Below are 57,671 nucleotides of genomic sequence, written 5' to 3'. Positions count from 1 at the left end.
AGATATCGCAGCGGCAAAAGAGCTTGCTGAAATTGCCGGCGTAGATGCGGAAGAGTACGGCTTAAACATGCTGAAAGCGGGCGCCGACTTAAGCAAAAAAACGGTGGAAGAACTGATTTCTCTTGATGCGAAAGAGTTCACGCTCGGCAGCAAAAAAGTCGAAATCGCCCAAGTCAACACAGTTGATATTGAAGAAGTGAAAAAGCGGCAGCCGGAATTAGAAGCGGCTCTTTCAAAAGTAATTGCTGAGAAGAACCTTGACCTGTTCCTTCTCGTGATTACGGATATTCTGGAAAACGATTCCCTTGCGCTTGCCATCGGTGATCAAGCGTCAAAAGTGGAAAAAGCATTCAACGTGACTTTAGAAAACAACACGGCTCTTTTAAAAGGCGTCGTATCCAGAAAGAAACAAGTCGTTCCTGTTTTAACAGACGCGATTGCAGAATAACCAAAACACCCCGGAAACCCGCCGGGGTGTTTTTTTATTGCTCATTCATCAGACGGCCGTTTCGTAAGCGCTTTCCCCGAAAATCATTTTGACGGAATTTGATATACAATATATAATATATCACATGAAAGGCGTTCGTTTACCTAATTATTGTAAGTCAATATCACAACATCAGAATCGGGGGGTGTCTATCCTGGAAAAACACGCTGCTCTTTCTTATTCACGAACAACAGGCATTTGGCTTGTGCTGACAGGAGCTATCTTATGGGGGGTCTCGGGAACGGTTGCCCAGTATCTGTTCCAGCACCGCCATTTTAATACAGAATGGCTGACTTCGGTGCGCCTTCTGGTGTCAGGGGCGCTTCTGCTCGGCATCGCGTACCGCAAAGAAAAAGGACGGATATGGGCTGTTTGGAAAGACAGACGGGACAGAATTCCCCTTCTTTTATTCGGGGTTTTCGGAATGTTAGGCGTTCAATACACCTACTTCGCGGCAATTGAGTACGGAAACGCGGCCGCTGCTACCGTTCTTCAGTATTTAGGGCCAGCGATCATTACATGCTTTTTAGCGATTCGCGCAAAGAGAATGCCTTCAGCAAAAGAGCTTCTCGCCGTCTTATTGGCGGTTGCCGGCACATTCATTTTGGTCACGCACGGGAATGTCGGAAGCCTGTCCATATCCGGTCTGGCTGTCTTTTGGGGCATCAGTTCGGCGTTTGCACTGGCGTTTTACACCCTTCAGCCGCATCGTCTGCTGAAGAAATGGGGATCGGCCATTATTGTCGGATGGGGCATGCTGATCGGCGGAGCCGCCCTCAGCTTGATCCGCCCGCCCTGGAAATTTGAAGGCGAGTGGTCCTTGCCGGCATATGCTGCGATTGTGTTTATCATCATTTTCGGGACGCTCATCGCTTTTTATTGCTACTTGGAAAGCCTGAAATATCTGAGTGCCTCTGAAACCAGCCTGCTCGCCTGTGCGGAGCCGCTGTCGGCCGCTTTTTTAGCTGTTATCTGGCTGCATGTTCCCTTCGGAATATCAGAATGGCTGGGTACTTTGCTGATTTTAGCCACCATCGCTTTATTATCTATCAAGAAAAAATAACCTCTCTTTTTTTAGAGAGGTTATTTCCCAGGCTCAGAGCACCCCTTAGTCTCAATTACCCATAAATTAAAAGGTCTTTTTTCATTTTACTATCATCCAAAAGAGGAAAATAGACCAGTTGTCAATAGAATCAGACTCTAATAGAATGATGTCGACAAGTAAATCATGCAGGATTGTTACTGATAAAGCAGGCAAGACCTAAAATGTGTTAAGGGCAAAGTGTATTCTTTGGCGTCACCCCTTACATATTTTAGGTCTTTTTTCTGTAACAAACCTGCCATCCATGGATGCAGGAGGATCGATCGGCAGATCGCAAAAAAAGGTACATACAAAAGGAGACATGAACATGAACATGAACATCAAAAAATTTGCAAAACAAGCCACAGTTCTAACTTTTACGACTGCACTTCTGGCAGGGGGAGCGACTCAAGCCTTCGCGAAAGAAAATACCCAAAAACCTTACAAAGAAACGTACGGCGTCTCTCATATCACACGCCATGATATGCTGCAGATCCCTAAACAGCAGCAAAGTGAAAAATACCAAGTGCCTCAATTCGACCAATCAACAATTAAAAATATCGAGTCCGCGAAAGGACTGGATGTGTGGGACAGCTGGCCGCTCCAAAACGCTGACGGAACAGTAGCTGAATACAACGGCTATCACGTCGTGTTTGCTTTAGCGGGAAGCCCGAAAGACGCTGATGACACATCCATCTACATGTTTTATCAAAAAGTCGGCGACAACTCGATCGACAGCTGGAAAAACGCGGGCCGTGTCTTTAAAGACAGCGATAAGTTCGACGCCAACGATGAAATCCTGAAAGAACAGACACAAGAATGGTCCGGTTCTGCAACCTTTACATCTGACGGAAAAATCCGTTTATTCTACACTGACTTTTCCGGTACACATTACGGTAAACAAAGCCTGACAACGGCACAGGTAAATGTGTCAAAATCTGATGACACGCTCAAGATCAACGGAGTGGAAGATCATAAAACGATTTTTGACGGCGACGGAAAAACATACCAGAACGTTCAGCAGTTTATCGATGAAGGGAACTATACATCCGGCGACAACCACACGCTGAGAGACCCTCACTACGTTGAAGACAAAGGCCATAAATACCTTGTATTCGAAGCCAACACGGGAACAGATAACGGATACCAAGGCGAAGAATCTTTATTTAACAAAGCGTACTACGGCGGCAGCACAAACTTCTTCCGTAAAGAAAGTCAGAAGCTTCAGCAAAGTGCTAAAAAACGCGATGCTGAATTAGCGAACGGCGCCCTAGGTATCGTAGAGTTAAACGATGACTACACATTGAAAAAAGTCATGAAGCCGCTGATCACTTCAAACACGGTAACTGACGAAATCGAGCGCGCGAATGTTTTCAAAATGAACGGCAAATGGTACCTGTTCACTGATTCACGCGGTTCAAAAATGACGATCGACGGTATTAACTCAAACGATATTTACATGCTTGGTTATGTATCAAACTCTTTAACAGGTCCTTACAAGCCGCTGAACAAAACTGGTCTTGTACTGCAAATGGGTCTTGATCCTAACGATGTGACGTTCACTTACTCTCACTTCGCAGTGCCGCAAGCCAAAGGCAACAATGTCGTGATCACAAGCTACATGACAAACAGAGGCTTCTTTGAGGATAAAAAGGCAACATTTGCGCCAAGCTTCTTATTGAACATCAAAAACAAGAAAACATCCGTTGTCAAAAACAGCATCCTTGAACAAGGACAGCTTACGGTTAACAACTAATAACAACAAAAAGAAAATGCCGATACTTCATTGGCATTTTCTTTTATTTCTCAACAAGATGGTGAATTCAATCATGGCACGAAAATGGCCCATTGTAATATTGATCTTTTTGGGTGCGTTCCTGTTTGTCGGCTTACTGCCGAACAAAACCCACAATTCCTCTGACACAAACACGGAGCATAAGAAGAATTACCGGGCGGCGTATCATTTTACGACCCCGGACAAATGGAAAAACGACCCTCAAAAGCCCATTTTTTTCGAGGGGAAATATCATTACTACTATCTTTATAATCGGGATTACCCGAACGGCAACGGCACAGAATGGCGGCACGCCGTATCAGAGGACTTGGTGCACTGGACGGACGAAGGCACGGCTATTCCGAAATACACCAACGAAAACGGCGATATCTGGTCCGGTTCTGTCGTCATTGATAAACACAACACGGCGGGCTTCGGCAAAAACGCGCTGGTCGCCGTCACAACGCAGCCGACAGCCAAAACAAAAGCCCAGGAACAATATTTATGGTACAGCACGGATAAAGGAAAAACGTTTACTTCCTATAGTGATCAGCCCGTGATGAAAAATCCGGGAACTAAGGATTTCCGGGACCCGAAAGTGATCTGGGATGAACAGGATGACAAATGGGTGATGGCCATGGCCGAAGGCGAAAAAATCGGTTTTTATGAATCACCCGATTTGAAAAATTGGACTTACACGGGCGGTTTTATCACTCAGCAGATCGGCCTCGTCGAATGCCCCGACCTTTATATGATGCGTGCAGATGACGGAACAGCCAAGTGGGTTCTAGGCGTAAGCGCAAACGGCAAACCCGCAGGCAAACCGAATACGTACGCGTATTGGACCGGAAACTTTGACGGAAGGGAATTTACCGCCGATCAAGAAGAACCGCAATGGCTCGATTACGGCTTTGACTGGTACGGCGGCGTCACATTTGAGGACGGTAAAAGCGAAGATCCGCTGACAAAACGCTATGCGCTGGCATGGATGAACAATTGGGATTATCCGAATGAAACACCGACACTAAAAAACGGCTTTAACGGCACGGATTCTATCGTCCGTGAAATCCGCCTTCAGCAGCAGGACGGCGGCACATACAGCCTTGTGTCAGAGCCGGTTGAAGCATTGAACCAATTAACCTCTTCAACTGACAGCATAGAACACAAACAGGTGAACGGTTCAGAGACACTGCCGATCAAAGGTGATACATATCAGCTTGATATGGATATCGCTTGGTCAGATATCAAAAATGCAGGCGTCAGACTCAGAGAATCGGCAGACCAAAGTCGGCATATTGATGTCGGTATTTCAGCAGAAGGCGGCTACGCCTATGTGAACAGATCGTTTACAGGCCAGCCTGATAAAACCGGCGCATACGCCGAAAGCAAAGCCCCATTTGACGGAAACAAAGGGCGCGTCCATCTGAAAATTCTCGTAGACAAAACAAGTATTGAAGTATTTGCAGACGACGGAAAAACCGTTTTGACAAATGAAGTGTTCCCAAAACACGAAGATCAGGGAATCACGCTCTTTTCTGAAGGCGGCTCCGCTGACTTTCAGCATATTGAGATGAAGCATCTCGGTTCGATTCATTCTTAGACGTCCCTCTTCATTTCTAACCAGCGCCCGGACTGTGGTAAAATGCAAATATGTATACTACGATTCATGAGGTGTTCCATTGGATAATCAAAACAAAGAACCTGTGCTGAAAAGAACCATCATGCGGGACGAAGTGTATCGCACACTCAGAAACTGGATCATAACGGGCAAGCTCAAACCGGAAACAAAGTTAAAGGACAAGGATTTGTCGGAAACATTGGGAATCAGCCGCACCCCGATACGGGAAGCCTTATTGCGGCTGGAAGATGACGGCTTGGTGATAACAAAAGCGAACAGATGGACGCTTGTCGCTCCGATTGAGTTAAAAGATGCGGAAAACTTGTATTCCATCGTCTGGACGCTTGAAAAACTCGCATTGCAGCAAGCTCTCCCGCATGTGGACGATGCCGTGATTCAGGAATTGAAACAGCTGAATGAAAATCTTCTTCAAATGATGAAAGACGGCGATAAACCGGCCATCCTGGAAGCGGACAATGCATTTCACCATCGCATCATTCTGCTTGCGGACAACGCCGAACTTCACAAATTGCTAGTAAGCCTGAAAGTCAAAATTCAGAGAATGGAAATCCGCTATTTCAGTGAAAACGGCGCTTTAAACAGATCATATAATGAACATTCTGATATCATTCACGCATTAGAACAGCAAGATGCCGCCGCTGCTTTTACAGCGCTTGAAGCGAATTGGAAAAACAGTTTAGAACGGCTGCAGAACATGGCATAGCAAACGAAAAAGCCAAATCACTCATATGATTTGGCTTTTTTACTGATATCACAAGACAGCCGCGTTGGCTGTCTTGTTTACTTTTTGTTTATATATAAATAAATACCGTAATCCGTCGGCACAGAAGCATACCCCATCTGTCTGAGCATGGCTGTTATATTCCCGCGATGATACGTTCCGTGGTTCACAACATGGAGGATCATATCGGCCGCTGCGGTTTTCATGATGTCACCTGACGGATGCTCTATTTCAAGGGGGAGACTGATATTTTCTTCCTTTTGCAAAAATAATTGATACCGGTCTGATAATTCCGAGAACATATCTTCCAGCTCTTCTATCTCTTTAGACAAGATGTCCTCTTTTTGCTGTTCAGCTGATTTCAGCGTATCCTCCAGACGCTCTCCGGAGAACACATCAAACCACCCCTTATCCGACAGATACACATGAGTCAATACACCGGCTATCGACGGAAAGACACTTTGAATCTCCTTACGGTACACATCCTCCGGAAGCTCTTTAAGCCGGGTGAATATTTGCTGATTTGCCCAAAGATGATAATCATACAATTGCAGTGCCAGATGTCCCACATTACCCTCTCCTCTCTCGATATAGAACGTACGTTCCTAATTATACTACACTACATGCGGCTTTGTACCAACTTCTTCATTCGCAGCTGAGAAAATCCGATAAAAGCCGAAATTAATAAGAGGAGGCCTGCGCCAATATAAATAAACCGCACGCCGAATACATCCGAGATAACCCCCGTTCCGATAATGGAAAACATAAAAATGAACTGAACTAAAGCTGATCTCGCCGCTAATATATTGACCCGTGTCTTTTCGGTCGTGATGTTTTGAAGTAATGTTTCCTGCGTGAGATCTCGTAATACACAAGCCGGCCCCATACACAGCACCAGAAAAAGGGCCGCAACGGCGCTTGTGATCAACCCATAAATAAACGTGAACATTCCATATGCCAAAGCTCCCGTCAGCATAAGCGGAATGAGATGATGCTGAAACTTACCGGATAACTTATAGATGATCAGTCCGCCGATCATCGTCCCTGCATAATAGACTCCGTTGACATACCCCCACCAAGCCTCTCCTTTATGAAGGACGTCATGCACATAAGTTAAGGACACAGACCCGATCCATATCATGCCTGCCCACGATTAGATCACATCCATCACAATGAGAACCCTGAGCTGTTTTTGCTGAAATAAATACACCCAGCCGCTTGCCGCATCTGCAAAAAGGGAACGTTCCCTGACTGCTGCCGGCGCACACATGCGTACTTGAAGAAACAGAATGATGCCCAAAACCGAAGAAACCAATAACATGACAGTGACGATCATTGTATCGCTCTCTCCCAAGAACGCTATGATGACGCCGCCGAGAGACCACCCCGCAAACTGAACGGTTTGATCCGCCGCAGATAATAAACCGTTCGCTTTCGCCCTTCGATCAGGAGGAATGATTTCCCCAATCAACGCGCTTTTTATCGGAGCAAACCATCCGTTGCAAAAAGAAATGCCTCCGATCAGACAAAACAGCAGAAAAAAGAATGCGGATGAACCGGCTTGGATGACAAAAAACAAACAGACTAACAGTGTGATCTGTATCAATTGAGAACCGATTAACAAAGAACGAAGCGTGAACCGGCCGGTGACCAGCGGCAAAACGGCGCTGCCCAATACGCGGCATACAATGCTGACGAACGTCATAAGAGAGGCCATCGCCGTCGAACCGGTTTTTGTAAACAAAAACAAGATGACAGCCATCGTATAAAGTGAGAACCCCAAGTTGATAGCGGTCTGGCTGTATAAAATAGCATAATACGCTCTCTTCATATTCATCCTCAGCAACCTCACTCCCCAAAGCCGAAGCGTGCAGGCATCGGCTTATTTTTTCGTTTACTTTCTCTCCTTAGTGGGAGGCTTTCGTATGTCAGGCTCTCACCTTTAATTTGATCTTCCTGCCTTCCGAAAAAGTAATCATGCTTAGGACAATGAAACAGCCTATCCACTGTATCCATGTTAAGCGCTCGCCCAAGAAAAAAGCGCCAAAGATGATTGTGATGATCGGGCCCATCATTGAAATCAAAGACCCTCTTACTGCCCCAATCCGTTTGATACCTTCCAGCATAAATAAAAAAGGAACGACTGTTGTAAATACAGCAATGATAAAAAAAAGGAAATATACGGGTGGCTGAAACGACCATAGCTCTGTCTGATAGCCAAAACCCTTTCTTGCGATTAAAAAAAGCACCATAGCAATGCTTGCTAAGGACATCCCATATGCATTCATACGGATACTCCCTACTTTGCGAACAAGCTGACCGGATAAGACCAAATAAAGTCCGTAAACCGCGGACGACAGAAGAACGAGAAAAGCGCCAAATATATTAGCACTCAATTCGTGCAGATTCCAGCCGCCAATGGAAAAAAAGATTCCTATGCTGACCACAACGACTGAAATGATGTCTGAAGCGGTGATTTTCTCTATTTTTCCGAAAAACGAGATAATCATGACAAAAATCGGATAACTCATAACGAGCATCCTTTCTACAATAGCTGAAACATAATGCAGCCCGATAAAGTCCAACAGCGGAGATAGAAAAAAAACGAGCAGACCCGTGATTCCTGCTCTGACTATATCAGCCTTTGCCGGTTTTTCAGATAATTTTGCACGATACATAAGAAAAATGATGCAAAAAAGAGGGGTTGCAATCATTTGTCTGAAAAATAGCGTTGACTCCGGGGTGGCTCCGAATGTGTAAGCCCACTTAATAAAGATCGATTTTGAGGCAAAACACAGCGTACCAACAATCATAAACAACATTCCGGCGAGAAACGGATGGTTTAGTTTTGGCGGAGTATTCACTTCGACTTTGCTCATAGATTTACACCTTTCCTTAGTGCGAATATTATTTATTTCGATTCTGTGAGCAGTTTCCCTTTTTGTTTTATATACTAAAATGTATTTCTATCACCCGAAAAAAAGCCGATGCGCGCAGGCATCGGCTTTCAAATTAACCTATCATCTCAAGAACAAGCGGCCGGAATCAGCCATTTATCAGGAATGATTTTTAAAACAGAATAAAAAAAGAGGGCTCCCATTCCGGAAGCCCTCACTCCGTTCTGCCTACGCCAATAAAAGAAAAATAAGCGCTAAAACAGCCGGAAGTCCTTGTTTTACGATAATTGATTTGTTTGAAGTAAAGCCTCCGAAAATGGCCGCGATGACCACACAGATGACGAAAAACAATTGAATCATATGGCCCATCGGATCAGCTCCGAGGATCAGCCCCCAAATGAGACCGGCAGCCAGAAATCCATTATACAGACCTTGATTTGCAAACATGACCGCCACATTCCGGTCACCTTCTAAATGCTTCGGCAATTTGAAGGACCGCTTAGCTGCCTTCGAATTGATAAAAAACATTTCAAGTATCATGATAAATACATGTTCTAAAGCTACAATTCCGACGAAAACAGCCGCAATTATGTCCACTGTCCCTCTCCTCTCAGCTTCACCTCAAACTTATTTCCATTGTGCGATTGTTTCGATAGGAAGACGGTAGGAAGCATATCCTTCGTCTGCCGCTTTTCCGATTGATAACAGCATGACCGGTACATAACGCTCTTTATCCATTCCGAAAACCTCGGCGATCTTTTCTTTATCGTAGCCGCCGATCGGGTTTGTGTCATAGCCGTGCGCGCGTGCCGTAAGCATCAGCTGCATGGAAACGAGGCCTCCGTCGATCAGAATCGTTTCACGGTTCACTTGCTCCGGAAGTTTTTCAAAGTGCGCCGTCAACGCAGCGATTTGTCTGTCTTTTACTTCCTGCGGCATGTAGCCCAGTTCGACCGCTTTCGAATAAATTTCTTCTAAATAGTCATCATTGTTCATATCTGCGAAAACCGCAATCACCGCAGATGATGTGCTGACTTGTGTTTGGTTAAAGCTGGCAAGCGGCGCGAGTTTTTCTTTTCCTTCAGGGCTGTCAATGACGAGAAAACGCCACGGCTGCGCGTTGACTGAAGACGGTGCTGTCGTTGCTTCTTCCAGAATTTGAGTCATTTCTTCTTTGCTGATTTTAACAGCCGGATCGTAATTCCGAATGGAACGGCGGCCTTTCATAATGTCCATAAAGTCGTTTGTTTTCAGTTCTGTTTTCATGTGTAATACACTCCTATGCTTTCATATTTTCTATATTATTCTGCATCTGCGACAATACGTTTTTTAACATACTGCGTTCTTCCTCGCTGACACCGGCAAGCATTTCCTTTATGAAACGCTCCTTCTCCTTTTTGGAAGCCTCAATTCTCTCCCGCCCCTGATCAGTAAGCCGGACAAGTATAATTCGGTTGTCCTCGGGCTTCCGCCTTCTTGTGACCATTTCTTTGGCTTCAAGCTGTTTCAAGTGTCTTGTCACGGCTGCGCCATCAATATTCACCTTTTTCTGAAGATCGCTTTGGCTGATCTCGTCGACGTAAAAAAGCACGGCGAGAAGCTCAAGGCGGGATTGGCTGATTCCGGTGCACGCTTCAAACTTCGTGCCGATCACTTTGTGCAGTGATTGGAGCTGATATAAAATCTCGCCTTCCTCTGAACAACATGCTGTCAAAACCCATCCCCACTTTCTTTTGCGCAATTAATTGACTAGTCAATGTTTGATATATCAACAATATACAGCCGCCATTCTTTTTTTGCAAGTTTTTTCTCCTTTTTTAAAAAAAGCTGCCGGTTAACGGCAGCTCTCTACTTAATGATTATGGACTTTTCTGAAATTACTGCCTTTTACTTCTGCGACATCATATACCGTCACAAAGGCTTGTTTATCAATGTCATTAATAATTTCTTTCAGTTTGGTTTCTTCCAAACGGTTGATGACACATGTGATTTCTTGGAATTTTTCATGAGAAAAACCGCCGTATGCTTCTTTATAAGTAGCGCTCCGGCCCAATTCTTCACGAATGGTCTCTACCATTAATGCAGGCTCATTGGTGATAATCTGAAATGTTTTAGAACCGCTTAAGCCTTCCTCAACCACATGAATCACCTTAGATGCAATGTAGTAAGCAATGACCGAAAGCAATGCGCCTTGCAGCCCAAATACAAAAGAAACAAAAATAAACACAAACATGTTTAAAAATAAAATGAGGTCGCTCGTGCCAAACGGCAATTTCCGTGACAGAAGCACAGCCAGCATATCAATTCCATCTAATGCGCCGCCGTTGCGCAATGCCAATCCCATTCCAAAGCCGAGAATAATCCCGCCGACAACGGTGATTAACAGGGTGTCTCCCTCGATGATAGCCGGTGTGTGGTGGAAAAAACTCGTGCCCGCGGCAAGTGAGACAATACCGATAATTGATAGAAACGCAAAACCTTTCCCGATTTGCTTATATCCTAACCAGACAAACGGTATATTGATCACCGCAATTAAGATCCCAAGAGGCAAATGAAACAGCTGTGAACCGACAATGCTGAGTCCGGTTACACCGCCGTCAGATACACTATTCGGAATCAATACGGTTTCCAGTCCATACGCGGCAATAATTCCGCCGATGATGACCATGATGGCCCGTACGATTGATTTCACTCTGAATTTCTTACGTCTTTGTTTTTCGATTGTACTCATATCATTCCCCGCTTCAATTATTTTTTCTTATTTAAATATACCATAATTGATACTTTTCGTTAAAAATAAGCCTATCGGCTATGTTGAAGCAGGAACCGAGGAAGGAGATTTCACAGATAACGTATCCATTTATGACTTTAATCATTCACCAAAAGGAATTAATAACCATCAATAATCTCTTTTATTCCCCTTCTTCACATATTCCCAATCATGTTCTATATTTTTTCTCACCCGCTGAAGAAGGCTGAAAATGGTTTCTTTTTCCTCAGATGTAAAGCCGGACAGGGCTACCTCCGCAGAATGCTCTCCTTCTCTTTGCAATAACGGATAAACCTTTCTCCCTTTTTCAGTCGGGAACAGTTTTTTTATTTTTTTATTTTGATCATCAGGACGCTTTTCAATAAACCCTTGTATTTCCAATTTTTTGATTGCTCTCGCCGCTGTTGTTCGGTCTACTTTAATCATTTCCGCCACTTTTTCCTGTATCACTCCCGGGTTTTCACATATACGCACAAGATAGAGATACTGCCCTTTTGTTAAGTCTAATTCCTTAAATTCAATATTGCTGATGGAATCCAGTGCCCGTGCGATCATACCGATTTCCCGCAAAATATCAGTCATATCTTTTCAAACCCTTCATGTTTTTGTTGCATTTGCAATATAATTGTTTTATCGTTACTTCTATAAGAACACAAGCAAGCCGTGCAGTCCAGACTAACATGTGAAAAGGATTGGTTGATCATGCAGATAAAAAGGATAACAACGGAAATTGATTTACAAGCAGCGCTTGAGATTAGAAAAGCAGTATTCATTGAGGAACAGCAAGTACCTGAATCCGATGAATTTGATCAGTTCGATACACTTGAGGAACAGTGCGGGCATGTCTTGGTTTATCATGAAAATCAGCCTGCCGGCACAGGACGCGTCCGCATCGTAAACCATACAGGCAAGCTCGAACGAATCTGCATCCTGAAGCCTTACCGCAAATATGGGTTGGGCAAAGTCATCATAAGCGAATTAGAAAACATGGTAAAAGAAAAAGGCATCACCCAATGTAAACTGCATGGACAAACACATGCGGAAGGCTTTTATCACAAACTGGGCTATCAGACAGATTCACCGGAATTTATGGAAGACGGCATCCCGCATGTCTTGATGACAAAAGAGCTGTGAGCTGTCACTGAATGAGCAGCCAAACGGCTGTATGAATTATTTACCGAAAGCCTTGTATAAAGGCTTTTTTTCTTAGCCTGAAACTCAAATTAAAAGGTATGTGTGCGCAGCCGGTGCTTGTCACAAATGGTATTATTATCGTTCTAACCAAGGATTGTTATATTCTTACAGAAACAATGAACATGTGAGGCTCTTTCTTAAGACATAGGCGTCATTTCTCCTTACTTACCTCATGCTCTTAATTCCAACTATTTTCCGGCTCAATAAAAAGATATTTACTCAAAGTATGTTCTATCGTTTGTAAAGCCTTGTGCTCGTCACACCCATTTGCGGTAATCTCGATATAAGATCCAGGTTTTATGCTTATTAAAATAAGATCCATTAAGGATTTGGATGAATTTTTCAAGTTAACAGTAACACCTTTGTACTCAAGAAATATTGCAGATTTAAACTTAGAAGCATCGCTTACGATCAGGCAGGCCGGACTGGCAAATCCCGTAATCGCATAGATTTTAAGCCGTTTTTTCATCACTTGTCCCTCGCTCCTTTCGAGTTCCTGACTGCTGGTGCTTACCGAAGCCTCCCCACCGGAATACTTTCAAAGGATAGATTGCGTTTACTTTGGTATCCCCGTTTGCTTTTGTAGATCAGGAATCGCTGCGAGAAGCAAACAGGCGGTTTCTTACTATAATTGTTCCAAAGCTTAGGAGCAATGCCAGTATTCCTGCCAAAACGACGTATTGTGCACCCATTTTGGATATAAATAGCCCGCCCATAGCTGAACCCGCAGTTGTTCCTATGTTACAAGCCGATATAAATACCCCGTTGGCAAACTCAGGCGCTTCAGGGGCTGAAGATGAAATCAAATATTGGTTCAGATTAGCCATGATTCCTCCGGCCAATATTCCCCAGATGAAAGTGATTATGACCATTGGCACGGCAAACTGTCCGGTGAAAAATAAAAGGATGTAAACTATACTCAATAACAAAGGAAAACATAGAATGGACTTACCGGGGTTGATCGTAAGCCCCTTTCCTGCAACGATGTTTCCGATCATATTGGCTCCGCCGAAAACGAATAACGTGAAACTGATGATATTCGGCGACGTTTGGGTAACAGTCTCCAGATACTCCGCAATATAACTATATACTCCGAATACGGAAGCATTTAATAAAATAACAGTTGCTATGGAAACCCATATAACAGATTTTTTTAATACGGCAAGCTGCTCACCGTAAGATTGTCTTTCTTCAACAGGCATAGATGGAACAAAAACCAATGCAGCGGCCAATACACATGCATTTACGATAGCAAAGAATGCCATCGCCATTTCATACGAAACAGCACTATCGATGAAACTTGCAATTGGGACGCCGGCTACCATACCGGCAGATATTCCAATGAATACTTTGGAAACGGCTTTCGGAGCTTCTTCAGGTTTTACTGAGGAAGCGGCTGCGGTAAATGCCATGGAGCAAAAAACCGGGTGAAAAAGAGCCAGTGCGATACGAATGAGTAATAGAAGGGTAAAGCTGGCTGTAAGTACGGATGCGATGTTTCCCGCAACGAAAACACCTAAGACAAATAACATGACCTTTTTTCGATTGATCCCCGAAAACAACAACGGCATCGTCGGTCCGGATACAGCGATAGCTAAAGCAAAAAGACTCACAGTCAATCCTGCTTTTTGTATGCTGACATGAAAGTGATCAGCAATGGAAGGCAATAACCCAATAACCCCCATCTCTGTATTTAAGATACCGAAAACACCCATGGTTAATATGAAAATCAACAATTTATTTTCTTTCATCAAAAACAACTCTTTCTTTAAATGGTCACAAAATACATTTTCTTACTCGTTTTTTATTGTAGCTAAGCCTTTTTTATATAACAAATACTTATATCTCATATCTAGATATGCTTGTTAGGCATTTCTGAGACATTTACAATGAAAACATGATTAAGGAGGAGTGTTATATGGAATTTAGAGTTTTGCGGTATTTTCTCACTGTAGCAAGAGAAGGAAGCATTACGGCTGCTGCTGATGTTTTGCATATTACACAGCCAACTTTGTCAAGACAATTAAAAGATCTTGAACGGGAGTTAGGAAAAAAACTTTTTATCCGCAGCAGTCACAGTATCATTCTCACCGATGAAGGCATGCTCCTGCGGAAGAGGGCTGAAGAAATCGTGGATATGGTCGGTAAATTAGAGGCGGAATTCAGCTCCATGGAAGAAACAATAAGTGGAGATGTGTACATAGGCGGCGGGGAAACAGACGCCATGAAACAGATTGCACGGGTAGTGAAAAATTTACAGTTCAGTTATCCAAATATACGGTATCATCTCTTCAGCGGAAACGAAGACGATGTGACTGAGCGGCTCGACAAGGGGTTGCTGGACTTTGGTATTTTAATACAACCAGCTGATTTATCAAAATACAATTATATGACGATCCCGGCTAAAGATGTGTGGGGCGTTGTGATGAGAAAAGACAGTCCGCTTGCTTCCAAAGACACCATTCGAGCAATTGATTTATTAAATATTCCGCTCATCTGTTCTCGACAGGCCATGCAGCAGACATTATCTAAAAATGAATTTATCGATTGGTTTGGTGAAGATTTTGATAAATTAAATGTGGTGACTACATACAATCTTGCCTATAATGCAGCCATTATGGTTGATGAAGGCATCGGTTACGCAATAACCCTTGATAAAATAGTGAATACATCCGGTGACAGCAACCTTTGTTTTAAACCGTTAGAGCCAAGGCTTGAATCTGGATTAAATATCGTGTGGAAAAAGCACCAGGTTTTTTCCGCAGCTGCAGAACAGTTTTTAAAAGAAATTCAGGCGGAATTTACATATTCTTCGTCAGATGTATAGGGAAAACGTGAAAACAAGCGGGTTCTGATCAGCATTGGCTACCCGACTTGTCATCCATCCGGCTTTCAAACCCAAAAAGAGATCTCACTATCCAAAGTCAGATTGAGTATTTTAGTTGTATAAAATAAAGGAGGAAATAGATTGACTTTACATCATTTTATTGGGGCTGACAAAGAACTTCCTATCGGTGAGTATGACAGGAATCCTACACTTAAGCCCATTTCTGAACTAGAAATAAAAGGAATTGATGTCAACAAACGCTCTCAAGTTAAAAAAAATCGAAAGAACAGCGAAAATTCACTTGTAAAGGTTTATGACACAGAAGAAGATGCATACGGAATTGATATTGTTCATTTAGACCCTGGATATGAAGCAGTCAGAAACAAATTCACACATCCTTATATATATGAATTACAAGGGTACTTACACGCCAACAATACACCTGGCCAACGTAAATCTATTAAATCACTTTTTCTTTTCATTGAAAAACACTTGTCAAAAGGTGAATCAGTTGAAATATATTCCTGCTTAGATGGATATGAAGATGAAGATAAAGATGAAAGTATGGATGTCGTTATCAATTTAAATACTTTACAATTTGGAAAACATATAAAGTTTAAAGATATAAATCACCTTAGTCATATATTCTATTTGGAAGATAAACAATATGTATTAGTCATGGAATAAACGAGGAAAGATTTTCAAGCAAATAAATCATTAGTTTAATAAGTAAGGAAACACAAAGTTTCCTGATTGCAGTTGCTTCCACCTTCTCATTTGCGGCATTTGCAATCTTAACTTTATATTCTTTAACCAGTACACAAACCGCATTCCCTTTATTGATGTCAGACTTAGGTCAACAGGATAAAACTACCAATTGATTCATAAAGTTTTCTAGTTCTCAAATAGCCCGAAGGCTGATTCTCTCTAATATGGACTGCTGACGCGTTACATTTTTTCTATCTTCACATATCTTTAATACTAAGTACGTTATAAATAGATTCCAGGAGGAGATATGAAGTGGAAGAAACGAGTATGGAGCCATCACGACTCTGCAAAGAATTTGCTAGAATTCTCAATTCAACGCCAAGTGTGGTAAATGGCGTATGTACGGCGACAAGATTTCGAAGCAACATTCATCCGGTGGTACTCGGAAGAAGAGCCGAGGCATTTCCTTTTATTCCTCAGGCCTTTTCATTTGAAAGCATGGATCGGGAAGGCAGAGCTTTATGTTTAGGTGAGACTGTTTTACTGCAAGAAGAAGTGAACCCGTTAATGAGTGAGCTGCGCAAATTCGGTATCATCGTAACTGCCGTTCATAACCATTGGCTGTTTGATAAACCGCGTCTGATGTTTATGCATTTTGAATCAATTGATAAACCTCTCAATTTTGCAAGAAAAGTGAGAGAGGCCCTGAGAGTTCTAACTACTAAAACTGTGCGTGCGGTACCAAAAACTGACGGGGAAATGATTGAACGGCATGGTCTTTGTGACGAATTCAACGATATTCTAGGCGGAACCATGCATACGTTTGAAAATGGAATTTGTACAGTAATGAGATCCCGAACGAATATAAAACCAGTAGTACTGGGACGGCCCGGAAGATCATTTTTGCTCATTCCGCAAATGTTTTCATTTGAATCAATGACAAAAGACGGCCGTGCTCTTTGCAGCGGAGAAACTGTAATTCTGCAAAAAGAAATCAATCCATTTATCAGCGTCCTTCGGAAACATGATCTGACTGTAACGTCACTTCACAATCACTGGCTGTTTGATAAACCGAGACTGATGTATATTCATTTCGAATCGATTGATAAACCTGTCAACTTCGCCTTAAAAGTGAGAGATGCTTTAAGAGTGCTTACTGATAAAGAGGTCAAAGCTTAGCATGTTTTGAAGTATCAAAAAGCGATTAAAATAATCGCTTTTACATATGATCAACCGAAAACAAAAAAGATTTACTCTTCAAAAACCAAGCCTATGTGCCTCTAGGAAAGACATAACCATACAGATTGAAGTTTGAATAAAACAAGGAGAGCAGAGGTTAGCCTTTTTTTTATATTTGGCATCTTAACTTAAGAAAAGCCGCTTTGTCGGCGGCTTTTTTATCCTGAATCCTTTAATGTGAGAATGTTAAAAAGCAGCGGAATAGTTGTTGTCTTGCAGAATGCGAAGAAGTTGTTGGGGTTCTTTTACAAAGTATGTCGGTGAAGCTGCAGATAAGTGTGTAAGTTTCCCCTCTCCCCATAATGCGCCCGCACTTTTCATATCAGCAGCATGAGCTGCCTCAATATCTGTCATTTGATCTCCAATATATAAACAATCGCTTACATCTGCATGTAAGTGATTTATCGCTGTTAGTAATGGCTTAGGACTCGGTTTGTACTCATCACAATCTTCAGCCGTGAGAACGACTTTAAAAAACCCATCTAATTTATTATTGATTAACTCGCCATAAGCAAATTTTTTCAATTGTGAGGTCACAATCCCCAAACCATATCCTCTTTCACTTAAACTTTCCAGCAAAGAGATAACACCCGGATACGGTCTGATTTGATGGATTTTATTTTCGAAATACTGCAATATCGAGGAACGTATTTGCTCTGCCTCGTTTGGAAATCTTCTCAAAAAAACCGCAATAGGCTTACCGACAAGAGACTCTCTCTCTTCATTCGTTAATTTTCTCTTTAATACTGTTTCAATTCCATGATTATAAGCCTCTTTTGCCAACCATTCACTATTTACCAAGGTTCCATCTAAATCGAATAAAATTGTATGCATTTTTATTTTCTCTGACTTTCAAATTTATTAAGATAACTCTCTAAAGCATTTTTAGTAGTTAACGTTAAGGGATCAGGCAAATTTTGAAGAGAAAACCAGCCAACATCAATTATTGCATTTAACTCGCGGTTTCTTACAGTCCCAGTTTGAATACTGCATTGATACGTCGGACATACCCAATGAGTCTCCTCATCATGTAAAATATGGTTTGTGACACAAAGTAAAGAATCAACCTGAATAGTGACCCCTACTTCCTCTTTTATTTCACGGATAACTGTATCTTCTGCCTTTTCCATCCACTCAACTTTACCGCCGGGTATACTCCAATGATTAGCTTCAGGGTCCTTCTTTCGTAAAACTAATAGTAATTCCTGTTCCTCATTCAGAATAAATGCTCCGACTCCCACTCTTGGGTGCTCTGTTTTTTCCACTGTTAGTCCTCCTTTTAGACAGTAGATGTCAGCTCCTTATTGCAAGGTTTTTTATCATTAAGAATATCTCTTGCAATAACGATTCCAGTAGTCGCTGCTTGAATAATTCCGCGTGCCCATCCAATGGCATCTCCGGCAACATAGAATCCAGGTACATTGGTACGAAGACCCTCTTCTGCTTGAACACGATCCCAGCATAGTTCCCATACCGGAGCGTGCAGTAAGGTATCACCATTAATTAGGTCTTCAGATAATAAAGACAAATGATTTAAAAATTCCTCCACTGCTTCTGTTACATATTGAGGAAGAACCCAATGCAGATTTGTTGGCGCTGCATCCGGCAGAGTAGATTTAATGCTATTCTGCTTCAATTTTTCTTCAATTGTGGGTATTCTGGCAACGAAATCTTCATAACGCTGGACAATCGTTCCCCCATGACCGGAGGCTTGATTAACTGCTTGTATGATACCCAGCTGCATAGCGATAGGATCAATATGATCAGGGAATTTTCTTCGAATCAATACACCAAAATTTGCGTTTGGAGATTTTTTGTCTCTATATGAAAAGCCGCTAATGGTCGCAATCTTCTCGTTTGGAAGATAAGTATCATAATAACAGTTTACCAAAAATCCTCCATTACACATACAAAAGGTTCTTGCTTCTACATCTTCACTTATTTTTTGTTTAATTTTAGCATCCAGGTGCGTTTCTGATAATACGATAATACCTTCCCTCTTTGTCTCCACTCTTATACCCAGCTCAATTTCATTAAATCCGTAATTAACACCAAGCTTATTCATCACATTCCTTAAAAAGGTCCCTGAGTCCTTCCCGGTAGCCATAATTACCTTGTCTGAAGAGATATGAAATGTCCCTTTTCTCTTATTTTCTAAAGTTAAAGTAAATATATTATGGAATTTCTCAATATTAACCATCTTGTGGTTTGTTAAAAGATGTAGACCCATGGTCAGCAGCTGCTCTTCCAGTTGAATACAATATTCGATAATACCTTCTGTTCCAATATGATAGACATCATAGCCTTTCCAATTTAAATTTTGAGTTGCAGCATTTTTTTGCATTCCAGAGCTTTGGATTTTATCGGCCTTTGTCTCTTTGATGTTTTGTGCACTCATCCCTGACAGAAAAGATTCTAATACATAATTGTTGATTTCAATTACTTTCTCTTCACTGCCTAATAGCTCAACCAGGCCGCTTCCAGCAGGATAAGAAGATAATTTACCGTCTGAATACATTCCCGCTCCCCCGACTCCCTCTACTACATGACACGTAGGACATTTCGTGCAGTTACCTTTTTGAATGAGAGGACAATGTCTTTTTTTGATAGAAGGTCCGCTGTCAATCAAAACAACTTTTTGATTTGAATTCTCCAGAATTTCTTTCGCCAAAAACAAACCAGCCGGTCCTGCACCTATAATAGCCACATCAAAATGTTCGTTGCACATGAAAATTCCTCCCGATTGTATGTTTAGAATTTACAAACCATATAATACCAAAAACAATTATTAAATTCTATATTTTTACATAAGAGGATTATATTCGACTTAAAATCGACATATTTTCTTCTTTTTGGAGAATAAAGATGCCTTATTTACAAGCACTTAAGTCAGGATTTAAACGAACTGAATTACTTTATATGTAAATTACTAAGTGATGCCGCTAAGTTTTATACCGTGTTCCGGCTGCTTTTAAATTTGAATCATTTTATTAAGAAAGTAATCATTATATATTTATCTGCTTGCCAATTCCTTAATCATCAAACCCAATTCATAAATTCCCTTTTGAAGGTCTTCAAGAGATGCATAAGCATATGATAAGCGAATATAGTTCCCTTTTTCTTGAGCATAGATACTGCCGAGATTGAGAAGTATCCCTTTTGTCAAAGCTTTTGTATAAAGTAATTTCATAGATAGTGAAGGCAATATTTTTACCCAGACAAAGAATCCTCCCTTCGGCATATTCCATGTAGCGACATTCTTCAAATTGGTTTCTAAGAGACTCATGACCAATTGTCTTCTCACCTTTAATTGACTTCTCACCTGTTCTAGATGCTGCTGGTATTCACCGGATGTAAACCACTCTGCCGCTACTCTCTGGGATAACGAACTGGAGCCGTAATCTGTTTGCATTTTTATGTCGGATAAACGTTCAATCACTGGTTCCGGCCCGACGATCCATCCAATTCTTAAGCCGGGGCTTAATGTCTTAGATAAACTTCCTATGTAAAGCACATGTCCATTTTTATCTATTGTTTTAATAGGATCTGGAGGAATTTCATCTATCCATAACTCACGATAAATATCATCTTCAATAATGGGAAGCTGTGCATTCTCACTTGCCGCAAGGATTTCTTCTCGCCTCTTTTTTGACATTAAAATACCTGTCGGATTATGAAAACAAGGATTTGTATATAAAATAGCCCTCCCCCGTTCCCCCCTTGCCATGTGGATATGTTCCGGCAAAAGTCCATCATTATCCATAGGAACTCCAGTCAGCTTCATACCGGCTGATTGAAATACGTGTAATGAATAAAGATAGGAAGGCTGGTCAAGATAAACGGTCGATCCCCTTTGCAAAAGCCCCATTGATATCAGCTGCAAGGCTTGCAGCGCTCCAGAAACAATAAGAATGGAAGAAGATGAAGCTTGAATACCGATTGTTCTTAAATAGCCGCTTAATGCCTCTCTCAAAGGCAAATATCCTTTTGGTTCCTCATACCCGAATGCCTCTATGTTTTGAGATACCTTTCCCATCATCTCTTTCATAGCAGCTAAAGGAAAAATCTCAGGTGAAAGTTCTCCTTTACTGAGCTGTATAAGATCGGAATTTGATTCTGATTTATTGATCTCTTGAACAATTTTTTGGCTTGGATGCTGGATTCCGGAGGTTACATACTGATCCCAATCGGGGGCGGAATTCTTAGCCAAAAGTGTCCATGTATTGTTCGTAACAACTGTCCCTTTGCCCATTCTGCCTTCGATTAATCCATCCGCCATCAATTCCTCTAAAGCTGTAATGACTGTGCTCCTGTTCACCTCAAAGTGTTTGGCAAGCGTGCGCTGGCTTGGAATCTTACTTCCAATCGGCCATTCTCCATTTCCTATTTTCTCTTTTATAAATTGAATGATTTGTATGTACTTAGGAAGCTTTTTCATCTTTTTTTCTTCTGGAGCGCTCATAAAAAGTATCCTCCTTAAAGTGGTTGGGTCAAAATCTATTTAACTGGTTGAAGTCATATCATCAAATCTTTATTAATATAGAAACACATTAAATAACTGGTTGGTTTTTGTAAAGAGGAGTGAGAAAGATGCGAAAGAAAACAGTTCGAATCGGTATATCTTACAGTCTGATGATTGGGTTGTGGGCATCAGCTTTCCCGGGAATTCGCGCGGGTTTGGAGAGTTACACGCCGGAACACCTCGCTTTGTTTCGCTTGTTGATTGGGTCAATGGCACTGGTGGTTTTTGCTGTTTTGACTCATATGCGTTTACCTGACATGAAGGATATCCCTGCTATTTTATCTTTAGGATTTTTAGGTTTTGCACTATATCACATTTTGCTGAATATCGGAGAAAAAACCGTCAGCGCAGGGGTAGCAAGCTTACTCGTGACCATGACACCTATTTTTTCTGCAATGTTATCTCGTCTGTTTTTTGGTGAACATTTTGGGCTTTATAAATGGATTGGCTCTATCATAAGTTTATTAGGTGTGTCGATCATTACATTTGGGGCAGGAAACTATACACATTCAGTGAACGGCATTTTGTTAATCCTGCTGGCAGCTTTTTCGGAGAGTATTTATTTCGTTTTTCAAGCCCGCTATATAAAAAAATATGGATTTATTCCATTCGTTACATTCACTATTTGGGGCGGGACAATTCCTATGCTTGTATTTCTGCCTGGCTTAGGGGAAGAGTTTTTGAACGCTTCAATGAACTCAACATTGTCTATCGTTTACTTAGGTTTATTACCAACGGTTGTGCCTTACTTTGCACTTGCATATGTAACTTCACTCGTCGGTACTTCAGAAGCAACCATTTCACTTTATTTAACACCAGCCGTAGCCTTGGCCATTTCTTGGGTGTGGTTAGGTGAAGTACCTGCGTTTATTGCACTGACAGGCGGGATGGTTACAGTCGCCGGGGTGTGTTTCACTTATCTAACAGTAAATAAAATGATAAAGATTTTAAATCCTTATTTCTTATCTAAAAAGCAATAAGGTAGATGAAGTTTAACCCTGAAAATAGAGTCATAAGCCGTTCTCCTTTTTAATGACTTGGGTGTGGTTCACAAAGTTGAGTGTATGAATTTTTTTAGAGGATTGTGGTATGTTAAACGTACAAATATTAATAGAAAGCAGGTGAGCCCATGCCAAACAATAGTAAACCCAACAGTTTAATCACGGAGAAGTCCCCCTATCTGCTCCAACACGCCCACAACCCCGTAAACTGGCACCCTTGGGGAGAAGAAGCCTTCGAAAAAGCAAAACGCGAAAACAAGCCGGTTCTTGTCAGCATCGGCTATTCGACTTGTCATTGGTGCCATGTAATGGCCCACGAATCCTTTGAGGACGAAGAGATCGCCGGTATGTTAAACGATAAATTCATAGCCATCAAGGTTGATCGTGAAGAGCGGCCTGATGTGGATTCCGTGTATATGAGAATCTGCCAGCTGATGACGGGGCAGGGCGGGTGGCCGCTGAACGTGTTCGTCACACCAGATCAAAAGCCGTTTTATGCGGGGACGTATTTTCCGAAGACGAGCAAATATAACCGTCCGGGCTTTATCGATGTGCTTGAACATCTGTCCGAAACGTTTGCGAATGACCGGCAGCATGTCGAGGATATCGCCGAAAACGCCGCCGCTCATCTTGAAGTCAAGGTTCACCCGGCTGAGGGCATGCTTGGCGAACAGGCGGTTCATGACACGTATCGCCAGCTGGCCGGCGGGTTTGATACGGTGTACGGCGGGTTCGGCCAGGCTCCGAAATTTCCGATGCCGCATATGCTCATGTTTCTGCTTCGCTACTACAGCTATACGGGCAAGGAACAGGCTTTGGCCGGTGTAACCAAGACACTCGACGGCATGGCGAACGGCGGGATTTTTGACCACATCGGGTTCGGATTCGCCCGCTACTCGACTGATAATGAATGGCTCGTGCCGCATTTTGAGAAAATGCTGTATGACAACGCCCTTCTCCTGACCGCATATACAGAAGCCTACCAAGTCACGGGTAATGAGCGCTACAAACAGATTGCGATGCAGATCGTAACGTTTATTCAGCGGGAAATGATGCATGAAGACGGCAGCTTTTTCTCAGCTTTAGACGCTGATACCGAAGGCCGTGAGGGGAAATATTACATATGGTCTAAAAAAGAAATCATGAACCTTCTCGGTGATGAACTCGGCCCGCTTTACTGCAAGGTGTATAACATCACAGATCAAGGCAATTTTGAAGGTGAAAACATCCCGCACCTCATTTTCACGCGGCGTGAGGCCATCCTAGAAGAGACCGGCCTCACAGAACATGAGCTGGCCGAACGCCTTGAAGAGGCAAGAACAAAATTGCTGGAAGCGCGTGAAAACAGAAGCTATCCGCATACAGATGACAAAGTGCTGACCTCATGGAACGCGCTCATGATTGCCGGGCTGGCAAAGGCCGCAAAGGTATTTCACGAGCCTGACTTTCTCAGCATGGCGGAAACAGCGATCCGCTTTCTCGAACGGCACCTCATGCCGGACGGGCGCGTCATGGTCCGCTATCGCGAGGGCGAAGTGAAAAACAAAGGGTTTATCGATGATTACGCTTTTCTCATCTGGGCTTATCTTGAACTGTATGAAGCGGGTTTTCATCCGTCTTATCTGCAGAAAGCGAAAACGTTATGTACAAGCATGCTGGAGCTGTTCTGGGATGAACGGCACGGAGGCTTCTTCTTTACGGGGAATGATGCCGAGACCCTTCTTGTCAGGGAAAAAGAGGTTTATGACGGGGCCGTGCCTTCCGGAAACAGCGCGGCTGCCGTACAGCTGCTTCGTCTCGGCCGTCTGACGGGTGATATATCACTGATTGAAAAAGCCGAAGCGATGTTTTCCGTGTTCAAACGGGAAATAGAGGCCTATCCGAGCAGCAACGCTTTCTTCATGCAAAGCGTACTGGCACATACAATGCCCCAAAAAGAAATCGTTGTTTTCGGAAGGAAAGATGACCCTGACAGAAAACGTTTCATTGAGGCGCTTCAGGAGCATTTCACTCCCGCCTATACGATTCTCGCCGCAGAACATCCGGATGAGCTTAAAGGCATTTCTGACTTTGCCGCGGGTTATCAAATGATCGACGGAAAGACAACGGTCTACATTTGCGAGAATTTCGCCTGCCGGAGGCCGACGACGGATATTGATGAAGCGATGAACACCTTACAAATCAGCAGCAGAGCCTAGGCGGCCTGCTGCTTTTCTTTTTTCACAAAACGGAACGCGAGCCATGCGAAGATGATATTGATCACCAGAGTCGATATGCAATCATATATTTCATAGCCGCCGGCTGCTGTTGTAAATATCGACGGAATGCCGCCGTACACCGAATGATCCTCTGTGAGAAAGATAAATAAAAACATATTATTGGCAGCGTGACCGCCAAGGGACATCTCCAGACTGCCCGTTTTAATCGTGATAAAGGTCCAGATCATGCCGATGGTGACATATCCGATTCCCGCCCAGAGAGCTCCATTTTCCATCTCCGGATTTCCGAAATGAAGTGCGCCGAATAATCCGCCGATAATGACCGTCAGAACCACCGCGTTTGCCGTCAATTTTCCGGCGAACTGAAGCAGAAAACCGCGAAAGAGAAATTCCTCCGCAGAGGTTTGAATCGGCACCAATAAGACGGCCGCCGCTAACAGCAGCAGAAAACGTGAAGCATGGAATTCCTGAAGCATGAAACGATCCGGATGAATTGTAAAATCAATCAGCCCCGCGACAAACATCAACACAACATATGTGCCGAATCCAAAGAAAATTCTCTTCCAGTTCAGCGACTGATTCGGTGTGATGATGGATAAAAACCGCCGCTTCATAATGAAACGAACCGCTATCCAAATGCCCGGAATCGCTATGAAATAGACGATATGCTGTAAATAAATATCCGCCAGCGGGTCACTTAATGCCGCCTCATCCCAATTTATCGTCAGTGAAGGGTTGAAAGCGGACGTGAGAAACATATAAAACACGGTCAGTATGCTTCCAAAAAAGAACAAACCCACAATGACCAACAGAGAAAGAAGATATCTCGATACACTATTTCTTCCCTCTGCGGGCCGTACAAACGTATTCATATTTATGCATCAACTTCCTTTCCTTCAACATTTTACAATATAAACAGAAACAGATATAGGAAATGTTATATATTTTAAGAAGAAAGCGCTATGCCGTTTCCTTTGGCTCTGGTTATTTACACTCTGTTTTTGCCAAAAAAAGACCTTTATAATGTATTCGTCAGATAAATTTACAGTATTTTCTGATTACAATTGCAAAGTCAGGGGGTTTTTTATGAAACATCAGACATTCTCAAATGTAGCGAACCGATTAGACCGTCTCCCCATTTCGCGTGTGCACTATCAAGTATTAACCGCTCTCGGAATCATCTATTTTTTCGATCTCGCTGATCTGTTTACGCTCAGCAACGTGGCTCCGGCGCTGATTGAGCATTGGGGCGTGAAGCTGTCCACCATTGCCGACATTACGGCCGCATCCTTCCTGGGCATGTTTTTAGGCGCGTCCATCGGCGGAAGGCTGTCCGATCGGATCGGCAGGAAAAAAGCGCTGAATTGTTTTGTCCTTGTCTTTTCGATCTCATCTTTTCTGAATGCGCTGGCATGGGACATTCCGTCCTTAATGATTTTCCGCTTCTTGACCGGGCTCGGCGTCGCGGCCGCCATGATTGTGACGAACAGCTATTTGGCGGAATTTTTTCCATCCTCCGTACGGGGAAAATACATCTCCTTTTGCGCCATGATCGGACTGATCGGCGTTCCCGTCACAAACGTTGTTTCCGCTTTTGTCATTCCTTTAGGCTCATGGGGGTGGCGGCTCGTATTCGTATGGGGGGCGGCCGGTCTCATTTATTTCTTTTTTATCCGCCGGCTTGAGGAATCGCCGCGCTGGCACGAAAATCGGGGCGCATATGATCAGGCAAACGCCATTATGAACCGTCTTGAAGCACGTATAGAGAAAGAAAAAGGCCCGCTTCCCGCGCCAAAAGAGGCGGCAGAAGTACATACAGTGAAGCACGCAGGCTACTTAGGGCTGTTTCAGGGCAGGAATTTAAAGATCACCATCATCCTGTCAGCGGTATGGATTCTTGAAACCTTTGGCTTTTACGGCTTTGCTTCATGGGTGCCCAGCCTGCTGAAAAGCAACGGCATCACCATGGAAAAAACGCTGTGGTACAATGTGCTTCACTCTGTCGGCGCACCGCTTGGCGCATTGCTCGGTTCCATGATATCCGAGACGTTCCAAAGGAAATGGATCCTGGCCGCAAGCGCTTTTCTGACTGCCATTGCCGGACTGTTATACGGCATGACGTTTATTCCCGTCATGATTATTGTGTTTGGATTTGTCGTCAACGTTACGGAACGGGTATTCACCTCAAACTTATACGCATATACATCGGAGCCGTATCCTACGGAATATCGCTCGGCCGGGAGCGGGCTGGCGTACGGGCTCGGCCGTTTTTCCAATATATTCGGTTCCCTGCTCGTCGGATTTATTGCCGTTAAGCTCGGCTACATCAGCGTCTTTTTGTTCATCGGCGGCTGCTGGCTTCTATGTTCCGTTTTGTTAATCCTCTTCGGTCCGAAAACTAATGCTCAGCAAATTTAATCAATAAAACAGTGCGGGTTCCCCGCACTGTTACACTGTGATTTCTATCAAATTGCCTTCCCCATCCTCTATCACGCTCTCATAATATCCGTCACCCGTCACGCGCGGGCCGCTTACAACCTGAAATCCGTCGTTTTTAAACGTCTCCGTCAATTCATTCACCCGCTCCTTGCTGCCTGTAGAAAATGCGAGATGCGCCCATCCGGTCATATTCTGTGACGGAGCTTCATCAATGCCGCCTTTTTTCATAAGTTCCAGCCTGCATCCGGAGTCAAACGAAAGAAAATACGATTTGAAATCTTTTTTCTCATTATGATAAAGGTCATTGGCCTTGGCGCCGAAGTATGTCTCATAAAACTCTTTCATCCGTTCTAAATCTTTCACCCATATCGCTGCATGTTCAATTCGCATATGTCCGCCTCCTTTTTTTCTCAATCTAGTTATAAAGCATGAAACCCATTTCAGCTCAAGACTTTTTCCGCTGAAATTGATGCATAATTTGTTTTTTAGCCGTTTCTTCGTGAAAAAACAATAAAAATGCTTCCTTTCCGACCCGTTCCAAATGAAGTTCCAGAGATGGAATATTCAATGCCCGGCTGACGCTCAGATTTCCCTCGCCGATGATCTCCGCGTCCCATTTCTGTTCTTTCGCAAACTGGTACAAGCCGGCAGCCACGTCATCACTGTGCGCATAGATGGCCGTCGGCGCCTTGTCGAAACCCCGGAAGTGCTCACCCGCCCGCTTTCCGTCGTCCATATCATGGCATCCGACCAGAATGCGGGTTTCATCAAGAGAGCCGAAAACCGCCTTATATGCGGTTACCTTGTCGGCCGTACTCGGGCTTTTTTCCGCTTCCCGCACACATGTAAAAGCAACGTCTTGATGCCCGCGGTTCTTCAAATACAAAAAGCTTTCTCTGTATGCTGCCTGCCTGTCATTATAAGCGCAGGGAATCTCTTGATGCTGTGTATATTCACAAGCGACAATGGGACCGTATTCCAGGTAAGGTACGGCGGTTTCCCATTCATTCGCACGGGACGTGACAATCAGTCCGTCAATCTTTTTCATTTTCAGCAGTTCGAAATATGTCAACTCTATAGCGGGGTCATAGTTGGTGGGGAGAAGGGTTGTCACGTAATCATGGGCAAACGCTTCCTTCGTGATACCGTTTACAATTTTGTCAAAGCAGGGATGGTCGCTGTACGGCAAAATCACGCCGATTGTATTGGTCTTTCCGCGAATCAGATCAATGGCGGTTCGATTAGGGGTATAATCCAGCTCCTTCATCACTTGATTCACAAGACGCCTTTTCTCCTCAGATACGTACGGGTGTCGGTTTAATACGCGTGATACGGTGGCCACCGACACATTCGCCAGTTTCGCAATCTCTTTTATATTTGCCATGTGCTCCTCCATTTTCGGTGATAAAAAAGCAGCAAGAGTGGATTTCTCTTACTGCTATCTCATCATAAATCCACTGTCATTTCAACAGGGCAATGGTCAGAACCCATGATATCGGCACAAATGGCCGCTTCGCTGATCCGCTGCTTCAGTCTGTCTGAAACAATAACGTAATCAAGCCGCCAGCCGATGTTTTTCTCACGTGCGTTCGTCCTGTAAGACCACCAGGAATAGGCGCCTTCCCGATCAGGATATAAATAGCGGAATGAGTCGGTAAATCCGGCGTTCAGCAGGGCGCTGAACGCTTCCCGCTCCTGATCCGAGAAACCGGCGTTCTTCCGGTTGGCTTTCGGATTTTTTAAGTCTATCTCCCTGTGTGCGACATTCAGATCGCCGCATAATATCACGGGCTTCTTCCGGTCAAGCTTCTGCAGATAATCCTTAAAATTGGCTTCCCATTGAAGACGGTAATCAATTCGCTCTAATCCGCGTTTGGCATTAGGCGTATAACAGTTGACGACAAACACATGCTCAAATTCAAGCGTGATCACCCGTCCTTCTTGATCATGGTCGTCAATCCCCAGTCCATAGAACACGTGCAGCGGCTTTTCTTTCGAAAAAACAGCCGTGCCTGAGTAGCCTTTTTTCACCGCATAGTTCCAATAGGCGTGATATCCTTCAGGCTGTAATGATACTTGTCCGTCCTGTACTTTTGTTTCTTGCAGACATAGAATATCGGCTTCCGTTTCCTGAACGTAAGTATTGATATCTATCTTTTTCATCACGGCACGCAAGCCGTTTACATTCCAAGAAATCAGTTTCATGTGTTCCCTCCTGTCCGGCTCAGCCGGTATTCCAGTGTTTCAATGTTTCCGCCCTCTAATGCCAGCAGCTGCTTTTTCATTTCTAAACCGCCTCTGAATCCGGTCAGTTTCCCGTTTTTCCCGATGACGCGATGGCACGGAACCGTAATCAATACCGGATTTTTTCCAATCGCGGCGCCCACAGCTCTTACGGCTGCCGGTTTCTGAATCATTTCTGCTATACCCGAATAGGAGTATGTCTCGCCGTACGGTATGTCCATAAGCGCTTTCCATACAGCAAGCTGAAATTCTGTTCCGTAAAGATCCACCGGCACTGAAAAAGCTGATCTGCCATTTTCAATGTACTCGGACAGCTCTGCCGTGTAAGACGCCAGCTTTTCATCATCACGTGCCAATCGGTATTGCGGCAGTGATTTTTTTGTCCACTGCTCAAGCTCTTCAAAGCTTCCATGATTTGAACCTATAAAGCAAAGCCCCTTAGATGTGGCGGCTGTATACAGGCTCCAATCATTCCGTGTGAAGAGTGTCCAATAGATCATAGGCTCTTTACTCATATTGAACCTCCCTGTCCCATTTTGGCCGTTTTTCTGTATTCTGTGGGCGAACTCCCGGTTCCCTTTTTAAAAAGGGTCGCGAAATGCGCTGTGTTTGGAATTCCGACAGTCAGAGCGATCTCCATAACTGTCATATCAGTATGCTTTAAAAGGTGTTCCGCCTTCGACAATCTTATTTTCTGTATATACGCAATCGGGGACATTCCCCTGATTTTTTTAAATGTCCGCTGTAAATGATAGGGGCTGCCGTGACACATTTCGGCCAGTACACTCAGAGTCAGGGATTCGTGATAATGGCGTTCAATGTATTCAATGATTTGAGCAATCCATTCTTCATCAGGAAGACGAAGACCGTTCGGCCGGCACCTTTTACAGGGACGAAAATGTTTATCGAGCGCTGCATCAGCCGTATCAAACACCAGCACGTTTTCTTTATTCGGAACTCTCGATTTACAAGAAGGCCGGCAGAAAATCCCCGTCGTTTTTACTGCATAATAAAATGCCCCGTCATAAGAAGCATCATTGTGTATGATTGCGCTCCACTTTTCATCAGTCAGGATATTTCTGTCTGTCTCCATCTCAGCCACCCCCTGTTTTTCAGTATAAACAAATTCATTGCATAAGTACGCGTTTTTGAATAGAGGAGCAAGATAACAAAGATATAGGTGTCAGGAGCACTTCCATGTTTCATGTGAAACATTTCGGCAGGATGGAGGGGGACTGATATAAAAAAAGAGCAGGAGCCCGCAGGCTCTTGCTCTTTTTTCGGCTTACTCGCCAGTTACGTATGGAAGTAAAGCCATTTGACGTGCGCGTTTGATCGCGATAGTCAATTTACGTTGGTATTTCGCGTTTGTTCCAGTTACACGGCGAGGTAAGATTTTACCACGCTCAGAAACAAACTTTCTAAGAAGATCTACATCTTTGTAATCGATGTGCGTAATGCCGTTAGAAGTGAAGTAACAAACCTTACGGCGTTTCGCACGACCGCCTCTGCGTCCTCCTGCCATTGTCATTTCCCACCTTTCTCGTTATGAATATAGCGATAATCTATTAGAACGGAAGATCATCATCCGAGATGTCAATCGGCTTGCCGTCGTTGGCAAATGGATCATCATTAAAGCTGTTCCCTTGATTTCGTCTCTGGTTGTTCTGATTTCCGCCGAACGGATTATCATTTTGGCCTCCGCCAAAGTATTGGCCTCCGCCGCTGTTTCCTTCGTTGTATCCGCCTGATCCAGAACCGCCGCTGTTTTTAGGCTCAAGAAATTGAACACTTTCAGCTTGGACTTCTGTCACGAAGACACGCTGTCCCTGCTGGTTTTCATAATTTCTTGTCTGGAGTCGGCCGTCTACGCCGGCAAGGCTTCCTTTTTTAAGAAAGTTTGCAACGTTTTCGGCTTGTCTTCTCCAAGTGACACAATTAATGAAATCGGCTTCACGTTCTCCGGACTGGTTCGTGAATGTACGATTCACAGCAAGAGTAAACGTGGCGACAGCCGCACCGCTTGGCGTATAACGAAGCTCTGGGTCTTTTGTCAGTCTTCCGACTAATACAACTCGGTTAAGCATATGAAAGACCACCTTTTAACATTATATATTTCAAATTGCTTATTCTTCTTCTTTAACAACGATGTGGCGAATGATATCGTCACTGATCTTAGCTAAACGGTCGAATTCAGCAACCGCTGCAGCTTCAGACTGAACGTTTAAGATTTGGTAGAAACCGTCACGGAAATCATTGATTTCGTAAGCAAGACGACGTTTACCCCAATCTTTTGTTCCAGTGATCTCCGCTCCGTTAGAAGTCAATACGTTGTTGAAACGCTCGATAACTGCCTTCTTTGACTCTTCGTCAATGTTCGGACGGATAATGTACATAACTTCGTACTTTTTCATCTGTTTGCACCTCCTTTTGGTCTAAGCGGCCCTATAATGGGCAAGGAGCAATAATTCTATTACTCACAAGTTTATATTATACCAAAGCTCTTGTCCCTTTACAACTGTGTCCTATACATTAAATCGGAAATGAATGACATCTCCGTCTTGGACTACATATTCCTTACCTTCCAGACGCACTTTCCCGGCTTCTTTCGCTCCGGACATTCCGCCGCCTGCCAAAAGGTCTTCATAAGCAACCGTTTCAGCGCGGATAAAGCCGCGTTCAAAGTCAGTGTGGATGACACCCGCACACTCAGGAGCTTTCATGCCTTTTCTGAATGTCCATGCGCGCACTTCCTGTTCGCCCGCCGTAAAGTATGTCGCAAGACCGAGAAGAGAGTATGACGCTTTAATCAGCTGATCAAGACCTGACTCTTCGATGCCGAGCTCCTCAAGGAACATTTGCTTTTCTTCGCCTTCCAATTCAGCAATTTCAGACTCAATTTTCGCGCAGACGACGATAACCTCGGCGTTTTCACCCGCGGCGTACTCCCGGATTTTCGCAACATATTCATTATCTGAAGGATCAGCCACTTCATCCTCGCTTACATTTGCCACATAAAGCACGGGTTTTGACGTAAGCAAATGAAGCTGCTTCACAAGCTTTTGCTGTTCTTCCGTAAATTCAACGGAACGGGCAGGCTTTTCTTGTTCGAAAGCTTCTTTTAATTTAGACAGAATGTCAAATTCAAAAACCGCTTCTTTGTCTTTTTGCTTAGCAAGCTTGCTTACACGCGTGATGCGTTTTTCGACTGTCTCCATGTCGGCAAGAATCAATTCAAGGTTGATCGTTTCAATATCGTCAATCGGATCGACTTTCCCTGACACGTGCGTAATATTGTCATCAGCGAATGCCCGTACAACGTGACAGATCGCATCTACCTGACGGATATGAGAAAGAAACTTATTTCCGAGTCCTTCACCTTTAGATGCGCCTTTTACGATCCCCGCGATATCAGTGAATTCAAACGCAGTCGGCACCGTTTTTTTCGGGTTCACCAATTCAGTCAGCTTTTGCAGACGTTCATCCGGCACTTCCACGATTCCCACGTTCGGATCAATTGTACAGAACGGGTAGTTGGCTGATTCGGCACCAGCCTGGGTAATTGCATTAAATAACGTCGATTTTCCGACATTCGGCAAACCGACAATTCCAGCAGTTAAAGCCATTCTTTCATCTCCTCTATATCAAACCATCATCGTATAAACGTATTGTAAACCTAGAGCAATTATAAGGAGGTTCATAGGAAAAGACAAGCTGAGAAAAAAGCATTTCCCGCCCTCTCTCTCCTTAGATTATCCTTTTTTAACCGCTACCAGACAGTCAAAAAGCGTACTTCCCATTCCATTATCGGAATTTGAATCCTTTGTGAGCGTGTTGACGGAGCCTCCGAATGCCGCCCACATGCCTTCATCTATATTCACCGTCTTCGGGTGAGCCTGCTTCATGATTTTCACCCTGCCGCGCAGACTGCCGCGGTCATTGTATACCTCTGCCGTATCTCCGTCTTGAAGTGAAAGCTCCTCGGCGATATCCGGCGACAGATCCACCTGAATCTGCTGAAGCTTTTCAATAAACGGCACGTGCTGTGAATGATTGGAGCGCTGCGGGTGAATGGACAGCAGCGTATACGGGTATTTCCCGGCAAGCCCGGCGTCATGATAAACAGACTCCTCCGGCACCTCCAATTGAGGGAGGCCGCTGTATCCTTTCTCTTCTGCCAGTGACGAGACGAATTCAAATTTTCCGCTCGGGGTTAAAAATTGAAAATCACTCCACGGAACCTGTTTGACCGGAAGCGGCATATGTCCTTTTTCCTTTAATTGCTCAAGGGTGATTCCTTCTTTCTCCAAAGAAGAGAGCCCCATTTTCAAGAAATCTTCCGTACTGTAATCAAAGAGCACCCCGAATCCGAGACGCTTTGCGAGTTCCGTCCAGATCCAGCAGTCTGATTTTGCCTCTCCCTGCGGTTCCGCAAGCTTCTTGCCATATTGAACATAGTGATGATACATGCTGGAATAAAAAATATCTTCCTCTTCGAAAACAACGGCCGTCGGCAGCACATAGTCACAGAGCTTCGCCGTATCGGTCATGACCGAATCAATGGCCACTGTGACCGGTGTTTTTTCAAACGCTTCCTTCACTTTTTTTGTATTCGGCACCTGTGTCAGCGGATTGCCGCACGTCACGATGATCATCTCAATCGGCGGATCGGCTGCATTCAGCGCCTCTTCAGCTTGAGTCATCATCGAAAACGTTCTCGAACTTTTCTTCAGATCAGGACGGGTGAGCTCGGCCTTTGCAAAGCTTTCACCGACTTGCACATTTCCGAAGTTTGCGCCGCCGCCTTTGATACCGACATTTCCGCTCGCCGCAGCTAAAGCGTCAATCCACCGTATCGTCCCGCCCCCGTTTTTATATCTCTGCATCCCAAGACCCATAAAAGTGGAGGCGGGACCGTCAGCATATAAATCAGCAAGATATTCAAGCACTTCTAAAGACGTTTCTGTTTTCTCAATGATCTCCTCAAAAGAAATCGTCTTCAGAAGCTTTTCTATTTCTTCAAAACCGACCGAATGCCTTTGAATGAAATCGGAATCGGTTCTGCCGGTTTGGCATAATATTTTTAAAACACCCGCCGCAAGCCAGCCATCCATGCCGGGTTTGACGGATATATACCGATCGGCAAGCTTTGCAGTCGGGTTAAAAATAGGATCAATGACCGTCAGTGTCGCTCCTTTTTTCTTCACCTGCTGCAGATGATGATAGAGGTGCATATTCGTCCGGGACACGTTTCTGCCCCATACGATCACATGCTTGCTGTGATAAATATCAAGCGGTCCATGCCCGTAAGAACGCCCGAAATCCCAGCGCTGCGCTTCAATGCCGGAACCCCAGCAAATGCTGCCCGCAATCTCCGTTACACCGCCGTATCCATTGAAAAAACGCTGGTCGAGCGCCTTCAAAAGACCGTTATTGGCGTAATCATGACTGTGCAGCACTGCGGCAGTGCCCAACGTCTCCTTAATCACCGCCATTTTTTCAGCAATTTCATCTAACGCCTGCTCCCAGGAAATGCGGACAAATTCGCCGTCTTTCTTTTTTAAAGGAAAACGAAGCCGTTCCGGCGCATTCGTTTTCGTCTCCAGCATTCTGCCCCGGCCGCAAATTTTTCCTTCCGTAATGGGATGATTCGGGTCTCCGTCTACTTTCGTCACCTTTCCATCCTCAACTGTCACCAAAAAGCCGCAGCTGTCCCAGCAATTCAGCGGGCACGCTGACTGATGCACTTTGCTCATCTGGCCTCTTCCTCTCCTCTATATGAAAAAGCATGAGCGCCAGCCCTTATGATGTAGGCTCCTCATGCTTGACGAGTACTTTTTTCAGCTTTCTCTCAAAATCTCTTCTCGGAATCATGACACTGTGGGAACAACCCGTGCATTTGATCCGAATATCCATTCCCATCCGAATGATTTTCCACCTGTTTTCACCGCAAGGATGCGGTTTCTTCATTTCAACAATATCATTCAGGCCAAAGTCTTTATCCGCCAAGACCCTTCACCTCTCTCCATAGACTGCTTTATTTATTGTACAAAAAAAGACAGGATAAGAGCAACGGCCGCACTCAAAATGAGCATTATACTTTTTTCCATCTCCCTAAAATAGGGTAAAGAAGAAGACATACCAGCAAATAAAGACTTAAAAGCCCGTAAATGGGATATAAAATCGCGATCAAATCTGAAAAACCGATTGTCGTAAAAGGCACCATCACAGCTAAAAGAAGAGATACGAGCGTCCATCTCGGCAATTTCACAAATGCAAGCATGCGGCTGGACAGCCCGAACAGACCGGTCACGGTTGTCGTATAGATGGCTAAAAAAAGCACGGCGGCCATACAAAGAAATAACGGATAAGGAGCGCCTTCAAGGACGGCGAAAAGAGGCATCTCATATTGTGTAAGACTGCCTGAAAGCTGCACAAGCGTTTCATTGTAAACAAATGAAATCACACCGAAAATCAGCCCGCTTGCAACGCTTGCGATTTTCGCTTCTCCCAATCCTTTCATATCTTTCCCGATTGAAGAAAGAACAGCGACAACAGAAAGGATGTTTAAGGACGTGAAGGTAATGCTTGCCGGCCAATTATACTGGCGGGTCAAATCTATCGTCCACGTGTAATGATGGGTTGTCTGAAAAAAGACCAATGCATATAACAGCCCCGCTACAAGAATCGGTATCAAAATACTATTCAGAGATAATATTCCTTTTATATCCCAAAAGAATAAACCGACGGTCACAATGCAAAGAAGAAAAATACCGATCCAAAACGGCAGCTTGTACATTTGCAGCGTCACACCGCCGCCGGCAATCATAACCATCGTCATTGAAAACAAATAAAACATAATAAGCACATCATAGACTTTAGCAAGAGCCGGCCCCATCAGATGCTCAAGCACAGGTAAAAAGTGCGTTGATTGAACCCGATAGCTGATCTTCAACACAATATAAGCCGAAATCGTAAACATGACTGTAAACAATACAATAGCCAGTCCGCTTTCGACACCGAAAAACTGCCATATTTCCTGCCCGCTTGCATACCCAGCCCCAATCTGGCTGCTTAATATGAGCAGCATCCACTTCATCCCGGCTCTCCACACCCTCATCACCTCATAAAATTTCTGATAATCTCCGCATATTGCTACTATATTGAGTGACAGCGGCAATCATTCATACAAATGGGACAAATATGGTATGATAACAACGATTGACTATTCAGAAAATTTTATTTATATAAGGAGCTCAAATCGTGTACATCAGGCGTTTAACCGCAAATGATACCAAGCCTTACACCGATATCAGGCTCAAAGCTTCAAAAGATCACCCGGACGCGAGGCTTGAATCCGGTAATGCCATCGTGCTTGGCGCCTTTGAAAAAGACAGACTGATAGGAATCCTCAAGATCTCCAAGCATTCGCTGTTTAAACTAAGACACATTGCGGTTATCGGTTCTATGTATATTTCCCCCAAACATCGAAGGTCAGGCGCGGGAAAAGCGTTACTGACGGAAGCCATCAGCCAGGCAGCAAAAAAGATGAAAGACACAGAACAGCTCCCTCTCTCTGTTACTTCAACAAATGAACCCGCAAAAAAACTCTACGCTCAGTTAGAATTTATCCTCTTTTCTACAGAAAAAAGAGCGCTGAAATTAGATCATCAGCAATATGTAATGTAGATCAAATGGTCTTATTTCTTTCATGAACTTAAAGAATAACTGCTCTGAGTTCTTTTTTCTATCCCGCTCTTTTCAAACAACCGGCATGCTGATCATGACATAAGCATAAAAAAAGGCAGCGCTGGATATACTGTAAACAACCTACATCACCAAAAACAACAATGTAATACTCGTATGACATGACAAGGAAGTGAACCTTATGAATCGAAAAGGCGGGCTTTTTTCTCAAGAACGGGCAAAACAATATGTATCTCATACGGATTCTTCTGCTGCGAATCAAATACAAGCGATCCTTACTTCATCTTTACGTAAAGCAGCCGGCAGACCGTTAGTCACCGTGTGTATCGGTACAGATCGGTCGACCGGAGATTCATTAGGTCCGCTCGTAGGAACAAAGTTAGAAAAAATGAATTTAGGCAGATTGCACGTTTACGGCACGCTGTCAGATCCTGTTCACGCCGTCAATATGAAAGACAAGCTGAAAGATATTCAACATCTACATAAAAATCCGTTTATTATAGCGGTTGATGCTTGTTTAGGCCGCGTCAAAAGCGTAGGCTCATTTCAAATCGGCGATGGACCGCTGAAGCCCGGAGCAGGTGTTCAAAAAGACCTTCCTGAAATCGGCGACGTCCATATCAACGGAATCGTCAATGTCAGCGGGTTTATGGAGTATTTTGTCCTGCAGAATACGAGGCTTCATCTTGTTATGAGCATGGCAAATGTTTTAGCAGAGGGGTTACAGCTGACAGATAAATCAGAAGGCCGGCAGGAACGGCTCAGTCCGTTTCATAAGCTGACAAGACGTATATAAAAAACCATCTTTTTAAAAAAAGATGGTTTTTACGCTTCTCTTTCAGACAATAGTTCTAGGATACGTTCAAGATCTTCATTTGAGAAAAACTCAATCTCAATCTTCCCTTTTTTCTTTTGTCTCTTAATATTTACTGTTGTTCCAAAGTAATTTTGCAAATACGATTCCCGCTCTTTTAACACAACATCTTGAACAGGTTCTTTTTTCTTTGTTTCACGTGGAACATTGTTGTTTAACTGCTGAATCAGCTGCTCAAGCTGACGGACGTTCAGCTGTTCTTCAACCACTTTCTTCACAAGCGGTTCAAGCTTGTTTTTATTTTTCAAACCAAGCAAGGTTCTGCCGTGTCCCATGGATAACGTACCTTCTGCAATGAGGTTCTGGATGCTTTCCGGCAGCGTCAGCAGTCTTAAATGGTTGGCAATATGAGGCCTGCTTTTCCCGAGCCGTTTAGCGAGCTGTTCCTGGGTTAAATCCAAATGCTTCAGCAGTGAGTCATATGCCAGAGCTTCTTCAAGCGGTGATAAGTCTTCACGCTGAAGGTTTTCCAAAAGAGCGATTTCCCGCATCAGCGATTCAGATAAATCCCGCACGATAGCCGGCACTGTCTCTTTACCGGCAAGTTTTGCGGCGCGGTAACGGCGTTCGCCGGCTACAATATCATAGCCCTTCAATGATTTTCTCACGATAATGGGCTGAAGAATGCCATGCTGAATGATGGATTCCTTCAGTTCAGCTAATGACTCATCGTCAAATTGTTTTCTTGGCTGATAAGGATTGGGGCGCAAATCACTGATTTTAATCTCTTCCACTGTCTCTTCAGACAAATCAACCTGATTAAACAACGCGTTAATCCCTTTTCCGAGCCCGCCTTTAGCCATTCGCTGCCACTTCCTTTGCTAAATCTAAATATACTTCCGCACCTCTCGAACGCGGATCGTATAATATGATCGGCTTGCCGTGACTCGGCGCCTCACTTAAACGGACATTGCGAGGGATAATGGTTTGATACACTTTATCTCTAAAGTATTTCTTTACCTCCTCTATCACTTGAATGCCGAGATTCGTTCTGGCATCAAGCATCGTCAGAAGCACTCCTTCTATCATTAAGTCGGTATTTAAATGTTTTTGCACAAGCCGAACTGTATTTAATAATTGACTCAATCCTTCAAGAGCGTAGTATTCGCACTGAACCGGGATAACGACTGAATCTGAAGCGGTAAGCGCATTAATCGTTAATAACCCGAGAGACGGAGGACAATCAATAATCATGTAATCGTAATTTTGTTTCACTGATTCTAATGCTCTTTTCAGCCTGACCTCCCGTGAGATCGTCGGAACCAATTCGATTTCCGCTCCCGCAAGCTGGATCGTGGCCGGAATGACATCTAAGTTCTCTACTGAAGTCGGTTTAATAATATCTGTAACATCTGCATCATCTACTAAAATGTCGTACACACAATGATCCACATCGGCTTTTTCAATCCCTAATCCGCTCGTTGCATTGCCCTGCGGATCAATATCAACAAGAAGAACCCTTTTACCTATGTAAGCCAAGCAAGCCCCCAGATTAACAGAAGTCGTCGTCTTCCCGACTCCGCCTTTTTGGTTCGTAATTGCTATGATTTTTCCCACGATGTCACCTACCTTCACATGAACATGTACTGTCTTGTTTCTATCTTATCAAAAAAAGAGTAAAGCGTTTTATTTTTTTCATAATTTGTTTATCAGCAAGTGAAAAAAATGTAAACGAAAAAGACACTTTCTAATATAAGTTCTCCGATAAAGTGACTTTTTTGACTGTAAAAAGACAATTCACGACACAAAAAGATAAAATTTTACATATATAATGTATAGTGCACAATAAATCTATCATTATCTCAAAATAGTTTTTTGATTAAAATAAAAACTCCCCTGCTGATCAGGAGAGTTTTTATTTAGGTATTCGAATGGTAAGCTGGATGTACTCTTCGAATTCTTCTTCTTCAGTATTCAGTCTGACGCCGCTGTCTTCTACCATGGACAGTGACTGACGAATCGTATTCATCGCAATTCTTGTATCCCTGCTGAACGCTTTGCGTCTCGGCTTTGGTTTCTGCTTATTCTGTTCAAGCATTTTCACCACTCTGTCTTCCGTCTGCTTGACGTTTAAGCTTTTCTCAATGATTTCCGCAAGCAATGTGACCTGAAGCTCCGGCTGTTTGAGCGGAATCAGTGCTCTTGCATGACGTTCCGTAATTTTTTTCTCCATAATCGCATCCTGGACCGGTTCCGGGAGCTTTAACAATCGGAGCTTGTTCGCAATCGTTGACTGGCCTTTTCCTAAGCGCTGCGCCAAGGCTTCCTGTGTTAAATCATGAAGTTCTAACAGCCTTGCGTACGCATGAGCTTCCTCAATGGAGGACAATTCTTCCCTTTGCAGGTTTTCAATCAAAGCGACAGATGCTGTTTCCGTATCAGAAAAATCTTTAATAATTGCGGGAATCTTCTCCCATTCAAGCGTCTGTACCGCTCTCCAGCGCCTTTCACCCGCAATGAGCTCATATTGTCCTTCATCTTCTGTATGTCTGACAACAATCGGCTGAATGATGCCGTGTGTATGGATAGTCATTGCTAACTCTTTGATTTTTTCATCTGAGAAAATGGTGCGTGGCTGAAAACGGTTGGGAACGATAGCATGTACCGGTATTTCGAGTATCTCTTCTTTGTTTGTATCATGCTCAGCTATCTCCGGTTCCTCTTCCTTCTCACCAAACCCGAAGAAACGAGAGAATGAATGCTTCATGTACCTACACCACCTTTAAAAACTGCCATTTTTATAATTCTATTTTCTCATGGTTTTTCCTGCTGTATCTTCATCAATTTTGCAGAAAATATGATGGAATTGTCACATCAGGCTGTCTAAATTACCCTTCAATTGGCGATTTATTTGGAGTACCCGGTTTTCTCGGATATTTTTTCGGAGTGCTTTTCGTCTTGCGAATGATCATAATGTTCCGTTCACTTTCTTCAACAGGAAGTGTAAAGGAATGAACTTGTTCAAGCTCTCCTCCCAATACTTTAATCGCCTTTTGCCCCGCTTTCAGCTCTTCATCAGCTGCTGCTGCTTTTAGTGCGGCAAATACGCCGTTTTTCTTGGCCAGCGGCAGACAAAGCTCACTCAGGACCGACAGACGCGCCACCGCACGGGCCGTCACGAGATCGAAGCTTTCCCGTACGTCTTTCCGCTGTCCGAATGTCTCCGCTCTGTCATGGACAAATGTCGTATGCTCCAATTGTAAAGCATCAGAGAGAGTTTCCAAAAACGTAATCCGCTTATTCAGTGAATCGACGATGGTGACATGCAGATGCGGGAAGCAGATTTTGATGGGCAGGCTTGGAAAACCGGCGCCGGCGCCGACATCACAAAGAGTGGTGACCTTTTCAAAATCAATATAAAATGCCGCCGTTATCGAATCATAAAAATGCTTGAGATAAACTTCCTTTTTCTCAGTGATGGATGTCAGATTCATTTTTTCGTTCCATTCCACGAGCATCCGGTAATACAACTCGAATTGCTCCAGCTGGCGGTCAGAAAGGGAAATCCCTTTCTCCGCTAAACTGGATGTAAATTCCTCTATATTCATGCCGTCATCCTTTCTATTCAGCTACCTTGGCAATACGGCCCTGCTCCAGGTATACCAGCAGGATTGAAATGTCTGCCGGATTGACGCCGGAAATACGGGACGCTTGAGCAACTGATAAAGGACGCACTTCTTTCAGCTTTTGACGGGCTTCAGTAGCAATTCCTTTAATGGCGTCATAATCAATCCGATCAGGGATTTTTTTGTTTTCCATTTTCTTCAGCTTTTCCACTTGCTGCAAGGATTTTTCGATATATCCTTCATATTTCACCTGAATTTCCACTTGTTCCGCCACATCTTGCGGAACCGGAGAATCTGCAGGCGCAAGTTTTGTCACTGTTTCATAGTTCATTTCCGGACGTTTCATTAAATCTGTGCCGCGCACTCCGTCTTTCAGCTCGCTTCCGCCGAGTGAACGGATATATTCCTGATTCTCAGGAGACGGCTTGATAATAACAGACCAGAGACGTTTTTTCTCCGCCTCAATCGCCGCTTTTTTCTTCTCAAACGCCTCATAACGCTCATCAGAAATTAAGCCGATATCGTGGCCGATTTCCGTCAGACGAAGATCCGCGTTGTCGTGACGGAGCAGCAGTCTGTATTCCGCCCGTGAAGTCAGCAGACGGTACGGTTCATTGGTTCCTTTCGTTACCAAATCATCAATCAATACACCGATATAAGCATCGGAACGGCTGAGGATCACTTCTTCTTTTCCAAGCGCTTTGCGGCCTGCGTTGATCCCTGCCATAATTCCTTGCCCGGCCGCTTCCTCATAACCTGATGTACCGTTAATTTGACCGGCTGTGTACAGGTTAGGGATTTTTTTCGTCTCCAGTGTGGGCCAGAGCTGCGTCGGTACAATCGCGTCATACTCAATCGCGTATCCGGCTCTCATCATCTGCACCTTTTCCAGTCCCGGAATGGTCGCCAGCATCCGCTGCTGCACGTCCTCAGGAAGACTCGTGGATAAACCTTGAACGTATACTTCCTGCGTATTTCTGCCTTCCGGCTCGAGGAAAATCTGATGACGCGGTTTATCATTAAACCGAACGACTTTATCTTCAATCGAAGGGCAGTATCTCGGTCCCGTTCCTTTAATCATACCGGAATACATTGGCGAACGATGCAGGTTGCTGTCGATGATCTCATGAGTCTCAGGACTCGTGTAAGTCAGCCAGCAAGGCAGCTGATCGGTAATGTATTCAACCGTTTCATATGAGAAAGCGCGCGGAACCGGGTCCCCCGGCTGGATTTCTGTTTTGCTGTAATCAATGGAATCGCTTGAGACACGAGGAGGCGTGCCCGTTTTAAAACGGACGAGATCAAAACCGAGCTCCTCTAAGTGCTCAGAAAGTTTAATAGACGGCTGCTGGTTATTCGGGCCGCTTGAGTAAGACAAATCACCGAGAATGATCCGCCCTCTTAAATACGTTCCGGTTGTCAGCACGACCGTTTTTGCCTTATATTCAGCACCGGTTTGCGTAATGACACCGCGGCACTCCCCGTCTTCAATGATTAAACGCTCGGCAATCCCTTGAAGAAGTGTCAAATTCGGTGTTTTTTCCAGCGTATGCTTCATTTCGTGCTGATATTGGAATTTATCCGCCTGCGCACGCAGCGCCCGTACGGCCGGACCTTTTCCTGTATTCAGCATTCTCATTTGAATATGAGTTTTATCTATATTTCTAGCCATTTCTCCGCCGAGCGCGTCAATTTCGCGGACGACAATCCCTTTCGCGGGGCCGCCGACAGACGGATTACATGGCATAAACGCAACCATATCAAGATTAATCGTCAAAACAAGCGTTTTGGCTCCCTGGCGCGCGGATGCGAGGGCAGCCTCAACACCGGCATGCCCGGCGCCGATGACAATCACGTCGTATTGGCCTGCTTCATACCCCATGGTTTTTTCCTCCCTTTTATTTACCTAAACAAAATTGTGAAAAGAGCTGATCAATTAAGCTTTCGTGGACGGCATCACCGATGATTTCGCCCAGCAGTTCCCAGCACCTTGTCAAATCAATTTGGACCATATCAATCGGAACATCCTGTTCAATTCCGTTCAGCGCATCATCAATCGCTTGCTTTGCCTGATGCAGAATCGAGATATGACGGGTGTTGCTGACATAGGTGAGATCTCCGCTTTCGATCGCTCCTGTATAAAATAGCGACTGAATCGCTTCCTCTAAATCTTGAATGCCTTCTTCTTTCAGCAATGAGGTCGTGACGACAGGCCGGCCTTTCGCCAGTTCCTTGACGCGCTCAGCGTCAATCTTAGCCTCAAGGTCCGTCTTATTCATAATGACAATGACGTCCATTCCCTCAACCGCTTCAAACAATTTTACATCTTCTTCAGAAAGCTCTTCGCTGTGGTTAAGCACAAGCAAAATGAGATCCGCTTCCTTAAGAACCTGCCGTGACCGTTCCACACCGATTCTTTCGACGATGTCTTCTGTCTCACGGATTCCGGCGGTATCGACAAGCCGAAGCGGCACGCCTCGCACGTTGACATATTCCTCAATCACATCACGCGTCGTTCCCGGAATATCGGTTACGATCGCCTTCGTTTCATGGACAAGGCTGTTAAGCAGAGAGGATTTTCCGACGTTCGGACGGCCGATGATCACGGTAGACAGTCCCTCACGCAAAATTTTCCCCTGCTCAGACGTACGGAGCAGCGCCTCGATTTCTTTCTTCACGCCGCTTGCCTTCTCCACTAAAAGCTGATGCGTCATTTCTTCGACGTCATCATATTCCGGATAATCTATATTAACCTCAACATGGGCAAGTGTTTCTAACAGCTCATCACGCAGACGGCGGACAAGCGCGGAAAGCCGTCCTTCCATCTGGTTCATGGCGACATTCATGGCACGGTCCGTTTTGGCCCTGATCAGATCCATCACCGCTTCCGCCTGTGATAGGTCAATCCGTCCGTTTAAAAATGCGCGCTTCGTAAACTCACCGGGTTCTGCCAGTCTCGCGCCTTCTTTTAAAGCAAGCTGGAGCACCTGATTAACCGTCACAATACCCCCGTGACAGTTGATTTCAATGACATCTTCCCTTGTGAATGTTCTGGGCGCTCTTAAAACAGACACCATAACTTCCTCAATAATCCGTCCCGTTGTGCTGTCCGCGATATGCCCGTAATGAATGGTATGCGATTCTGCCGAACTGAGCGTTTTGCCTTTCGGACCCTTGTACATTTTGTCGGCTATTTTTACGGCTTCCGGGCCGCTCAGCCGAACGATCGCGATCGCGCCTTCACCCATCGGAGTTGAAATCGCTGCAATTGTATCCATGCTGTTCACCTCTCTTTATCTCTATTTCCATCTATATAAAAAATTTTATTTACGCCAAAATTAAAAGATAACATAGTTTGGTTTGAAGTGGAAGATACGTTATCCACAAAGGCAGAAATTCATCCCTTATTACTTTAACTTATCCACATGTGAATAACAATTAATTTTATTTCCTAAAACCTTTTTTATCAACAGCATAGACCGAAAAAGAAAAAACTTAAACGCTAAAAATGCGATTCTGCTTAGGAATAGAGCCATTTTTACCAATAAAAAAACCGAAGTTCCGATTTTACCCGGACTTCGGTTTTCTGCTATCTTTATGGGAAATAACGAGATGGCGGTACCGGCCTTCACCGGTAGAAAACGTTTTGATATTTGGATGCTTTGACAGCGCGTCATGGATGATTTTTCTTTCACCTGACGGCATCGGTTCTAAATGCACATCTTTTTTCGTTTTCGACACTTGCTTGGCCAGCCTGTTTGCCAGCTGATCCAGAATTTCTCTTCTTTTCCGCCGATAATTCTCAGCGTCGACAACGGCTTGGCGATACTGGCCGGAGCCGCGGTTCAAAACAAGCTGCGTCAATGTTTCAAGGGCATTGAGTGTTTGTCCTCTTTTGCCAATAAGCAGCGCCGCTTTTTCACCTTTAATGTGAAAACAGACTGTTTTCTTGTTTTCTTCCGTAACAATCTCAGAAGGCCCGGCAATGGAATGGATGATTTCTTCCAAATACGCTTTCGCTTCCTGAACAGGATTTCTTTTCTCTTCCAGTTCTACGATCGCATTCTTTTTCCCGAAAATACCCAAAAACCCTTTATATTCTTCTTGCACCACCGTTATTTCTACTTGATCTTTCGTCAGTTGAAGTTCCTGAAGGCCTGATTGAACTGCTTCTTCGACATTCCGTCCCGCAGCAGTCACCTTCTTCACTTTTTCTTTCCTCCCGCTTTCTGCGTTTCCGGATCGTGTTTAATGTCAGGTCCTTTAATAAGGAATGTCTGAGCAATCATAAACAGGTTTCCGACTACCCAATACAGAGAAAGCGCGCTCGGGAAGTTGATCGCAAATACGATGATCATGATCGGCATAATCCATACCATCATTGCCATTTGAGGATTCTGAGTCGGATTTCCGGCCATCATCAGCTTCTGCTGGACAAAAGTGGCCACACCGGCAACGATAGGAAGAATATAGTAAGGATCCTTCTCTCCTAGGTCAAACCATAAAAAGCTGTGCTGTGAAATGGCTTGCGTACGCATAATGGCGTGGTAGAATCCGATCAAAATCGGCATTTGAATCAGGATCGGGAAACATCCCGCCAGCGGGTTTACCCCGTGCTTTGAAAACAGGGCCATTGTTTCCTGCTGAAGCTTCTGCTGCGTTTTTTGATCTTTAGAGCTGTATTTTTCTCTGAGCTTCTGCATTTCAGGCTGCAGCGCCTGCATCGCTTTTGAGCTTCGAAGCTGCTTGATCATCAGCGGCAGAATCAGCAGACGAATTAAAATCGTAACGATGATGATCGATAAACCATAGTTATCGCCCGTCAGTTTCGCTACGTACGTAATGACTTCTGACAATGGATACACAACATATTTGTCCCAGAAATGCGGACTATTCGCCGTAATCGGCTCTTTCACACTCGAGCACCCGGCCAGCAGCACGAGCATACCGACCATACTCAGTAGTAACCATATTCTCCTTTTCAAGAACGTTTCCTCCTATACCAATCTTTATAAACCTTGTATGTATTTTAGCATCTTTCAGTTTCAAATGGCGTTCATTTTTCGCCAAATAAAAGGAAGCGCTTTTAAAAACGTGAAGAAAACAAAATATGAGCTATTTTGACGAAGATTTCTTATATAATGAGGTTTTTCTGAATAAGTGCTGCAGACTCTTTTTCGTTTCTTCAAAACTGAGGTCGCCGGCGGGTTTTCTTGCGATAATAATAAAATCTTTCGGCTTGAGCAGCTCTTTTTCCTCCTGAACAGCCTGCCTTATTAACCGCTTCACCCGATTGCGCACGACGGCATTGCCGATTTTTTTACTGACAGAAAGCCCTACCCGGAGCTCTTCCTGTTTCGGCTGATCAAGCGTATACAGCACGAACTGGCGGTTTGCCATAGACGTTCCGCGTTTAAACACTTTTTGAAAATCTTCATTTTTCTTTAACCGATTTCGCTTCTTCACTTTAATTCACTCCGATATTCACTCGCAGAAACTTTTATTTCTATCTAAAAAAAACGGGCCGCCGGAATACTGAAGAAATTTCTCCAGTACCGGGCGACGCATGACATCTCACTCTCTTAATGTGAAAAAAGACCACTGACATTATTCAGTGGCCTAAGCTGATAATACTTTTCTGCCTTTGCGGCGACGGCGTGCTAATACTAGACGACCGTTTTTTGAACTCATACGGCTTCTGAAGCCATGAACTTTACTGCGTTTACGGTTATTCGGTTGGAATGTTCTTTTCATTTATGACACCTCCCTCGAGGAATAGCTGTTAAAGACAGTCTTACTTATTATATTTGTGCTGCCTATTCATTGTCAACTTCAGCAGTGCTTTTATTTCTTACAACCATAATAGGATAACATACCTTAACCAGTTTAGAAACCTTATTTTTCATATTCCTTTTTTTAACGCACAAAAAAAAGCCGCGCTCCCTCGAAAAAACGACATGTGGATAATTTTTTGGCCTTTTTTTAATATCCACAATCGTTATCGACAACATTTTCACATTGCTAACCCCTGTGGACAAAGATTTTTCAACAAGTTGTCAGGTTTGTGGATAAGATTACGAGAACCATTGCAAGTCCTCGCTTAATTTGATATTATATTTGTGTTTTAACTCTTAATTACTTATCCAGTCCATTCTCTTTATCCACAATTTGTGGATAAGTTGTGGATTGTTTTCACACAGCTTGTGTAGATTGTTGTCCACAACTTGTGGAATTTGTCGAAAAGCTATTTTTCTACTATACTATATGTTTTCAACATTTCGTGTGTACGAATGGTCAGAGCCATATGCTCTTTTTTTGTGTTCTATAACAGGGAAAGGGCGCTGATTTTTAAAGAAAAGGAGGGCTGTGCCGGATAATGGAGAATATATTGGATCTTTGGAATCAAGCTCTAGCTCAAATTGAGAAAAAGCTAAGCAAACCGAGTTTCGAAACTTGGATGAAGTCGACGAAAGCCCATTCGCTGCAAGGAGATACCTTAACCATCACCGCTCCTAATGAATTTGCCAGAGACTGGCTGGAGTCCAGGTACTTACATCTCATTGCAGATACCATATATGAATTAACCGGGGAAGAATTGAGCGTCAAATTTGTCATTCCTCAAAATCAGGACGAAGAAGACTTTTTACCGAAACCGCAAGTGAAAAAAGCGGCAAAAGAGGAACCGTCTGATTTTCCCCAAAGCATGCTCAACCCGAAATATACATTCGACACATTCGTCATCGGATCGGGAAACCGATTCGCCCATGCAGCATCACTGGCTGTGGCGGAAGCACCCGCTAAAGCGTACAACCCTTTATTTATATACGGGGGAGTCGGCTTAGGAAAAACCCACTTAATGCACGCGATCGGCCATTATGTCATTGATCATAATCCTTCAGCCAAAGTGGTGTACCTGTCTTCTGAAAAATTCACAAATGAATTCATCAACTCAATCCGCGATAATAAAGCCGTTGATTTCCGCAACCGCTACCGGAACGTTGATGTACTTTTGATAGATGATATTCAATTTTTAGCCGGAAAAGAACAAACACAGGAAGAGTTTTTCCATACATTCAACACGCTTCATGAAGAAAGCAAACAAATCGTGATTTCCAGCGACAGACCGCCGAAAGAGATCCCGACCCTTGAAGACCGCCTGCGTTCGCGGTTCGAATGGGGATTGATTACGGATATCACACCGCCGGATCTGGAAACGCGGATTGCCATCCTGAGAAAGAAAGCGAAGGCGGAAGGCCTTGATATTCCGAACGAGGTCATGCTTTACATCGCGAATCAGATTGACAGCAACATCCGCGAACTGGAAGGGGCATTAATCCGGGTTGTCGCCTATTCATCCTTAATCAATAAAGACATTAACGCAGACCTGGCTGCAGAAGCATTGAAAGATATTATTCCGTCTTCAAAGCCGAAGGTCATTACGATAAAAGAGATTCAGCGGATTGTCGGACAGCAGTTCAACATTAAGCTTGAAGATTTCAAAGCGAAAAAGCGCACGAAATCCGTGGCGTTCCCAAGACAAATTGCGATGTATCTTTCAAGAGAAATGACGGATTCTTCTTTGCCTAAAATCGGGGAAGAATTTGGCGGCAGAGACCATACAACCGTCATTCACGCCCACGAAAAGATTTCAAAACTGCTGATTGATGACGAGCAGCTTCAGCAGCAGGTGAAAGAAATAAAAGAACTGCTTAAATAATAGTGCCCTCGGATGAATCGGGGAAAGTGTGAATAACTTTTTCATAGCCATACACAGTCTGTCCACATGTGGATAGGCTGTGTTTCCTGTCTTTTTCACAACTTATCCACAAATCCACAGGCCCTACTATTACTACTGCTATTTTTAAAATATATTAATTATATTATCCGTTAGGAGGATAAACATGAAATTTACGATTCAAAAAGATCGTTTAGTCGAAAGTGTACAAGACGTTCTAAAAGCCGTTTCATCCAGAACCACAATTCCCATTCTCACCGGTATTAAGATCGTCGCCTCAGATGAAGGAGTATCTTTCACAGGAAGTGACTCTGATATTTCAATCGAGTCATTCATTCCGAAAGAAGAAGATGATAAAGAAATCGTGACGATCGATCAGCCGGGAAGTATCGTGCTGCAAGCGCGTTTCTTCAGCGAAATCGTTAAAAAACTGCCGATGGCGACTGTTGAAATCGAAGTTCAAAATCAATATTTAACGATTATCCGTTCCGGAAAAGCCGAATTTAATTTAAACGGCCTTGATGCAGATGAATATCCGCATCTACCGCAAATCGAAGAGCATCACGCCATTCAGATTCCGACGGATCTTTTGAAAAACCTGATCCGCCAAACCGTGTTCGCTGTGTCCGCCTCAGAAACACGCCCTATCTTGACAGGTGTAAACTGGAAAGTCGAAAACGGTGAATTATTATGCACTGCCACGGATAGCCACCGACTCGCTTTAAGAAAGGCGAAGCTTGATATTCCGGAAGACAGCTCTTATAACGTGGTCATTCCCGGGAAAAGCTTAACCGAGCTGAGCAAAATTCTTGATGACAACCAAGAACTGGTTGATATCGTGATTACAGAAACCCAAGTGCTGTTCAAAGCGAAAAACGTATTGTTCTTCTCAAGATTGCTTGACGGAAACTATCCGGACACGACCAGCTTAATTCCGCAGGAAAGCAAAACGGAAATCGTCGTGAACACGAAGGAATTTTTACAGGCGATAGACCGTGCTTCTTTATTGGCGAGAGAAGGCCGCAACAACGTTGTAAAGCTTTCTGCCAAACCGGCGGATTCGCTTGAGATTTCATCAAATTCTCCGGAAATCGGAAAAGTGGTCGAAGCTGTGATGGCTGACCAGATTGACGGCGAGGAATTAAATATTTCATTCAGTCCAAAATATATGATGGACGCACTGAAAGTACTTGAAGGAGCGGACATCCGTATCAGCTTTACGGGAGCGATGAGACCGTTTCTTATCCGTACGCCGAATGATGAAACCATCGTTCAGCTCATCCTTCCGGTCAGAACGTATTAATCAAACAGAATGTGCTGCCGGCTTAGTTCGGCAGCTTTTCTATTCATCAGCCGCTCCCTCAAGTTTTCCCTTTCCTTATTTCAGGATTTTTTAGTACAATTAGATATTAGTGATATTTGAAAGAGGTCGATATTATGGCAAATCCGATTTCGATTGATACAGAAATGATTACGCTTGGCCAGTTTTTAAAATTAGCCGATGTGATTCAGTCCGGCGGCATGGCGAAATGGTTTCTGAGCGAGCATGAGGTGACTGTCAACAATGAACCTGACAATCGCCGCGGCAGAAAGCTTTACGTTGGAGACGTGGTCGCGATTGAAGGATTTGGTTCATTTCAAGTCGTCAATTAAAGCGGGTGACAGCGGTTGTATATCCAAAATTTAGAATTAACATCCTACCGTAATTATGAGCGCGCTGAGCTTCAATTCGAAAACAAGGTGAATGTGATCATCGGGGAAAATGCCCAAGGCAAAACCAATCTGATGGAAGCCATCTATGTCCTTTCGATGGCAAAATCACACCGCACCTCAAATGACAAAGAACTTATACGGTGGGACGAAGACTATGCTAAAATAGAAGGAAGAGTGATGAAGCGCAACGGGGACATCCCGATGCAGCTTGTCATCTCCAAAAAAGGTAAAAAGGGCAAGGTCAATCATATAGAGCAGCAAAAACTCAGTCAGTATGTCGGAGCGCTGAACACCATTATGTTTGCCCCTGAGGATTTAAATCTCGTCAAAGGAAGCCCTCAGGTGAGGAGGAGATTTCTCGATATGGAGATCGGGCAGGTTTCTGCCGTTTATCTGTATGATTTATCTCTTTATCAAAAAATCCTTTCACAGCGGAATCATTTTCTGAAACAGCTGCAAAGCCGGAAACAGACTGACCGGACCATGCTTGACGTTCTCACTGATCAGCTGATTGAAGCAGCCGCAAAAGTTGTCGCCAAACGTCTGCAGTTTACGGCGCAGCTTGAAAAATGGGCGCAGCCGATCCATTCCGGCATTTCCCGGGGACTTGAAGAACTGACGCTTAAGTATCACACGGCGCTTGATGTATCAGATCCCAAAGATTTGTCGAAAATAGGTAACAGCTACCAGGAGTCTTTTTCGAAATTAAAAGAAAAAGAAATAGAACGAGGCGTCACATTATTCGGACCGCATCGGGATGATGTCCTTTTTTATGTGAACGGACGCGATGTGCAGACGTACGGTTCGCAGGGACAGCAGCGTACGACGGCTTTGTCTTTGAAGCTGGCCGAAATAGATTTGATTCATGAAGAAATCGGAGAATACCCCATTTTACTTTTGGATGATGTACTAAGCGAGCTGGATGATTACCGACAGTCCCATTTGCTTCATACGATCCAAGGCCGTGTGCAGACATTTGTCACCACGACAAGCGTGGATGGCATTGACCACGATACCTTACATCAAGCAGGAATGTTCCGTGTGGAAAACGGTACGTTAGTGAAGTGAAGAAATGAGGTGAGCGATTGTATATTCATTTAGGTGACGACTTTGTCGTTTCAACACGCGATATCGTCGGCATTTTTGACTGCAAGGTCAATGTATCGCCGATCGTTGAAGAATTTCTGGACAGACAGAAAGAAAAAGTAGTGCCGTCCGTAAACGGCACGCCAAAGTCTATCGTAGTCACGACTGAGAATATATATTACTCTCCCTTATCTTCCGGCACACTGAAGAAACGTGCGCAATTTATGTTAGAAATAGATTCTTAGCGGATCTTTACAATGAATATATCGTTTAAGAAAAGTGTAGGTGAATGTGCATGGCTATGGAACAGCAGCAAAATAGTTATGATGAGAATCAGATACAGGTATTAGAAGGTTTGGAAGCTGTTCGAAAGAGACCGGGGATGTACATCGGATCAACTAACAGCAAAGGCCTTCACCATTTGGTGTGGGAAATCGTCGATAACAGTATTGACGAGGCCCTGGCCGGTTATTGTACAGATATTAATATCGAGATTGAAAAAGATAACAGCATTACCGTTAAGGACAACGGGCGCGGAATTCCGGTCGGTATCCAGGAGAAGATGGGCCGCCCTGCGGTTGAAGTCATCATGACCGTTCTCCACGCCGGCGGTAAATTTGACGGAAGCGGATATAAAGTATCCGGCGGTCTTCACGGTGTAGGGGCGTCCGTCGTAAACGCCTTGTCGACCACTCTTGACGTTACGGTTCATCGTGACGGAAAAATCCACTATCAGGCGTACGAGCGCGGTGTGCCTGTGGCCGATCTTGAAGTGATCGGTGATACTGATAAGACCGGAACGATTACGCACTTCGTTCCGGATCCGGAAATCTTCAAAGAAACAACTGTTTACGACTATGATCTGCTTTCAAACCGTGTCCGGGAATTGGCCTTCCTGACAAAAGGCGTAAACATCACGATCGAAGACAAACGTGAAGGACAAGAACGGAAAAACGAGTACCACTACGAAGGCGGAATCAAAAGCTATGTTGAGTACTTAAACCGTTCCAAAGAAGTCGTTCATGAAGAGCCGATTTATATCGAAGGCGAGAAAGACGGCATAACGGTTGAAGTTGCATTGCAGTACAACGACAGCTATACAAGCAATATTTATTCTTTCACAAATAATATCAACACATACGAAGGCGGGACGCACGAGGCCGGATTTAAAACCGGTCTGACCCGTGTCATAAACGACTATGCAAGAAGAAAAGGGATTTTCAAAGAAAATGATCCGAATTTAAGCGGGGATGATGTGAGAGAAGGGCTGACTGCCATTATTTCAATTAAGCACCCTGATCCGCAATTCGAAGGGCAGACGAAAACCAAGCTCGGCAACTCTGAAGCGAGAACGATCACTGATACGCTGTTTTCTTCTGCGCTGGAAACATTCCTTCTTGAAAATCCGGACTCAGCCCGCAAAATCGTTGAAAAAGGTTTAATGGCCGCAAGAGCGCGGATGGCAGCGAAAAAAGCGCGGGAATTGACCCGCCGCAAAAGTGCGCTTGAGATTTCCAATCTGCCGGGCAAACTGGCGGACTGTTCTTCTAAAGATCCGAGCATTTCCGAGCTGTATATCGTAGAGGGTGACTCTGCGGGCGGATCAGCGAAACAGGGACGGGACCGTCATTTCCAAGCCATTCTGCCGCTGCGCGGTAAGATTCTGAACGTTGAGAAAGCCAGACTTGATAAGATTCTCTCAAACAATGAGGTCAGATCAATGATCACGGCCCTCGGAACAGGAATCGGAGAAGATTTTAATCTTGAAAAAGCGCGTTATCATAAAGTGGTCATCATGACGGATGCCGATGTTGACGGCGCCCACATCAGAACGCTTTTATTAACGTTCTTCTACAGATACATGCGGGAAATCATCGAAAACGGCTATGTCTACATTGCCCAGCCGCCGCTTTATAAAGTGCAGCAGGGAAAACGGGTGGAATACGCTTATAACGATAAGCAGCTTGATGAGCTGTTAAAAGAGCTTCCGCAATCGCCTAAGCCCGGCCTCCAGCGTTATAAAGGTCTTGGAGAAATGAACGCGACTCAGCTTTGGGAAACGACAATGGACCCTGCGACCAGAACGCTTCTGCAAGTCAATCTTGAAGATGCAATGGACGCTGACGAGACTTTTGAAATGCTGATGGGTGACAAAGTAGAACCGCGGAGAAACTTCATAGAAGCAAACGCCAGATACGTGAAAAATCTTGATATTTAACCAAGAAAGCCTTATTTTCGTTAAGAAATAAGGCTTTTTTCTCAAAGCGGCTTCTAAAGCCTCTGAAAACCCGCAAAACCCGTATATTCTACTAAATTAATGTGTATAAACACAAGTTTATTGATATAATGGAGAATAGTGAAATCGTATTGAAGATCATAATGGACAATCTACTCCCACATTATTTCATGTGATACTTCAGGGAGGTTTTTTTAATGAGTGAACAAAACACACCACAAGTACGTGAAGTCAATATCAGTCAGGAAATGCGGACATCTTTCCTGGACTATGCAATGAGCGTTATCGTATCCCGGGCGCTTCCGGATGTGCGTGACGGTCTGAAGCCGGTTCACAGACGGATTTTGTACGCAATGAATGATTTAGGCATGACCAGTGACAAACCATATAAAAAATCTGCCCGTATCGTCGGTGAAGTTATCGGTAAGTACCACCCGCACGGTGACTCAGCGGTTTACGAATCAATGGTCAGAATGGCGCAGGATTTTAACTACCGCTACATGCTTGTTGACGGACACGGCAACTTCGGTTCGGTTGACGGCGACTCAGCGGCCGCGATGCGTTACACAGAAGCGAGAATGTCAAAAATCGCAATGGAAATTCTGCGTGACATTACGAAAGACACGATTGACTATCAAGATAACTATGACGGTTCAGAAAGAGAGCCTGCCGTCATGCCTTCGAGATTTCCGAATCTGCTCGTAAACGGGGCTGCCGGTATTGCGGTCGGAATGGCGACAAACATTCCTCCGCATCAGCTTGGAGAAGTCATTGAAGGCGTGCTTGCCGTAAGTGAGAATCCTGAGATTACAAACCAGGAGCTGATGGAATACATCCCGGGCCCGGATTTTCCGACTGCTGGTCAGATTTTGGGCCGGAGCGGCATCCGCAAGGCATATGAATCCGGACGGGGATCAATCACAATCCGGGCTAAGGCTGAAATCGAAGAGACATCATCAGGAAAAGAAAGAATTATTGTTACGGAACTTCCTTATCAGGTGAACAAAGCGAGATTAATTGAAAAAATCGCAGATCTTGTCCGGGACAAAAAAATCGAAGGAATTACCGACCTGCGAGACGAATCCGACCGTAACGGAATGAGAATCGTCATTGAGATCCGCCGTGACGCCAATGCTCACGTCATTTTGAATAACCTGTACAAACAAACGGCCCTGCAGACGTCTTTCGGAATCAACCTGCTGGCGCTCGTTGACGGACAGCCGAAGGTGCTGAGCCTGAAACAATGTCTGGAGCATTATCTTGATCACCAAAAGGTTGTGATCCGGCGCAGAACGGCTTACGAACTCCGCAAAGCGGAAGCGAGAGCTCACATTCTGGAAGGTTTAAGAATCGCTCTCGATCATTTAGATGCCGTTATTTCTCTTATCCGCAGTTCCCAGACGGCTGAAATTGCGAGAACGGGTTTGATCGAACAATTCTCACTGACTGAAAAACAAGCGCAAGCCATTCTGGATATGCGCCTTCAGCGATTAACCGGTCTGGAGCGCGAAAAGATTGAAGAGGAATATCAATCACTTGTTGCGCTTATCGCCGAGCTGAAAGATATTTTAGCCAATGAAGAAAGAGTTCTTGAGATCATCCGTGAAGAGCTCAATGAAATCAAAGAGCGTTTCAATGATGAGAGACGCACTGAAATCGTGACTTCCGGTCTTGAAACAATTGAAGATGAAGATCTTATCGAGAGAGAAAATATCGTCATCACACTGACCCATAACGGCTATGTTAAACGTCTCCCGGCGTCCACATACCGCAGCCAAAAACGGGGCGGAAAAGGCGTACAGGGGATGGGAACGAATGAAGATGACTTTGTGGAACACTTAATTTCCACATCAACGCACGATACGATCCTGTTCTTCTCTAATAAAGGGAAAGTATACCGTTCTAAAGGATATGAAATCCCTGAATACGGCCGTACGGCAAAAGGCATTCCGATTATTAACCTTCTGGAAGTTGAAAAAGGCGAATGGATTAATGCTATTATTCCGGTCAGCACTTTTGATGAGGAGCAATACCTCTTCTTTACGACCAAACAAGGGGTGTCGAAACGTACGGCACTGTCCCAGTTTGCGAATATACGGAATAACGGGCTGATCGCCCTAGGTCTCCGGGAAGACGATGAACTGATGGCTGTCCGCCTGACTGACGGCAAGAAACAAATCATCATCGGAACGAAGAACGGTTTGCTGATCCGTTTCCCTGAAGAAGATGTAAGACAAATGGGACGCACAGCTGCAGGTGTTAAAGGCATCACGCTGACAGACGATGATGTTGTGGTAGGCATGGAGATTCTTGAAGAAGACTCCCACGTCCTCATAGTGACAGAAAACGGCTACGGCAAACGCACACCGGCTTCAGAATACAGAGTTCAAAGCCGGGGCGGAAAAGGCCTTAAAACATGTAAAATCACTGACAGCAACGGTCCGTTAGTAACCGTGAAAGCAACAAAAGGCGAAGAGGACTTAATGATTATTACGGCAAGCGGCGTGTTAATCAGAATGGATATTAATGATATCTCCACTACGGGACGTGTAACACAAGGCGTCCGTCTGATCCGCATGTCTGATCAAGAGCATGTAGCCACTGTGGCGCTTGTGGAAAAGAATGAAGAAGAGCCGGAAGAAACGGAAGAAGTATAAAGTAAAAGCGCAGCTGTAACAGGCTGCGCTTTTACTATATAAAGAAATGAAAAAAAGCTTTGACACATAGCGATGATACTGATATAATTCTTTTTGTTGTCTTTTTAATAGAAAGGCAAGCCTAGCGAAAATATTTTTTAAAAAAGTATTGACCTAGCAAACTGAAAATGTTATGATTAAGAGGTCGCTTCGAGAGAAGTAATAAAGTTCTTTGAAAACTAAACAAGACAAAACGTACCTGTTAATTCAAAGTTTTAAATAAATCGCACAGCGATGTGCGTAGTCAGTCAAACACTTTATCGGAGAGTTTGATCCTGGCTCAGGACGAACGCTGG

The 57,671-nt window shown here is 44.1% G+C and carries 57 protein-coding genes and 1 pseudogene (1 of these 58 running past the window's edge); 21 read left to right on the top strand and 37 right to left on the bottom strand.

Annotated elements, in window-relative coordinates; genetic code table 11:
- The 5 genes from RUW00_RS08420 to RUW00_RS08400 form a co-directional block, all read left to right on the top strand.
- Nucleotides 1-448 carry the final stretch of a manganese-dependent inorganic pyrophosphatase gene (locus RUW00_RS08420; RefSeq protein ID WP_061861709.1) on the top strand. It extends 482 nt beyond the left edge of the window, so only the last 448 of its 930 coding nucleotides appear in the window; its start codon lies off the left edge, out of view; its stop codon occupies nt 446-448.
- Nucleotides 449-632: 184 nt separating this feature from the next.
- Entirely contained in the window at nt 633-1,550 is a 918-nt protein-coding gene (locus RUW00_RS08415; protein WP_061861710.1) for a DMT family transporter, read from the top strand.
- Nucleotides 1,551-1,902: 352 nt separating this feature from the next.
- A complete protein-coding gene (locus RUW00_RS08410) occupies nt 1,903-3,324 on the top strand; it encodes a glycoside hydrolase family 68 protein (RefSeq protein ID WP_014419358.1) in 1,422 nt (473 codons plus the stop codon).
- Between the two features lie 61 nt (nt 3,325-3,385).
- Nucleotides 3,386-4,942, top strand: a complete 1,557-nt coding sequence (locus RUW00_RS08405; RefSeq protein ID WP_280144779.1) for a glycoside hydrolase family 32 protein — start codon at nt 3,386-3,388, stop codon at nt 4,940-4,942.
- Between the two features lie 79 nt (nt 4,943-5,021).
- The gene (locus RUW00_RS08400; protein ID WP_280144780.1) at nt 5,022-5,684 is read left to right on the top strand and encodes a GntR family transcriptional regulator; all 663 of its coding nucleotides are present in this window, start codon (nt 5,022-5,024) and stop codon (nt 5,682-5,684) included.
- A 77-nt stretch (nt 5,685-5,761) separates the two neighbouring features.
- Here RUW00_RS08400 and RUW00_RS08395 read toward each other — a convergent pair whose 3' ends face one another.
- From RUW00_RS08395 to RUW00_RS08360, 8 genes and pseudogenes are all read right to left on the bottom strand, one after another.
- Complete coding sequence (locus RUW00_RS08395) at nt 5,762-6,271, bottom strand: DinB family protein (protein WP_021494616.1); 510 nt, start codon at nt 6,269-6,271, stop codon at nt 5,762-5,764.
- A 50-nt stretch (nt 6,272-6,321) separates the two neighbouring features.
- Nucleotides 6,322-7,539, bottom strand: a pseudogene (locus RUW00_RS08390) (MFS transporter).
- A 91-nt stretch (nt 7,540-7,630) separates the two neighbouring features.
- A complete protein-coding gene (locus RUW00_RS08385) occupies nt 7,631-8,581 on the bottom strand; it encodes a DMT family transporter (protein WP_315956580.1) in 951 nt (316 codons plus the stop codon).
- Nucleotides 8,582-8,827: 246 nt separating this feature from the next.
- Nucleotides 8,828-9,196, bottom strand: coding sequence for a DUF1304 domain-containing protein (locus RUW00_RS08380; RefSeq protein WP_280144781.1), 369 nt, complete (start codon nt 9,194-9,196; stop codon nt 8,828-8,830).
- A gap of 30 nt (nt 9,197-9,226) precedes the next feature.
- Nucleotides 9,227-9,865: a nitroreductase family protein gene (locus RUW00_RS08375; protein ID WP_014419365.1), complete on the bottom strand. Its 639-nt coding sequence runs from the start codon at nt 9,863-9,865 to the stop codon at nt 9,227-9,229.
- 13 nt (nt 9,866-9,878) lie between these two features.
- Nucleotides 9,879-10,340, bottom strand: coding sequence for a MarR family winged helix-turn-helix transcriptional regulator (locus RUW00_RS08370; RefSeq protein ID WP_014722085.1), 462 nt, complete (start codon nt 10,338-10,340; stop codon nt 9,879-9,881).
- A gap of 111 nt (nt 10,341-10,451) precedes the next feature.
- Nucleotides 10,452-11,330 carry a YitT family protein gene (locus RUW00_RS08365; protein ID WP_012118921.1) on the bottom strand — a complete coding sequence of 293 codons (879 nt, stop codon included), beginning with the start codon at nt 11,328-11,330 and terminating at the stop codon, nt 10,452-10,454.
- Between the two features lie 168 nt (nt 11,331-11,498).
- Nucleotides 11,499-11,951: a MarR family winged helix-turn-helix transcriptional regulator gene (locus RUW00_RS08360; protein ID WP_007615031.1), complete on the bottom strand. Its 453-nt coding sequence runs from the start codon at nt 11,949-11,951 to the stop codon at nt 11,499-11,501.
- A 120-nt stretch (nt 11,952-12,071) separates the two neighbouring features.
- On the opposite strand from RUW00_RS08360, the gene RUW00_RS08355 reads away from it, so the two are divergent.
- The gene (locus tag RUW00_RS08355) at nt 12,072-12,503 is read left to right on the top strand and encodes a GNAT family N-acetyltransferase (protein WP_014419367.1); all 432 of its coding nucleotides are present in this window, start codon (nt 12,072-12,074) and stop codon (nt 12,501-12,503) included.
- Nucleotides 12,504-12,741: 238 nt separating this feature from the next.
- On the opposite strand, the gene RUW00_RS08350 is transcribed toward RUW00_RS08355, so the two are convergent.
- Nucleotides 12,742-13,032: an HPr family phosphocarrier protein gene (locus tag RUW00_RS08350; RefSeq protein WP_095271467.1), complete on the bottom strand. Its 291-nt coding sequence runs from the start codon at nt 13,030-13,032 to the stop codon at nt 12,742-12,744.
- Nucleotides 13,033-13,150: 118 nt separating this feature from the next.
- On the bottom strand, nt 13,151-14,317 hold the full coding sequence (locus RUW00_RS08345) for an MFS transporter (RefSeq protein WP_095271407.1): 1,167 nt from the start codon (nt 14,315-14,317) through the stop codon (nt 13,151-13,153).
- 164 nt (nt 14,318-14,481) lie between these two features.
- Between RUW00_RS08345 and RUW00_RS08340 the strand changes: the two genes are divergently transcribed.
- From RUW00_RS08340 to RUW00_RS08330, 3 genes are all read left to right on the top strand, one after another.
- On the top strand, nt 14,482-15,390 hold the full coding sequence (locus tag RUW00_RS08340) for a LysR family transcriptional regulator (protein ID WP_095271410.1): 909 nt from the start codon (nt 14,482-14,484) through the stop codon (nt 15,388-15,390).
- Between the two features lie 141 nt (nt 15,391-15,531).
- Nucleotides 15,532-16,077, top strand: coding sequence for a hypothetical protein (locus tag RUW00_RS08335; RefSeq protein WP_280144782.1), 546 nt, complete (start codon nt 15,532-15,534; stop codon nt 16,075-16,077).
- 333 nt (nt 16,078-16,410) lie between these two features.
- Complete coding sequence (locus RUW00_RS08330) at nt 16,411-17,277, top strand: DUF1259 domain-containing protein (RefSeq protein ID WP_021494606.1); 867 nt, start codon at nt 16,411-16,413, stop codon at nt 17,275-17,277.
- A gap of 246 nt (nt 17,278-17,523) precedes the next feature.
- Here the strand turns inward: RUW00_RS08330 and RUW00_RS08325 are convergent, their stop codons facing one another.
- The 4 genes from RUW00_RS08325 to RUW00_RS08310 all read right to left on the bottom strand — a co-directional run bounded on the left by RUW00_RS08325 (nt 17,524) and on the right by RUW00_RS08310 (nt 21,799).
- Nucleotides 17,524-18,171: an HAD family hydrolase gene (locus RUW00_RS08325; protein WP_280144783.1), complete on the bottom strand. Its 648-nt coding sequence runs from the start codon at nt 18,169-18,171 to the stop codon at nt 17,524-17,526.
- A gap of 2 nt (nt 18,172-18,173) precedes the next feature.
- A complete protein-coding gene (locus tag RUW00_RS08320) occupies nt 18,174-18,602 on the bottom strand; it encodes an NUDIX domain-containing protein (protein WP_115941213.1) in 429 nt (142 codons plus the stop codon).
- 14 nt (nt 18,603-18,616) lie between these two features.
- On the bottom strand, nt 18,617-20,065 hold the full coding sequence (locus RUW00_RS08315; protein ID WP_280144784.1) for an NAD(P)/FAD-dependent oxidoreductase: 1,449 nt from the start codon (nt 20,063-20,065) through the stop codon (nt 18,617-18,619).
- A 285-nt stretch (nt 20,066-20,350) separates the two neighbouring features.
- Nucleotides 20,351-21,799, bottom strand: a complete 1,449-nt coding sequence (locus RUW00_RS08310; protein WP_103526401.1) for an aminotransferase-like domain-containing protein — start codon at nt 21,797-21,799, stop codon at nt 20,351-20,353.
- Nucleotides 21,800-21,927: 128 nt separating this feature from the next.
- Here RUW00_RS08310 and RUW00_RS08305 point away from each other — a divergent pair, with 128 nt between their 5' ends.
- Together RUW00_RS08305 and RUW00_RS08300 are read left to right on the top strand one after the other, a co-directional pair.
- Nucleotides 21,928-22,839 (top strand): DMT family transporter, encoded by a 912-nt coding sequence (locus tag RUW00_RS08305; protein WP_280144785.1) that lies wholly within the window; start codon nt 21,928-21,930, stop codon nt 22,837-22,839.
- 149 nt (nt 22,840-22,988) lie between these two features.
- The gene (locus tag RUW00_RS08300) at nt 22,989-25,058 is read left to right on the top strand and encodes a thioredoxin domain-containing protein (RefSeq protein ID WP_280144786.1); all 2,070 of its coding nucleotides are present in this window, start codon (nt 22,989-22,991) and stop codon (nt 25,056-25,058) included.
- On the opposite strand, the gene RUW00_RS08295 is transcribed toward RUW00_RS08300, so the two are convergent.
- Nucleotides 25,055-25,951 carry a CPBP family intramembrane glutamic endopeptidase gene (locus RUW00_RS08295; RefSeq protein WP_017418443.1) on the bottom strand — a complete coding sequence of 299 codons (897 nt, stop codon included), beginning with the start codon at nt 25,949-25,951 and terminating at the stop codon, nt 25,055-25,057. The genes RUW00_RS08300 and RUW00_RS08295 overlap by 4 nt on opposite strands.
- A gap of 214 nt (nt 25,952-26,165) precedes the next feature.
- Between RUW00_RS08295 and RUW00_RS08290 the strand changes: the two genes are divergently transcribed.
- Nucleotides 26,166-27,497 carry an MFS transporter gene (locus RUW00_RS08290; RefSeq protein ID WP_082998124.1) on the top strand — a complete coding sequence of 444 codons (1,332 nt, stop codon included), beginning with the start codon at nt 26,166-26,168 and terminating at the stop codon, nt 27,495-27,497.
- A 30-nt stretch (nt 27,498-27,527) separates the two neighbouring features.
- Here RUW00_RS08290 and RUW00_RS08285 read toward each other — a convergent pair whose 3' ends face one another.
- The 12 genes from RUW00_RS08285 to RUW00_RS08230 all read right to left on the bottom strand — a co-directional run bounded on the left by RUW00_RS08285 (nt 27,528) and on the right by RUW00_RS08230 (nt 36,882).
- Nucleotides 27,528-27,908, bottom strand: coding sequence for a VOC family protein (locus tag RUW00_RS08285; protein WP_121984315.1), 381 nt, complete (start codon nt 27,906-27,908; stop codon nt 27,528-27,530).
- 55 nt (nt 27,909-27,963) lie between these two features.
- Nucleotides 27,964-28,902 (bottom strand): LacI family DNA-binding transcriptional regulator, encoded by a 939-nt coding sequence (locus tag RUW00_RS08280; RefSeq protein ID WP_021494593.1) that lies wholly within the window; start codon nt 28,900-28,902, stop codon nt 27,964-27,966.
- A 62-nt stretch (nt 28,903-28,964) separates the two neighbouring features.
- On the bottom strand, nt 28,965-29,723 hold the full coding sequence (gene xth / locus RUW00_RS08275; protein WP_280144788.1) for an exodeoxyribonuclease III: 759 nt from the start codon (nt 29,721-29,723) through the stop codon (nt 28,965-28,967).
- Entirely contained in the window at nt 29,720-30,277 is a 558-nt protein-coding gene (locus RUW00_RS08270; protein WP_209387803.1) for a methylated-DNA--[protein]-cysteine S-methyltransferase, read from the bottom strand. Before RUW00_RS08270 ends, xth begins: the two co-directional genes overlap by 4 nt.
- Nucleotides 30,274-30,855: a bifunctional transcriptional activator/DNA repair enzyme AdaA gene (locus RUW00_RS08265; protein WP_280144789.1), complete on the bottom strand. Its 582-nt coding sequence runs from the start codon at nt 30,853-30,855 to the stop codon at nt 30,274-30,276. The genes RUW00_RS08270 and RUW00_RS08265 overlap by 4 nt, the downstream gene beginning before the upstream one ends.
- A 192-nt stretch (nt 30,856-31,047) precedes the next feature.
- Nucleotides 31,048-31,287 (bottom strand): 30S ribosomal protein S18, encoded by a 240-nt coding sequence (gene rpsR, locus RUW00_RS08260; protein ID WP_004392983.1) that lies wholly within the window; start codon nt 31,285-31,287, stop codon nt 31,048-31,050.
- Between the two features lie 43 nt (nt 31,288-31,330).
- Complete coding sequence (gene ssbA, locus RUW00_RS08255; RefSeq protein ID WP_004392979.1) at nt 31,331-31,849, bottom strand: single-stranded DNA-binding protein SsbA; 519 nt, start codon at nt 31,847-31,849, stop codon at nt 31,331-31,333.
- 39 nt (nt 31,850-31,888) lie between these two features.
- Entirely contained in the window at nt 31,889-32,176 is a 288-nt protein-coding gene (rpsF, locus tag RUW00_RS08250; protein WP_004392977.1) for a 30S ribosomal protein S6, read from the bottom strand.
- A gap of 111 nt (nt 32,177-32,287) precedes the next feature.
- Nucleotides 32,288-33,388 carry a redox-regulated ATPase YchF gene (gene ychF, locus RUW00_RS08245; RefSeq protein ID WP_280144790.1) on the bottom strand — a complete coding sequence of 367 codons (1,101 nt, stop codon included), beginning with the start codon at nt 33,386-33,388 and terminating at the stop codon, nt 32,288-32,290.
- Nucleotides 33,389-33,514: 126 nt separating this feature from the next.
- A complete protein-coding gene (locus RUW00_RS08240) occupies nt 33,515-35,518 on the bottom strand; it encodes a molybdopterin-dependent oxidoreductase (RefSeq protein ID WP_280144791.1) in 2,004 nt (667 codons plus the stop codon).
- A gap of 46 nt (nt 35,519-35,564) precedes the next feature.
- A complete protein-coding gene (locus RUW00_RS08235) occupies nt 35,565-35,771 on the bottom strand; it encodes a DUF951 domain-containing protein (RefSeq protein WP_004392973.1) in 207 nt (68 codons plus the stop codon).
- An 85-nt stretch (nt 35,772-35,856) separates the two neighbouring features.
- Complete coding sequence (locus tag RUW00_RS08230) at nt 35,857-36,882, bottom strand: YkvI family membrane protein (protein WP_094296139.1); 1,026 nt, start codon at nt 36,880-36,882, stop codon at nt 35,857-35,859.
- 143 nt (nt 36,883-37,025) lie between these two features.
- Here RUW00_RS08230 and RUW00_RS08225 point away from each other — a divergent pair, with 143 nt between their 5' ends.
- Complete coding sequence (locus RUW00_RS08225; protein ID WP_280144792.1) at nt 37,026-37,451, top strand: GNAT family N-acetyltransferase; 426 nt, start codon at nt 37,026-37,028, stop codon at nt 37,449-37,451.
- A 199-nt stretch (nt 37,452-37,650) separates the two neighbouring features.
- Nucleotides 37,651-38,265, top strand: coding sequence for a spore protease YyaC (gene yyaC, locus RUW00_RS08220; RefSeq protein WP_004392969.1), 615 nt, complete (start codon nt 37,651-37,653; stop codon nt 38,263-38,265).
- Nucleotides 38,266-38,294: 29 nt separating this feature from the next.
- Here the strand turns inward: yyaC and RUW00_RS08215 are convergent, their stop codons facing one another.
- From RUW00_RS08215 to rpmH, 10 genes are all read right to left on the bottom strand, one after another.
- On the bottom strand, nt 38,295-39,146 hold the full coding sequence (locus RUW00_RS08215) for a ParB/RepB/Spo0J family partition protein (RefSeq protein ID WP_004392966.1): 852 nt from the start codon (nt 39,144-39,146) through the stop codon (nt 38,295-38,297).
- Nucleotides 39,139-39,900 (bottom strand): sporulation initiation inhibitor protein Soj, encoded by a 762-nt coding sequence (soj, locus tag RUW00_RS08210; protein ID WP_007409899.1) that lies wholly within the window; start codon nt 39,898-39,900, stop codon nt 39,139-39,141. Before soj ends, RUW00_RS08215 begins: the two co-directional genes overlap by 8 nt.
- A 298-nt stretch (nt 39,901-40,198) precedes the next feature.
- The gene (gene noc / locus RUW00_RS08205) at nt 40,199-41,050 is read right to left on the bottom strand and encodes a nucleoid occlusion protein (protein WP_007615083.1); all 852 of its coding nucleotides are present in this window, start codon (nt 41,048-41,050) and stop codon (nt 40,199-40,201) included.
- A gap of 121 nt (nt 41,051-41,171) precedes the next feature.
- The gene (rsmG, locus tag RUW00_RS08200; protein ID WP_007409901.1) at nt 41,172-41,891 is read right to left on the bottom strand and encodes a 16S rRNA (guanine(527)-N(7))-methyltransferase RsmG; all 720 of its coding nucleotides are present in this window, start codon (nt 41,889-41,891) and stop codon (nt 41,172-41,174) included.
- A 13-nt stretch (nt 41,892-41,904) separates the two neighbouring features.
- On the bottom strand, nt 41,905-43,791 hold the full coding sequence (gene mnmG, locus RUW00_RS08195; RefSeq protein WP_007615086.1) for a tRNA uridine-5-carboxymethylaminomethyl(34) synthesis enzyme MnmG: 1,887 nt from the start codon (nt 43,789-43,791) through the stop codon (nt 41,905-41,907).
- Nucleotides 43,792-43,807: 16 nt separating this feature from the next.
- Nucleotides 43,808-45,187 carry a tRNA uridine-5-carboxymethylaminomethyl(34) synthesis GTPase MnmE gene (mnmE, locus tag RUW00_RS08190; protein WP_280144793.1) on the bottom strand — a complete coding sequence of 460 codons (1,380 nt, stop codon included), beginning with the start codon at nt 45,185-45,187 and terminating at the stop codon, nt 43,808-43,810.
- A gap of 289 nt (nt 45,188-45,476) precedes the next feature.
- Nucleotides 45,477-46,118 carry an RNA-binding cell elongation regulator Jag/EloR gene (jag, locus tag RUW00_RS08185; RefSeq protein ID WP_017418434.1) on the bottom strand — a complete coding sequence of 214 codons (642 nt, stop codon included), beginning with the start codon at nt 46,116-46,118 and terminating at the stop codon, nt 45,477-45,479.
- Nucleotides 46,115-46,864, bottom strand: a complete 750-nt coding sequence (gene spoIIIJ / locus RUW00_RS08180) for a YidC family membrane integrase SpoIIIJ (protein ID WP_007409906.1) — start codon at nt 46,862-46,864, stop codon at nt 46,115-46,117. The genes jag and spoIIIJ overlap by 4 nt, the downstream gene beginning before the upstream one ends.
- Before the next feature lie 160 nt (nt 46,865-47,024).
- Nucleotides 47,025-47,375, bottom strand: a complete 351-nt coding sequence (rnpA, locus tag RUW00_RS08175) for a ribonuclease P protein component (protein WP_004392944.1) — start codon at nt 47,373-47,375, stop codon at nt 47,025-47,027.
- A 153-nt stretch (nt 47,376-47,528) separates the two neighbouring features.
- Complete coding sequence (rpmH, locus tag RUW00_RS08170) at nt 47,529-47,663, bottom strand: 50S ribosomal protein L34 (RefSeq protein ID WP_003178075.1); 135 nt, start codon at nt 47,661-47,663, stop codon at nt 47,529-47,531.
- Between the two features lie 622 nt (nt 47,664-48,285).
- Between rpmH and dnaA the strand changes: the two genes are divergently transcribed.
- The 7 genes from dnaA to gyrA all read left to right on the top strand — a co-directional run bounded on the left by dnaA (nt 48,286) and on the right by gyrA (nt 57,336).
- The gene (gene dnaA, locus RUW00_RS08165) at nt 48,286-49,626 is read left to right on the top strand and encodes a chromosomal replication initiator protein DnaA (RefSeq protein ID WP_004392913.1); all 1,341 of its coding nucleotides are present in this window, start codon (nt 48,286-48,288) and stop codon (nt 49,624-49,626) included.
- A 184-nt stretch (nt 49,627-49,810) separates the two neighbouring features.
- Nucleotides 49,811-50,947: a DNA polymerase III subunit beta gene (gene dnaN, locus RUW00_RS08160; protein ID WP_029973052.1), complete on the top strand. Its 1,137-nt coding sequence runs from the start codon at nt 49,811-49,813 to the stop codon at nt 50,945-50,947.
- Nucleotides 50,948-51,081: 134 nt separating this feature from the next.
- On the top strand, nt 51,082-51,297 hold the full coding sequence (gene rlbA / locus RUW00_RS08155) for a ribosome maturation protein RlbA (protein WP_004392910.1): 216 nt from the start codon (nt 51,082-51,084) through the stop codon (nt 51,295-51,297).
- A gap of 15 nt (nt 51,298-51,312) precedes the next feature.
- Nucleotides 51,313-52,425, top strand: a complete 1,113-nt coding sequence (gene recF / locus RUW00_RS08150; RefSeq protein WP_007409910.1) for a DNA replication/repair protein RecF — start codon at nt 51,313-51,315, stop codon at nt 52,423-52,425.
- A 17-nt stretch (nt 52,426-52,442) separates the two neighbouring features.
- Nucleotides 52,443-52,688, top strand: a complete 246-nt coding sequence (gene remB / locus RUW00_RS08145) for an extracellular matrix regulator RemB (protein ID WP_004392908.1) — start codon at nt 52,443-52,445, stop codon at nt 52,686-52,688.
- Between the two features lie 56 nt (nt 52,689-52,744).
- Entirely contained in the window at nt 52,745-54,661 is a 1,917-nt protein-coding gene (gene gyrB, locus RUW00_RS08140; protein ID WP_014720600.1) for a DNA topoisomerase (ATP-hydrolyzing) subunit B, read from the top strand.
- A 215-nt stretch (nt 54,662-54,876) separates the two neighbouring features.
- The gene (gene gyrA / locus RUW00_RS08135; protein ID WP_014416706.1) at nt 54,877-57,336 is read left to right on the top strand and encodes a DNA gyrase subunit A; all 2,460 of its coding nucleotides are present in this window, start codon (nt 54,877-54,879) and stop codon (nt 57,334-57,336) included.
- The last annotated feature ends 335 nt before the right edge of the window (nt 57,337-57,671 follow it).

The sequence above is a fragment of the Bacillus sp. IS1 genome (assembly GCF_032461585.1).
Classification (GTDB): Bacteria; Bacillota; Bacilli; order Bacillales; family Bacillaceae; genus Bacillus; species Bacillus velezensis.
Note: the sequence above shows the minus strand (reverse complement) of the source record. Positions and strands in the feature narration are given on the sequence as shown.

Coding starts and splice junctions, on each gene's coding strand:
- RUW00_RS08410 (WP_014419358.1), top strand. CDS start 1,903: ATGAACATCAAAAAATTTGCAAAACAAGCCACAGTTCTAACTTTTACG.
- RUW00_RS08385 (WP_315956580.1), bottom strand. CDS start 8,581: ATGAGCAAAGTCGAAGTGAATACTCCGCCAAAACTAAACCATCCGTTT.
- RUW00_RS08375 (WP_014419365.1), bottom strand. CDS start 9,865: ATGAAAACAGAACTGAAAACAAACGACTTTATGGACATTATGAAAGGC.
- RUW00_RS08365 (WP_012118921.1), bottom strand. CDS start 11,330: ATGAGTACAATCGAAAAACAAAGACGTAAGAAATTCAGAGTGAAATCA.
- RUW00_RS08360 (WP_007615031.1), bottom strand. CDS start 11,951: ATGACTGATATTTTGCGGGAAATCGGTATGATCGCACGGGCACTGGAT.
- RUW00_RS08355 (WP_014419367.1), top strand. CDS start 12,072: ATGCAGATAAAAAGGATAACAACGGAAATTGATTTACAAGCAGCGCTT.
- RUW00_RS08350 (WP_095271467.1), bottom strand. CDS start 13,032: ATGAAAAAACGGCTTAAAATCTATGCGATTACGGGATTTGCCAGTCCG.
- RUW00_RS08340 (WP_095271410.1), top strand. CDS start 14,482: ATGGAATTTAGAGTTTTGCGGTATTTTCTCACTGTAGCAAGAGAAGGA.
- RUW00_RS08325 (WP_280144783.1), bottom strand. CDS start 18,171: ATGCATACAATTTTATTCGATTTAGATGGAACCTTGGTAAATAGTGAA.
- RUW00_RS08315 (WP_280144784.1), bottom strand. CDS start 20,065: ATGTGCAACGAACATTTTGATGTGGCTATTATAGGTGCAGGACCGGCT.
- RUW00_RS08310 (WP_103526401.1), bottom strand. CDS start 21,799: ATGAGCGCTCCAGAAGAAAAAAAGATGAAAAAGCTTCCTAAGTACATA.
- RUW00_RS08305 (WP_280144785.1), top strand. CDS start 21,928: ATGCGAAAGAAAACAGTTCGAATCGGTATATCTTACAGTCTGATGATT.
- RUW00_RS08300 (WP_280144786.1), top strand. CDS start 22,989: ATGCCAAACAATAGTAAACCCAACAGTTTAATCACGGAGAAGTCCCCC.
- RUW00_RS08295 (WP_017418443.1), bottom strand. CDS start 25,951: ATGAATACGTTTGTACGGCCCGCAGAGGGAAGAAATAGTGTATCGAGA.
- RUW00_RS08290 (WP_082998124.1), top strand. CDS start 26,166: ATGAAACATCAGACATTCTCAAATGTAGCGAACCGATTAGACCGTCTC.
- RUW00_RS08285 (WP_121984315.1), bottom strand. CDS start 27,908: ATGCGAATTGAACATGCAGCGATATGGGTGAAAGATTTAGAACGGATG.
- RUW00_RS08280 (WP_021494593.1), bottom strand. CDS start 28,902: ATGGCAAATATAAAAGAGATTGCGAAACTGGCGAATGTGTCGGTGGCC.
- xth (WP_280144788.1), bottom strand. CDS start 29,723: ATGAAACTGATTTCTTGGAATGTAAACGGCTTGCGTGCCGTGATGAAA.
- RUW00_RS08270 (WP_209387803.1), bottom strand. CDS start 30,277: ATGAGTAAAGAGCCTATGATCTATTGGACACTCTTCACACGGAATGAT.
- RUW00_RS08265 (WP_280144789.1), bottom strand. CDS start 30,855: ATGGAGACAGACAGAAATATCCTGACTGATGAAAAGTGGAGCGCAATC.
- rpsR (WP_004392983.1), bottom strand. CDS start 31,287: ATGGCAGGAGGACGCAGAGGCGGTCGTGCGAAACGCCGTAAGGTTTGT.
- ssbA (WP_004392979.1), bottom strand. CDS start 31,849: ATGCTTAACCGAGTTGTATTAGTCGGAAGACTGACAAAAGACCCAGAG.
- rpsF (WP_004392977.1), bottom strand. CDS start 32,176: ATGAAAAAGTACGAAGTTATGTACATTATCCGTCCGAACATTGACGAA.
- ychF (WP_280144790.1), bottom strand. CDS start 33,388: ATGGCTTTAACTGCTGGAATTGTCGGTTTGCCGAATGTCGGAAAATCG.
- RUW00_RS08240 (WP_280144791.1), bottom strand. CDS start 35,518: ATGAGCAAAGTGCATCAGTCAGCGTGCCCGCTGAATTGCTGGGACAGC.
- RUW00_RS08230 (WP_094296139.1), bottom strand. CDS start 36,882: ATGAGGGTGTGGAGAGCCGGGATGAAGTGGATGCTGCTCATATTAAGC.
- yyaC (WP_004392969.1), top strand. CDS start 37,651: ATGAATCGAAAAGGCGGGCTTTTTTCTCAAGAACGGGCAAAACAATAT.
- RUW00_RS08215 (WP_004392966.1), bottom strand. CDS start 39,146: ATGGCTAAAGGCGGGCTCGGAAAAGGGATTAACGCGTTGTTTAATCAG.
- noc (WP_007615083.1), bottom strand. CDS start 41,050: ATGAAGCATTCATTCTCTCGTTTCTTCGGGTTTGGTGAGAAGGAAGAG.
- rsmG (WP_007409901.1), bottom strand. CDS start 41,891: ATGAATATAGAGGAATTTACATCCAGTTTAGCGGAGAAAGGGATTTCC.
- mnmG (WP_007615086.1), bottom strand. CDS start 43,791: ATGGGGTATGAAGCAGGCCAATACGACGTGATTGTCATCGGCGCCGGG.
- mnmE (WP_280144793.1), bottom strand. CDS start 45,187: ATGGATACAATTGCAGCGATTTCAACTCCGATGGGTGAAGGCGCGATC.
- spoIIIJ (WP_007409906.1), bottom strand. CDS start 46,864: ATGGTCGGTATGCTCGTGCTGCTGGCCGGGTGCTCGAGTGTGAAAGAG.
- rpmH (WP_003178075.1), bottom strand. CDS start 47,663: ATGAAAAGAACATTCCAACCGAATAACCGTAAACGCAGTAAAGTTCAT.
- dnaA (WP_004392913.1), top strand. CDS start 48,286: ATGGAGAATATATTGGATCTTTGGAATCAAGCTCTAGCTCAAATTGAG.
- dnaN (WP_029973052.1), top strand. CDS start 49,811: ATGAAATTTACGATTCAAAAAGATCGTTTAGTCGAAAGTGTACAAGAC.
- rlbA (WP_004392910.1), top strand. CDS start 51,082: ATGGCAAATCCGATTTCGATTGATACAGAAATGATTACGCTTGGCCAG.
- gyrB (WP_014720600.1), top strand. CDS start 52,745: ATGGAACAGCAGCAAAATAGTTATGATGAGAATCAGATACAGGTATTA.
- gyrA (WP_014416706.1), top strand. CDS start 54,877: ATGAGTGAACAAAACACACCACAAGTACGTGAAGTCAATATCAGTCAG.